The sequence below is a fragment of the Pseudomonas sp. KUIN-1 genome, from assembly GCF_009176725.1.
Classification (GTDB): domain Bacteria; phylum Pseudomonadota; class Gammaproteobacteria; order Pseudomonadales; family Pseudomonadaceae; genus Aquipseudomonas; species Aquipseudomonas fragariae.
Window position 1 is genome coordinate 5,050,773 of sequence record NZ_AP020337.1, and the last position, 56,834, is coordinate 5,107,606.

Below are 56,834 nucleotides of genomic sequence, written 5' to 3' on the forward strand. Positions count from 1 at the left end.
TCGTAAGAGTTACCTACAAATGTGTGCTCGGCAGCAGCGCGTGTATCTATAAAGCTCCGAATCGCCAGTTTCAGTTCGTCGATAGACTCAACCACAAAGCACACGCGTTCTGTGAGCGCGTCGCGCTGGCACTGTAATGCATGGGCAATGCCGGGCAGGTCAGAAGGGTTGTCCTCCAGAAACGCCAGCAGGCGCTGGGCATACGCCACCAACGACTCACTTGACTTGGCCGACACAGGGATCGCAAACACGGGATGGTTATCAGCGACTGCACGGGCTGACAACTGCGCGGTTTCAGGAATGAACTCCTGGATCACCGCATGGGCATTGCTGCCACCAAATCCAAATGAACTGATACCGGCGATGCGCCCTGTCGAGCCATCCGCAGGACTCGCCCAAGGCTGATGCTTGTCGACAATATAAAAAGGCGTATCTGTCAGTTCTATCTTGGGGTTGATGCTTTTAAAGTTCAGGTTTCCGGGCAGTTCTTTATTTTTTAACGCGGCTAAAATCTTGATAATCCCGGCAACACCCGCTGCACCTTCCAGGTGTCCAATATTTGTTTTAACCGAGCCAATACCGCAGTAGTTTTTCCTGGACTGCGGGTCATCGACAGCGTGGCTCGCCTGAGCGAAGGCTTTCTTAAGCCCGTGGATCTCGATAGGGTCACCCAACGGCGTGCCGGTGCCATGGGTTTCGATATAGCTAACATCGCGAACATCAATATGACTGCGTCGATAAAGCTCTGCGATCAGGTCCGCTTGCGCCTGAGGGTTGGTCACGGTCAGTGAGCCGGTTTTACCCCCATGGTTGTTGGCAATACCTCGCACCACGGCGTAGATGTTGTCCCCGTCCTCAATGGCCTTGTCCAACGCTTTGAGCAGCAAAAGCCCGCCGCCCTCACCGCGTACATAACCATTGGCGCGGTCATCGAAGGTATAGCTCTTGCCATCTTTAGAGAGCATTCCATTTTTGGTAAAGGCGATAAAATGCTGCGGACTCCAGATTAAATTCACCCCCCCGGCCAAGGCCAGCTCACACTCGCCGGACTTGATGGCATTGACCGCTAACGCCAACGACACCAGCGAGCTTGAACAGGCGGTATCAATGCTGATACTGGGGCCTTTGAGGTCAAAGTAATAAGAGATCCGGTTGGATAAAATCGAGTACGCCGTTCCCGTCGGAAAGTAAGGATCAATCGGCGTGTGATTCAGCGCCAACAGCTCAGCGTAATCCCAGTGACACACCCCCATAAAAACGCCGGTGTTCGTCCCCTTCACGCTGGATGGGCATATCCCTGCGTCTTCAAAGGCATGCCAGGCCATTTCCATGGCAATACGTTGCTGGGGGTCCATGAACTTGCTTTCACGGGGCGAAATCCCGAAGAAATTGGCATCGAAGCACTCGATATCGTCGACGAACCCGCCCCAAATACTCGATGTTTTATCGCCGCCGGTTTTAGGATCACCGTAAAGCTCAGCCTTCGACCAACGCTTTTCATTCACCTCACTAATCAGGGACTTTCCAGCTTTAAGCTTGCCCCAGAAGGCATCAATAGAGTCTGCTTCAGGCAGGCGAAGGCCAACCCCGACAATAGCGACCTGGGTGCTATCTAGGTCAGTTTTTGTGCTTGACATAAACGTTGTCCCTTAGGTTTCTAGTGCCTTGCGTCTACGGCTTGCACCAACAACTTATCCACCCGGCAAGGATTGATATAAGCCGCGCCCTGACGTTTGACAAACCATTTATCCAGCTCGATCAAGGACATCAGATAGACAAACGCCTGGTTGTCTCTGACTGTTATGTCTTCACCGCCGGCAAGGGTTCGTTCGACCACTTTTTTGATCAGTGCTTTTGCAAACACCGGATTAATCAGCTCGATGGCGTCCAGCGCATTTGACTCGCAAAGATGATTGAGATAATCGAGGGCGTGTTCGACAAACGGCCCGCTGTCCGGCGCACGATACGGTGTTTTGGCTTTATGAATGATACGACCCGGCAGAATTCCATCGTAGGCCATGCGCAGCATGTACTTTTCAGTAAAGCCATCGTCAAAACGCAAATTGATGGAGGAGGCGAGTTTCTGCACATTGATGTCGAGGAATGGACAGCGGTTTTCAATACCATGAGCAAGGCCCATACGCTCGCCCTGGCTACTGAGGAGATACCCGGAAAGCAAGGTATTGAACTCCAGCCACTGGGCTTTTTGCGTTGGGCTTAACGCGCTGTACACCGGGTCTTTCGCCACCCATGCCTGAATGCCAGCAAATGGATCATTCTTGGTTTTCAGCAACCGACTGGCAAAGCGCCCATTTTGAAAACGTATTTCGTGGGAGAACAACCCAGGGATTTTTTCTTTCGCATAAGCGTTATAGAAACCCATCAAGTTCGAGTCATTGTCTTCACTGAAGCTTTTCATGTAAGGATACAACTTGGCCAGCAAGCGTTTCTTCTCATCGTGATCAGTGGTGTCCCACTGGGAGCGCAACAGAGTCTCTTTAAAGATGTTGTAGCCCAGAAATACTTCATCCGCTCCCTCTCCGCTCAGAATCGCTTTGATACCGGTCGAGCGAACATGCTTGGACAACATGTACATCGGCACGGGCGCGGTACGAAACAACGGCATTTCAGCATGGAAAACCGTCGCCGAGAAATTATCAACAATGTCTTTATGGTTAATAATCAACCGTTCATGCTTGGTCGAGAACAACGCAGAGACGAGTTGTTGATCACTCGACTCATCCAGGTTCTTATCTTCAAACTCCACAGAAAACGTGCGCAGCGGCTTTTGCTTGATGATCCTTGCCGCAATACTGGTCAAAACGGAGGAGTCAACACCACCACTGAGGTACAGCCCCATAGGCACGTCACTGCGCAGTCTGAGCTTGACCGCCTGCTCGAGGGTGTTGCGGATTTCTTCCTTGGCTTCATTTTCAGTGCCATCAAAATCCACAGCGCGAAAATCCAGGGCGTAGTAGGGCCGGATCTCACACTGAGCCCCTCGCAAGGTCATGATGGACCCAGGTGGCAGCTGACGAATGCCCTGAAACGGGGTTTGCGATGGCAGGGGTGTCCAATGGGCGAGGATTGAGGACAAGGACATTTCGTCAAACTTGAACTCAAACCCTGGAAAGCCAAAAAAGCACTTCATCTCTGAAGCAAAAAGATAACCACCGTCGGTTTGCGTATAAAACAGCGGGCGCTTACCAAAGCGATCGCGCGCTATAAATACTTCATCTTTAACCGTGTCATAAATGGCGAAGGCGAAAGCGCCATTAAATTTTTCCAAGGCCTCATCACCCCACTCCATCCAGCTGCGCAACACCACCTCGGTGTCGGACTCAGTGGAAAAATTGTGTCCCAAGACCTGCAATCGACGCCTTAGCTCGATGTAGTTATACAGTTCACCGTTGTATGAAATCCAATACTGACCTGTGCCATCGCTGAGGGGTTGAATACCTGCCGCAAGGTCAATAATACTTAAACGCATGGTGCCGAGACCCATGGAATTATTGACATAATACCCTGCCTGGTCGGGGCCTCGATGTTCAATCATTGAAAGCATATTTTTTATGACGGTGGTTTCATCGAGATTTTTATTTTTAACACCAAAGAAGCCAGTTATCCCACACATAAAAATAAACCCACCAAAGTTTAAGTTGGCACCCCACACAGAACTGTAGCGCCCTACCGCCTTAGCGAAGGTCGAAAGTCCCAATCACGGCTTGGAGTTTTTTTGCCAAGGCCAACGCGCACGCGCCACAAACACCGAATAATATTACGGAGAAAAGCATCGACAAACTTTAGCTGTCCTGCCTGACTGACAACAGTATCTGATGGACTGGTGGGCCTCTCAACCGCACCTCGGAACTACCGGGTGGCCGTTGCCCGCTTCTCGACAAACTCTACCATATTCTGGATAGAAACCAGCACATTGCCCATCATATCTTCCTGGGTGAACACAATACCAAACTCCTTCTTCAAGAAAGAAATAAGTTGAATATAACCTACCGAATCGATCAAGCCGAGTTTGATGAGATCATCTTGTTCTGTTATATCCTCGTCGAACTCAAATAAGAAATTTTGAGTCAGATAGGATTTGATTTTTTCTTTCATGTATTCACTCTTTCATAGCCATTGCACATTCCACCGCAACGGAGGGACTTTTAAACGCACCCTCAACGAATAGATCAAGCCGACCCGGCCGACTCCAATTCTGCGCGTTCAAAAGGATATGGATGCCAGTCTTCATTATCATGACTGGTCACTGCCAGGCTTTTATCCCGTTCGTAGTAACTGGTAAACTCCGGAATAATAGCTTGAGTCCGACGCATGATCCTGTTGTGGTTCGAGACCAGCGCACCACGCTTGTGCATGGTGCCATTGCAATTCCAGATCAGAAAATCGTCCTGCTTCCAAAAGTGCTCATAAACGTATTGATCTTTAATTTGATGATCAAACAGAAACTTTAAGAGCCTGTAGCTCTCTGACTTACTCAGCCCTTCAACACGCTCCATAGTGTTGTAGTTCAGATAAAGATATTTTTGCCGGGTGATCGGATTGGTTTTAACTAATGGTTGGTTGACCGGTTCAGTACGCTGAGGATCGACAAAGTAGTGAAGCACTCGAAGATTATCAATACGCTTTTTCAGGCTGTCTTCCAAGTCATTATAGGCGGCAACGGTGTCGCAAAATAACGTTGCTCCGCCTTGTGCGGCAGCCAGCTCTGCATATAAGCAATTAATCGTTTCAACGTTTATGGCTTCCGAGTCACCAGTGTGCCAACACGAAGTTCCCTTACCCTTGGTATGATTGTCTTTCTCATCCCATATCGCATGCTCATCCTGAGTTTTGTCGCAAAAATCCGGGCCATTCACAAAATACAAAATCTCCCCATGATTAATTAGCGGCAGCCCATTAGGAATCACCTCGTCATCACCAAAAGTAGTTGTCTCTATCTGCGGCGCCCAAGAGTGTGACTTTAGGTTCGGATTGCCCAGCAGTCGCGTGACTGCGACTTGCTCTCTTCGTGTAAGATTTTGATTCCTGAATAACACAAACCCGCGATATGCCAAGCATTTTTTTATCGCTGCGATTGTGTCAAACGACAGATTTTTGTGTAGTTTTAAATTCTCGATTTCGACGCCAAAACTCTGAGCCGGGTATGATATTTCAAAAGGAACACTTGATAATTTTAAACCCATGACAACCCCCCAGAATTTTAATCTACACTGATTGAGTTAACGCTTATAAATACCTTGAAGCTCGGGTCTGTAAGAATCACCTCACCGCCCTCCTATTCAGATTTCTTTCAGCATGGAGTCAAGAACATCGCCTTGGCCGAACCCAGGGTTTTCGACTGGCTTAACGCTTCAGCAAAAACTATCACTGAATGAAAACACCAAAAAATTATATAAATTCATCCTTGATGTATTTTATTCATTCCGCTTGATCTATTCCTTGATGGCTTCTTGCTCGCCGTTTGCGGGCCACACATAGATAGCCAATCAATATCACTTCATTCAGCTCTTTAATCAGTCCTCTATCCCAGCCATCAATCGTATTCCCCATAGGAAAATCGGCGCCCTTATTGGCACTGTCGGTGGTGCCACCCAAGGGGTCACCTGGGCAATAGCCTTCTAAGGTGACGTCCTGCTCAGAAACCACGATCACCCCACCATCACCCAGTTATCTTGCCGCTGATAGCCTGGAGACGGAGCTTGGACCTCACCCATGCGCCCAGTGTTGGTCGCAGCGGAGAACGGTGCATCGCCCTGAAATAGACAAATTCATCTGCACACTGACCCGCCAGCGAGCACGCAAGGGTGTGTTCATTACCACTTCGGATTTTTACATGGGCGCGAGAGACGGCACTCGGCCTGGATATCAAGGCTGTATTAATCGATGGTGTCGAGCTCGCCCGGCTTATGGCCCGGGCACAACCTGGGCGTGAGCGTTAAGCAGAGAGACGAAATAAAGCAACTCAAAAGCGATTATTTTACTCAGGAGTGACGCGCGGGCTAAAAAGCTAACCACAAGCCGGCTTTTTATTTGTCCGAAGTAATCGTAACGCGTTCGAGAATCCTGCCGGTAGCCTAGCTATTCCGGGGTTTCAGGCATTTCCCTGTCCGATGGTGTTCAATACCATTCGACCTCATCCGACGATGAAGTGGAGGGACAGGTGGGGGGACAAAAGGGTCGACAAGGGAAACCCGCGGCTAAGATAGACCGAGTACCAGAGCGTGAAGTTGCTCGGCATCCAACCGGTAACCACCCCAGTTCGCAGCCCGCAGAACAACGGCATGGCCAAGAGCTTCATGAAGACGATCAAGGGTGGCTGCGTGGCGTAAGCGCCCAAGCCAGATCGAGAAATTGGCTCTGTATAACCTGGCAATGCCTTCGAATACTACAATGAACAGCATCCGCACAGCGCCTTGAACTATCGCTCACCGAGAAAGCTCAGGCGCTTGGAGCCGTATCAATTTGGCAGGGATTGGTGTACGGCTTTACGGGGACAAGTCCACGGCAAGATTGACATACCAAAATAACCGGATAAACACTATAGCCCATGTAGTCGCCCAAACAATGGAGTGCTGGCTAATATGTTTTCAAAAATCCCCTTAACGTCTCTACGATCGTTCGAGTCAGCGGCTCGACTAAGCAGCTTCAAAGCGGCTGCCATTGAACTTTTTGTTACTCCTTCAGCGATTTCACATCAAGTAAAATCACTAGAACACTGGCTCGGCTTATTGCTTTTTGAGCGAGTAGCCAAGGGAGTCACCCTAACGACTGAAGGGCTTGATTTATACAAGAATATCCATCAGCATTTTTCAAGCATAAACCAAAGTCTTAGTCAACTACGCTCACAGACCGACGAGAACGCAATCACCGTCACAACCACCCATGCATTTGCCTCATTGTGGCTCATTCCCAGATTAGGAGATTTCTACCGCCGCCATCCAACGATGCAAGTCAACATCATCACCAGCAAAACACAGGCAGACCTGCACAGAGATGCCAGTATCGACGTGGCTATTAGCAGCGTTTTCAAAGAGGTCCCTGATACCTATCAGCTACATCTAATGGACGAAAGCTTTCTGGCCTATATGCCCTGCAGGACGCCCTTATCTGGAGACACAAGGTCCCCACTCATCAACGTTCGTTGGGAGGCTGATGGCCATAACCCATTCGACTGGACGACTTGGTGCCAAGCGGCGGGACACGACGATTGGCTGGCCAACGCCACGTTCAGGGAGTACGACGATGAACATCATGCTTTGCAAGCTGCAACTTCTGGCTATGGGATGGTGCTCGCCAGCGACGTCTTAGCCGTCGACAGTGTTACCCGAGGCTTTTTAACGCCATACAAGCCCGAGGTTAAACTAACGGGGACCCATTATATCTCGGCCTGTGTACCTGGCAGAGAACGAAATCCGCCCGTCAGGTACTTCCTTGACTGGCTCAGTAAAGAAGCCTCTAAACATCTTGTACTGCAACGCCTCCTCACAGAGTCCATAGACTTTAGCGCACACAAAAATCCATTGAGGAACGACCGGAATCAAAGCATGCTCAAGCTCCAGATATACTAACAATGAGACTGGGAGTTCGATGCTCTGCCCCCCCATCGATGGCGATGGAGACCACGTAGATAGGCATAAATCGCCATTTGCCATCAGGCAGTGACAAGTCACTGAGCTACAGTTGCGACACCGCAAACCATTCAACATCACCTGTACACTAAAACCGCGCAGCCGTACACACACGTTTCTCCAATCGTCGCACACATCAATATCCATCCGTATGCGTCCGACCAAGTCATCTACCCAGCCCACAAAGCCAGGGCATGGTGTGCACTTAAATTTAAGTGGACACCCGTTCTAGCTTTTTAAGCGGGTATTTCATGCAGCCAACACGCCGTTCCTATTCCAAGCCCTTCAAAGCCCAGGTCATTCAGGAATGTGCCCAACCCGGCGCTTCGATTGCCAGCGTCGCACTCAGCCATAGTCTCAACGCAAACCTCGTCCACAAATGGATTCGGCTGCAAGCGCAGAAAAGCCCGGCGCTCCCACCTGCATTTATTCCGTTAGCCATGCCGCCGGCCGGTGCAAACTCCCATGGAGATGCAGTACATCCACAGATCGCGCTCGTTCATGCAAGTCATCAATGTTTTGAGTGATAACGGAGACGTTATACCCTGATTTGGCCAGTCGGCTCACCGCGAGGTGTGCATCATTGGGAGCTGCTTTAGAGACCTGTTGGCGCCGCCACAGGTACCATCCCCATACCAACGGAGGATTTTCACGAAAGGCCTTGGCTGTTTCCATATTGCGCAGATCGTATGAAGCCCAAGTACCGGTCAATGGATCGTTGTACGTGGGGATGCCACTTTCAGCTGAGATTCCCGCACCCGTGAAAATGACGATCTCGGGGGCTTGGGACAGGGCCTTCGCGGCGCTTCCAAATTCAGGCACAGAACATCCAGTCCAGAAGGTTTAACCAGTATTTTGCCCTCTAAGTCCCCCTCGGCTTCACCCGCGCCGTAGCATCCGCCACCAATGGATCATCCGGCCAGTAATGCTTGGGATAGCGCCCCTTCAAGTCCTTCTTCACCTCAATGTAGGTCGACCGCCAGAAGTTAGCCAGATCCTGCGTCACCTGTACCGGGCGGCGTGCCGGGGACAGCAAGTGCAGTTTCAGCACCTGCCGCCCATTGGCAATGCGCGGGGTATCGGACAGTCCAAACAATTCCTGTAACCGCACCGACAGAATCGGCGGATGTTCGCTGTAGTCGATACGAATATTCGAGCCAGAGGGCACTTGCACGGTCTGGGGTGCCTGCGCTTCCAACTGTTGTGGCAATGGCCATGGCAGGAGGTTGCGCAGGATGGAAGACAGGTCGAGCTGGCTGAAATGGCTGAGCCGGGTGACTTTGCCCAGGTAGGGCATCAGCCAGTTTTCGAGTGTCGCCAACAGTTGCGCGTCACTCAGATCAGGCCACTCGCTCGCTGAGCTTTTCTCGATATCCAGGCTGCGCAACAGTGCGACACGCGCCTGCCACTGACGCAGTTCCGCCGTCCAGGGCAGCAGTTCCAGGCCTTTGCGACGCACCAGCGCCAGCAGCGCGTGACTGCGGGTTGCGTCGTCGAGGCCGGTCAGTGGTTCGCGACTGATGATCAACTCTCCGACTTTGCGCTGTCGTTCGGCGCGGAATACACCTTCGCGTTCGTCCCAGTCGATCTGGTCCACGCTGATGACTTGCTCGGCCAACACCGAATCGAACAGTGCCGGATCAAACTCGGCGGCGAGGTAAATGCGTTCTTCGCGCTGGCCCTGACGACTGCCCAAATCCGCGATGACCAGCCATGGCTGTTTCATCAGCGCATCCGCCTCGGCGAACAGTGCCGCGCGACCATTGGCCAGTCGGTATTCGGCTCCGCCCGCTCGGCGTTGCTGTGCGACGCGATCCGGGTAGGCCAGCGCCAGCAAGGCGCCCAGCCAGCGGGAGTGGTCCGGATCGCTGACCGGGCTGTTCGCTGCGCCGCGCAGATAGCCGCGATATTGCCGCGACAGTTGTCTGGCCCGTTGTATCCCGCCTTGTGCGCCGCGCGCCGCGCGTTCGGTGCCGGCCAGCAGAGTCAGGCGGCTGTGCAAGTCCGCCCCAGCTCCGCGCAAGATATCGCGCTCGCCCAGCAAGGCCGCCACGTCGCACGCCAGTTCTCCCAGCCCAAGCGTATGGCCGCGCAACAGCAGATGGGCGATGCGCGGATGAGCAGGCAGCTCAGCCATCGCCTGACCGTGTGGCGTCAGGGCTGGCGGCTGGCCCGGCTGATTGTTCAACGCCTCCAGACGCACCAGCAAATCCTGCGCCTGTGCATAAGCCGCGGCTGGCGGCACGTCGAGCCAGACAAGTTGCGCAGGCGTAACGCCCCAACGGGCCAGTTGCAGCGCGAGCCCGGCGAGGTCCGCCTGAAGAATTTCTGCTGCCCCGTAGGCGGCCAGTTGATCGTGCTGCGCTTCAGACCACAGCCGGTAACACACGCCCGGCTCCAGCCGCCCTGCCCGCCCGGCACGCTGGGTGGCGCTGGCACGAGAGATGCGCTGAGTCTCCAGACGCGTCATGCCGCTGCCCGGATCGAAACGCGGCACCCGCGCCAACCCTGCATCGATCACCACACGCACGCCGTCGATGGTCAGGCTGGTTTCCGCAATATTGGTCGCCAGCACCACCTTGCGCGTGCCCTTGGGAGCCGGTTCGATAGCCGCGCGTTGCGCATTCAGATCAAGCTCGCCATGCAAAGGACACAGCAGAATGTCAGCACGCTCGCCCAGTGCTTCCGCCAGTTGCTGGTTGACCCGACGAATCTCGGCCTGCCCTGGCAGAAACACCAGCAGGCTGCCGGACTCGCTGCCCAGCGCATCCAGTACCGTCTGCACGACACGCGGCTCGACAAACTCACCGGGCTGAAAAGGACGCCCCCATTGCATGCTCACCGGAAACATCCGCCCATCGCTGCGCACCACTGGCGCATCGTCCAGCAACGCCGCCAAGCGCTCGCCTTCCAGCGTGGCCGACATGAGCAGAATCTTCAGCGGCTGATCGTCCCGAAACAGCTCCCGGCCGTTGAGGCTCAGAGCCAGAGCCAGATCGGCATCCAGGCTGCGTTCGTGAAACTCATCGAAAATCAGCAGCCCCACGCCTTCCAGCGCCGGATCGTCCTGCAAACGCCGCGTGAGAATCCCCTCGGTGACCACTTCAATACGCGTCTTCGGGCCGACCCGGCTTTCCAGACGAATCCGATAGCCCACCGTCTCGCCGACCTTCTCGCCCAGCTCGCTGGCCAAGCGCTCCGCCGCCGCCCGTGCTGCAAGGCGACGCGGCTCCAGCATCAGAATGGTCTGCCCTGCCAGCCAAGTTTCCTCAAGTAGCGCGAGCGGCACGCGCGTAGTCTTGCCCGCACCGGGAGGGGCTTCGAGCACGGCTTCATGGCGTGTGGACAAGGCCTGGCGCAGGGCTGGCAGTACGGAATCTATGGGTAACGAGGTCATGGGGGCTCCCGGAGAGATGCGGGAGAGTATACCGGGGTGGGGTTGGGGAATCAGGGAGAGTATTGGCATAACGCTTTAGAAAGCCCTCTCTCTACTCACCCTTCTTAAAAATTTGACACCCCATAACCCTAGACGATTTTCTAGCCTTACATAAACGTCACTAAGCTGCACTTAATGCCACTGACCTTTGTAAATCCTGATACCAGAGCCCGTTGTCATAAGCGATTGTCACCAACGTGGTCTCTGCGTATTCCGGAAGGCAGGCAAGACGCTGAGCGACTGCCAGACATGCCGCTGCGGTATTGCCGACAAAAGTACCGCTCTGAATATAGAATCCGCGTTGCGCTGCCAGCATCTCGCCATGTTCGACTTGATAGCATCTGTTTACCAAGGACCAGTCCAGAAAGGGTGGGCAGACGCCAACCGCCATCCCTTCAAAACGATGGTCTGAAAAAACACCATTCTTGGAGTCGCAACCCGAGGGGTCGACCAAGACAGTAGATACATCGAAACCATTGTCCTTCAAGCCCAAGGTAATACCGGTAAAGCTCGCCCCCGTCCCTGCGCAGCCTATAAACAAAAGCTCTTTGTCGGCCTCAGCTTCTTCTAATTGGCAGGCAAGCTCAAATGCAGTCTGGTAGCGATATGCCTCGATCCCGATTTGGTTATTAAACTGATCGGTATAGTAGTAACACTTGTCCATTTCGACCTGATGCTCCAAATGATGGGCAACGACATCCCTCGGCGATGCGCCTGCGATCAACATATCCTTACCAATCAATTTGGCACCAAAGCATTCCAACAAATCTCTTTTGGTCTGACTAAAACCGAGGCCAACTGCCAGTTCAACCGGAATACCATACGCGTGGCAGGCAGATAACAGACCAAAACCAAAATTGCCACCCGTCTTTTCAATTACAGTAGTTATACCAGGAATAATTTTCCCATTGCGTAGCGCATTTTTTACAATTAAATTAGCTGCGCGATATTTGTGACTACCTCCTGGGTTATTCATTTCCAGCTTGGTTAAAACTCGATCATGAGTTCTGATAAGCACACTCATTTAATGCCTCCCTCCATGGCGTGGCCCGTTTTTTTTTGATCCAACAGCGCAACAATTACAGCTAACAAAAAGATGCATAGCCCAATACAAATAGCGTTGGTACCAAACCAGCCTACCGTGCTGAGCAACAGCGAAGGAGTAAACGCACCGATCGTTGCGAAAACAGCGATAGCAAGGTCGTTTTTTCCCTGCATGCGCAAGGCTTGCGAGCTGCTCTGAAGGGCTTGAGCCAACAGAGCTCCGCCTCCCACATAGGTTAGATTCCAGCCTGAGCCAAGGATGATCAGAGCGAAGACCATGGCGCCGTAAGAGCTTGATCCCATGTTTATGGCTGAGCAGCCGGCCAGCATGAGGACGCCCAAGCAGAGGGTGGTTTTGATCCCTAGTTTCTGGATAATTGCCCCCGTAAAAAAAGACGGAGCAAACATCGCTATCACATGCCACTGGATCGCCAAGCGCACATCCGAAAAATCCTCGTGCATGTGCTTCATGTGCATTGAAGCCTGAATCATCAGCACGTTCATGATTGCGTAGCCTATTGCGGCAACAGACATAGCGATCAACATCGTCGACGTCATCACTTGCGGCGGCTTGGTCTCTGGGCTTCCTCTGGAAACTAATGGCATCACCGGATCGTCAGGCAGGCAAACGGTGACCAGAAAAGATAGTACAGCCAGACCGATGAACGAGGCGTAGCACAATGAAAATAGAGAGTAGCCGCCCAAGTCCCTGAGCACCTCAGTCAGTGTCGGTCCCACCACGGCGGCGATAACCCCACCGGCTACAACCAGAGAGATGGCTTTGGGCTTTAACTTTTGATCAAGGTTGTCGGTTGCAGCAAATCGGTTGAAGTTGGCAAAAGCGATATAAACCCCGAGTGCCGAATGGCTAAACATCAGCATCGGAAAATGCTGGTGCTCGACTGCCCAGAAGCCACTCAAGCCGGATGCCACCAGAGGTATGGCGCCAAACATGAAGGCTTTTTTCCGACCGATCCGGCTCATCAGCCTGGAAGCGGGATATGTGGCCAGCATCAGGAACAGGAACTGTAAACCATACGGCACCGTTGAAAAACGGGCTTCAGGTGCCAGTGCGGAGCCGACAATAGCGGCCATGGTCACGGACATTACAGCGGTGGTCAGGTTAATGGATTGCGCGATGAAATACAGATAGGTGCGTCGCGGAAGCGTACTCATCGTAGGGCGCGCTCATGATAGGGGGACAAATCAATTTCAGCGTTGGGAAAGTCACAGATCAGTCGTTCTTTACCTTTACCCAACCTTTTTCGACGTACGTTCAGGCGGCCTATGGCACTAGGATTAACGAGATGAGTGCCACCGCAGGGAATCTCGATGCCTTGGTAACTCCACATGCGCGCATCCTCAACATCAAAGACCGTATAGCTCTTGATCACGTCGTCGTGGGCGATCAACTCATTTGCGAGTCGTTCTATTTCACTGATGTCATCGCTGCTAAAGGACTCTTCAACAAGAAAATCAAAGCGTGCCGAGTTTTCTTTAATGTGACAGCCGATGGTCCACTGCTTTAGTTCCTCGCTCAGGCTGGTGGCAGCGGCATACAGAAAATGGCTAGCGCTGTGAGATAGACTCAATCGTTCGCGACGCAAAATATCAATTCTAATCAGAGCAGCCATGCCTTCACTTATTGAGTCAAGGAGGTGAAGATCCTCAGGATGTATCATATGGAGGATAACTCCGCCTAACTTTCCGCCCTTGAAGCCTTCCAGGTGAATGGGGGTGCCGTAGAGCTTTTTTACCCAGACAAATCGCACGGTACCAATGGGTAATTCTATAGTACCGAAGTCAGCTTCCTGCCCACCTCCCTCGGGGTAGGCAACCGTACAATCAAGCTCAATAGCGTCTGGGTACAACCGCGTCACTTTGGTATTTGTAGACCCCAAGTACCGATCCTTGTAATACAGTTTTTCCGTGTTACGCAACACATCGTGAGTCGTGGCGATCATTGCTCAATTACCACCTGCAGTGATGTTTTCACTTGCACTCGAGCACCCGAGGGAACGTCTTGGGTGATGATACAGCGCGGTCCAATGAATGCATCGTCACCTATGTTCACCGGACCCAATACGCTTGAAAAAGCGCCTATCTGCACGCGACTGCCTACTTTAGGATGACGCGGTATCGAAGGATTACTGCTGATACCTCTGGCTCCCAGTGTTACACCTCCGAGAATATAACAGTCGTCGCCAATTATGGCGGTCTCGCCAATTACAGTACCGAACCCATGATCGATGATAAGTCGAGCACCTATGCTGCAGCGGAAATGGATTTCTGCGCCAGAGAGCATTTTTCCTCGCCTGGAAATGATGGCTGCCAGAGACTGTTCGTGGGAGTTACAGCTTCTTTTTGCATTTTGGTATACACAGTGGGCCAGGCGGTAATGCATTACCGCTGCGAAGGACGTGTAAGTCCTTGCAATGACCAAAGGATCGCCGCAAGAGGCCGGGTCCTTGCGCGCGAACATCAATAGATCCTCGTGCGACTGCTCGGTAACGTACTCAATGAGAAGGGTTTCTTTTAATTCATTGAACTCCTCTACAGAACAGCATTCCAGCAATGCTGCGATGACAAGGTTCTTGACCAGTTGAAACGACTCCTGACCACCTGCGACGGCGAGTCGGGAAGAAGGTACTGATCGTATGTCCATATTTGGCATTATCTCGATATCCAGTCTCTGATTTCAGGGGCTTCTGCGCAGCTGACGCCCTGTTGGCTCAAATGTCAGCAAGCGCATAATCGCACTCACCCACCCCACAAGCGCGCACAGTCGACAAGCTTTACAGTTAACTGTTAGGGTGTTTTTTCTATCAGTTTTCCGGGTGCTTATGAGCGTTGATGCCCTTTATGACTCGCTGAAACAGCGCCTTGAATCAGGCGAGTGGCTGGCTGGACAACGTATGCCGTCGATAAGGAAGCTGGCCTTGACTACCGAAGCGAGCTACCACGATGCCGTCTCGGCCTATGCTCGCCTGGTGAGTGAAGGCGTGCTGTCGGCTTCTCCCGGACGCGGTTACTTTGTGAGCAGTCATGTCACCCATGTGGATAACGTGCGGGGAATAGAGTGCATGAGCGCCGACCCACTGTTCAGGCTGCTACAGGCAGGGGCGCACTACACCAAGCTGGGATGTGGCTGGCTGCCACCGGCATGGCGAGATACCGAATTGCTGGCCAAGGCCATTCGGCGCACGGCGCGGCTGGAGCAAAGCTCGCTGGCCGAGTACGGTGACATCTCTGGGTATCTGCCCATGCGCAAACAGCTGTGCGTACACCTGAAGCGTCTCACCCGTATCGACATCAGACCCAGTCAGATCCTCACCACTCTGGGAGCGACGCAGGGCCTGGACCTGGTTGCCCGCCTGTTGATCAAGCCCGGTGACCATGTATTCGTGGACGAGCCGGGCAATGGCAACCTGATCCGGTTGATTCAGTTGGCGGGCGGCCATATTGTGGGTATAAAGCGGACTCAGGACGGGCCGGACATCGCCGAGATGGAGAGTTATCTGGCGAAGCACACGGTCAAAGCGTTCTTCTGCAATAGCACCTTCCACAATCCGACCGGCAGCAATATCAGCCCTCACAATGCTTTCAAGGTTCTGCGTCTTGCTGTAGAGCACGAGTTCTTTGTGGTCGAAGATGATGTCTACGGCGACTTCAGCCCCACTGTGCGCCAGACGTTTGCCGAGCTGGATAATCTGGATCGTGTGATCTACGTCGGCAGTTTTTCCAAATGCCTTTCCGCTTCGCTGCGCGTGGGTTATATCGCCTGCTCGCAAGAGCTCATCGAGCCGCTGACACGCTTGAAACTACTGACGTGCGTTGCCGTTCCTGCGTTCTGCGAGCGGTTCGTCAACACCATTCTGGCGGACGGTACTTATGCCCGGCACATGCAGGATGTTCAACAAAGGCTTATCAGCCAGCAGGTCCAGACTCAACGCGCCCTGCGAGCAAGAGGCTGGCAATTCGATATAGCACCGCAGGGCGGCATGTTCATCTGGGCTTATCACCCGGACATCCCTAACCTGACGCCCTTCATAAAGAAACTTGAACAACACAAGATCCTGCTGATGCCGGGCTCGGCGTTCTCGGTGTCGCGCGATTACCAGCGTTTTGCGCGAATAAACTGCACGCATTTTTCCGAGGCAATAGAAGAACGCTTTTCAGTGTGATCAACGAAGAGCAGCGTTTAGTTATCGGAGCTGCTTGCGCGTGGCGCCCCCGGCTCAATAGCACTGCCGCCAGCATGCCTCACGCCGAAAAGTCAGGTCTTGAACTCGTTACCGTTCTCATCAATAACGCCATTGTCGTATTTCGTACGCAATTCTGGATCGGACAAAATCCTGAACGCATTTGAAATTTTTTTGAAACGCTCATTCGCCTCGGCCACGTTGCCCGCGTTTTTATCAGGGTGGTACTTCAACGCGGCCTTCTTGTAAGCCTTTTTGACTGCGGAGAGGTCCGCCGTCATGTCCGAGAGGCCCAAGTGCTCGTACAACTGTTTCACGGGTGGTTTGGCGGGGGCGGAATCGTCCACCTTCGCGGACGCGCCAGTGGGGGGTGTTTTGGGGGGCCGCTCTGTTGACGGCCGCTGAGCGCCCGCATCGGGCTGGGCTTTCGGCGGTGGCGGCGCGCTATTGGCCTGGGGGCGAGCGCTTGGAGGCGTTTGTGGGCGTGCTTGCTGTTGAGTACTTTCAGGTCTCCAGGATGGGCCCGGTGTGGGTCGTCGCACGCGATCGGTGTTCTGCTGACGAATCTCGTTGATCACCTGGTCAGCGATGTCATTCATCAGTTTGTTCAGCTTCAAGTTGCTGGAGAAGAATGCGTAGTTCGCCTCACTGTTGTGCTTGCCATTCTCGGGTTCGGGCCTGGCCATCGCGTCGGCCAGCGTCTTGCCCAGAGAGAACAGCAGGTTGCCCTTGCTATCATTGATGCCCAAAAAGCTCATCACGTTGCGCATCGACTGGTCGCGCTCCCAGACAACGCTGGCCACGTCGAAGGCAGCTCGCGCCAGATTGAATCGGCCTCCCCCTTCGTGCGTCTCGACATGGGTCACCGGTTCCTTGCCGAGCAATGCGTCGAGGATCACCTCGAGGCCTTTCTGCTGGCGCTCGTTGAGCCGGCCTTTCTGCTCCAGCAATGAGCTGTTGACCTGCAACGCCACTTTGCCAGCGATATGGCTGACGACGTTCATCGCGCGGTCTATCGTTGGCTTTGTCGAATCGCTGAGCGCCACTCGCGCCAACGAAGATGCAAGGTTGGTGAGGTTGATCATCTGCTTCTCCGGAAACTCATACCGCCTTGGTGGCAAGCAACGAGATCCGGTTCCACGGGATGTGCAACTCTGCACAGGTGCAGAGCACTGACGCGAGCATCAGCCAGGTTGGCGAATAATGGTCAGCCCGCCCTGGCCGCCATCGCCGTCACTTCCACCCGCATCCCTTCAACCGCCAACGCCGCCACGCCCACCGCTGCGCGCACGGGCCACGGTTTTTTGAAGAAGCGTTTGTACACTTCGTTGAAGGCTGCGCGATCGGCCATGTCGGTGAGGTAGATGGTCAGGTGCATGACCCGGTCCATCGAGCTGCCGGCGCGTTCGAGGGCGTCTTTCAGGGCTCGCAGGGTGCACTCGCTCTGCTCGGTGATGCCGCCCAGTTCCAGGCTGCCGTCGGGGTGGGTGGGGATTTGGGTGCTGACCAGCACGCCGTTGAAGTCGGCGACGTCCGAGGAGATGGACTCCGGGTCGGGATCGGGGGTGAAGGTGATGTCTGCGTTTGCCATGGGTTCTCTGCTTTGCAAAGGATGGAAAACGCCAAGCCTACGCGAGCGAAAGATGGGGGTCGAGCCGTGGGCTTTGGCGCGGAAAGTTGAAATGCGCCGCGTTGCTCTACAGAATCGCGCCCGGACCTGGCCATGCTGTCGGGCGTTTGGGGTGAAAGGGGTTGCCGTTGAACGAACAGAGATTGTCCATGCGCCTTGAGCGTGTGGCGACGCATGTGCCAGCCGGTGCACGACTGGCCGATATCGGCTCGGATCACGGCTATCTGCCGGTGGCGCTGCTGAACCGTGGCGTCATTGCGGCAGCGGTGGCTGGCGAGGTGGCGTTGACGCCGTTCTGTGCAGCCGAGCGCACCGTGCGCGAGAACGATCTGCAGGATCAGGTCAGCGTGCGCCTGGCCGATGGTCTGGCGGCGATCAAAGCGGAAGACGCGATCACGGCGATCAGTCTCTGCGGCATGGGCGGCGAGACGATTCGCGACATCCTTGAAGCGGGCAAGGCGCGCCTGAGCGGTCAGGAACGCTTGATCCTGCAACCCAACGGCGGCGAGCAACCGTTGCGTGTCTGGCTGATGGAGCATGACTACCGCATCGTCAGCGAAGAAGTGCTGCGGGAAAATCGTTTCGACTACGAAATCATCGTCGCCGAACGCACAGGCCCCGTTAAGTACACGGCTGAGGAGCTGTATTTCGGTCCGCTGCAGATGCAGGCGCGCAGCCCGGCGTTTCTGCTCAAGTGGCAGCGTTTGCTGGGCAAGAAACACAAGACGCTGCACAACTTCGAACGCGCCCAGCAAGCGGTGAACGAAGAGAAGCTGCAGGACGTTGCGCAACAGGTCCGCTGGATTACCGCGTTGCTGGCGTGAAAATCGAACTCATGCCCGAACCGGCTCTCCAACCCGCATGATCCGCAGTTCAGGCTTTAAGGGTGTCTACATCTGGTGCAGCCTGAACCAGGCGTCAACGCTGCAATGTGTGACGCGGAGCGTCACCAACTGCATTCCCACGCGGAGCGTGAGGAACGAGAAGTGTTCGGGAGAACACTTCCAGTGCCTACGCGCAGCGCGCCTTGTGTACAACCATCGACGGGAGTAAAACGACCATGCATTCAGACGCACTTTCCTGGGGCCACGGGCCTCGTCTGTTCGAAGTCTTCCTTGAGCCGACCTGCCCTTTTTCGGTCAAGGCCTTCTTCAAACTCGATGAGCTGCTGGCGCAGGCAGGAGAAGACAGGGTCACGGTCAAAATCCGCCTGCAATCGCAGCCCTGGCACATGTTTTCGGGTGTCATCGTGCGTTGCATTCTGGCGGCTGCGACCCTTGAAGGCGGTAAGCAAAGCGCCAAGGCGGTCATGACGGCGGTTGCGTCGCACCGTGAAGAATTCGAGTTCGAACACCATGCCACCGGCCCGAATATGGACGCAACGCCCAACGACATCATCGCGCGCATCGAGCGTTACAGCGGCCTGGCGCTGGCGGAGGCATTCGCCAATCCCGAGCTTGAGCAGGCTGTGAAATGGCACGCCAAATACGCTCGCCAGAACGGCATACACGTCTCGCCGACCTTCATGATCGACGGTCTTGTGCAGCCGGGCTTGAGCAGTGGCGACCCGGTATCGAAGTGGGTCGCGGAGATAGGTTGAGGGGCGGGCTCAAACCAGCGCATCGATCCGCTCATTGATCCACTCGCGGCTGCGCGCCAGCGCCTTGCGCGCCAACGTGGTCGGGAAGTGGATGAAGCCGTGCGGCGACTCGGGCATGAGGTGCATTTCGACCTCTGCCGAGTTGGCCCAGCGCTCGGCCATCTGCAGTGTGTCATCCAGCAGCGGGTCAATCTCTCCGACGAACATCAGTGCGGGCGGAAGGCCGGTCAAATCGCCATACAGCGGTGACAGCGGCGGCTCGCGGCGTTTATCGTCGCTTCGGTCGGGGGTAAGCGCGCGCATGGCGCCGACCATGCCCGGACCGTCCAGCACCAGCGTCTCGGGCCCTGCGGTACGCACGCTCATGGTGCCCGTCAGGTCGTAGACGCCGTAGTACAGGACCGTACCCACTATCCGCTCGAGCAGATCAGGTCGGTTTTTCAATTTCAGGAGGGTGGCTGCCGCAAGATGCCCGCCAGCGGATTCGCCGACCACGATAACCGGCAGGCCGGCAAACTCTTCGCAGTCTTTGCCCAACAGCCAGCAGGCGGCAGAAAAACAGTCCTCCATCAGGCCCTCGATGGGGGTTGTCACAGCAAGTCGGTAATCAACCGAAACAATGGCCACATCGCAAGCGTTGACCATGGCGACGTTGAGATCATCGTTCATCTGCGCGTTGCCGATCACCCATCCGCCGCCGTGGATGTCGAACACCACGCCCCGGGGTTTACCTTTGGGCCGGATGATGCGCACGGGCACCGGTACGTTATCCGAACTGACCGTTCTTTTCTCGATGCGCAGGTCATGCCCTCCCGGTTTCAGGGCGCTGCCGATCTGAGCTGCACGTAACAGCGCCTGAATCAGCCGGGGCGTGACGCGATTGCGAATCTGGAAACGCGGCATCCGCGAGAGGGTTTTATTGAACCGTCGTACTTCTACCAACTCCTGTTCACTGCAAGGCCAAAGCTGTTTTGTGTCCAATTTCTGCTCTCTTGTCAGGCTGACGTATGCGGGGGCGCGTAATTCGGTTTGCCCCCACCTGTAGCTGAGAGGCTTTTAGTCGTAGAACGGTTCAACGGATGCCCGACCGCCCACGAAAAAACTGTCCGCGACCAGCCGCAACGGTTGCAGGTCCAGGTCACTGGCTTTATCGCCGATCAGCTGTTGGAAGTGTCGATACACCGCTGCGTACTCGCCCTCCTCCGAAACAGCCTGGCGCACGCCATCGATACTCAACAGCGCACCGCCGTTGTCCAGGCGCAACGTGCCTTCGGCGCAGCAAATCTCGATGCTCCAGAGTTCGTCGTGACCATGATCGAAATCGAACTCGGCGCGAATATCGAGATGGCGCGTGTCGGACATCTTGATGGACGCGGCGATAGGCGACTGGCAATTGCTAGGCACGCGCAGTTCGGCAGATTCGACGAACAAGGGCAGTGGCAGCAGGTGGGTCACGATCGACAGGGCATTGATGCCCGGATCGAACACGCCCAGGCCACCGGGCTGCCAGATCCACGCCTGACCGGGGTGCCATTTGCGCACGTCTTCTTTCCAGTCGATCTGCACGCTCTGCAGGGTGCGGCTGCACAACCACTCACGCGCCGCTTCGATACCCTGCGCGTAACGCGAATGCCAGGCGAACAGACCGCTGACGCCCTGCTCTTGCACCTGGGCCACCAACGCCATCGCCTCACCCAGGGTCGCGCACGGCGGCTTCTCGACCAGCACGTGTTTGCCGGCCGCCAACGCCTCTTGCACCAGGGCAAAGCGACCTTGCGGGGGCGTACAGAACGCAATCGCGTCAACCTGCAGCCCGCTCGCAAGCAGTTCGCCCAGGGATTTGAAATTCTCTACCCCGGCGCACGGCTGGCCTTGCGTGGCCACGGCCACCAGCTCAAACGCAGGGTTGGCGTGGATCGCAGGGACGTGTTGATCCTGCGCAATCTTGCCGTAGCCCACCAGACCGAGACGAATCGGTTGCATACATGACTCCTGGGTTTTTGTAATTATCGTGCGACACAGTAAACCAGATGTTAATCGTGGTCGGTAAGAGGCATGGCGATGGAACTGTTTTCCTGGCCGGTCTCACATTCGATAATCTTCAGCGCCCGCTCAGGGCCCTGCGATTCTGCAGCTCAGAATGCTCCGCGTCCCATTGGGTTTAACTTCACGAGCGCAGAACCACGCCATCACTCAATAGTCTTAGCCTTGCAGTCATTGCCTTGTATAGTTGCCGTCTTCATCTCAGGAGCTTTCCATGCGCATTCCTTCTCGCTTGATCGGTGGCGTTCTGGTCGCCACGTTGCTGACTCAGATTTCCGCCTGCGGCAGTATTTTCTATCCTGATCGTCGTGGTCAGATCGATGGCAAGGTTGACCCGGCCATTGCGGCGCTGGATGCTTTTGCGCTGCTGTTCTATATCGTTCCGGGCGTGATTGCGTTTGCGGTGGACTTCGCCACTGGCGCGATCTATTACGGGCCCGGCGAGCACGCGCAGATCGATCCGCAGAAGCTGCAAAAAGCGCTCAAGGCTGACGGCAGCGTCGATAACACCAAGCTGCAAGCCATCATTGAAACCGAGCTGGGCCGTTCCCTGCCGTTGAACGATCCACGCCTGATCCAGCATAAAGGCAGCGTGGAACAACTGGCAGCACTGGGCCTGGTCCCTGCCGCCTGATATCGATCCCGTTCAAGGAAGCGTCATGAGCACCACTGCCGAACATTCCCGACTGCTGCGTCTGGCGACACGGGCCTCGCTGGCGGTTGCCACGACGCTGATCCTGGCCAAGGGCGTTGCCTGGTGGCTGAGCGGCTCGGTGAGCCTGCTGGCCGGTCTCACCGACTCGCTGCTGGATGGCGCAGCCTCGTTCCTCAACCTGCTGGCGGTGCACTATGCACTGAGGCCTGCCGATGACGATCATCGCTATGGTCACGGCAAGGCGGAAGCGCTGTCGGGCATGGCGCAGGCGTTGTTCATCACCGTCAGTGGTGTGCTGATTGCCGTTCAGGCGGTCGAGCGCATTCAGAACCCGGAACCGCTGGGCGCGCCGCTGCTGGGCATGGTCGTGATGGTGATTTCCATCGCGCTGACGATCGCACTGCTCACCCTGCAATACCGGGTGATCAAGGCGACCGGCTCGGCAGCGATCCGCGCTGATTCGCTGCACTACCGTTCAGACCTGCTGCTTAACGCCAGCATCCTGGTGGCGCTGACGCTGGCGTATTTCGGCTGGCAGCAGCTGGACGCGTATTTTGGTCTGGGCATCGCGCTGTATATTTTGTGGAGCGCCTTTCAAATCGCCCGCGAAACCATATCGGTGCTCATGGATGCGGAGTTGCCCGCCGATGTCAGCACTCAAATGCTGGCATTGGCATGCGAAGTGCCGGGCGTGCTCGGTGCGCATGATCTGCGTACACGAATCTCCGGCAATCACTGGTTTGTGCAGTTGCACCTGGAGCTGCCGGGCAGCCTGACGCTGTCGGTCGCCCACGCCATTTGTGATCAGGTGGCTGACGCCATTCACAAGCAATTCCCGAAGGCCGAGGTGCTGGTACACGCCGACCCTCAGGAAGTCGTCAAACAGGCCAGTGCCTGACCGATATCAGTTGACGGTGTAGCCCCGCCCCGCCAGGCACGCGCCCATTGAGCGACGATACAGATCGACCACGTCAGGCGGTGGCTGGCTGGTGACATTGGCCGGGTCGAAACCGCTTTGCTCCGCAGCCCAGCGGTAGCACTGGTATTTATCCAGCTCGACCTGCTGCGGGCTCTGCCCGTTGGCAGGGTAGGCCACCGGATCGTAGCCATTGCCCTGTTGTTCGGCCGGCGGAGCCTGATACACGGCTTCGTTCTGCGGCGGATTGACCACCACGTAGTCCTGGCTGTCCGGCTGGTAGGCGTAATAGGTCCCGGCAGCCAGAAACAGCAGGCTGCTGCCGATCCATACTTCCTGAGAGTAGGACGGTAGTCTGCTGACACGCACGCCGTAGGGCGGTGTCACCACGACATAACGCGGGCCTTGCGGGCGATACCAGTAGCCACCCGAGTAGTAATAGTCCTGACCACGATAGGGAATACGCGAGTAGCCACCCGGTACGCGATCTATCGCATAGCCAGGCCGATATTGCGGACCTGGCCCCCAGCCATTGCCGTGCCCGTCGGGACGCCCTTCCCAACGGTCATTCGGGCGACCGTTGCCGGCCTGCCAGTTGCGGTTGTTGCCGCGTGGAATGTCCTGGTAATAGCCCTGCCGCGGCGGCTGGGTTTGCCAAGCCTCTTTCGGGCCGCTCTGGATCGGCAGGTTGTCCTGAGCCTGGCGCAACTGCTGACGCTGCTGGTTTTGTTGCTGCTGAATCTGGCGCTGCTGATCGCGCTGTTGCTGCTCGATCTGCTGTTGCTGCTGGCGTTCGATGTTGCGCTGCTGAAGCTGCTGTTGCTGGATCTGCTGCTGTTGCTGACGCTCGACCTGACGCTGCTGATTCTGCTGCTCCTGAATCTGGCGTTGCTGATTGGTCTGCTGCTGGTTGATCTGCTGTTGCTGCTGACGCTCGACCTGGCGCAGCTGGTTTTGCTGCTGTTGGATCTGCCGCTGCTGGTTGTTCTGCTCTTGAGCACGCTGCTGTTGCTGCTGACGCTGCTGCGCGTTTTCACCAGGGCTGCCGTAAAGCGGATTGCGCGGTGGTTCATCACGTTCGTCGGCCAGCGCCTGAGCACCGATGCTCAGACACAACAGACTTACACCCGCAAACTGCCAGATGCCAGATTTCATGCTTTCCTCACTAGAGCGCGGGTTGACGTCATTAAGACTGTTTAAGCGTAGCGCCGTTCTGCGCACTTTATCAGCAGACAAAGAAAAGGGGACCAAATGGCCCCCTTGAGATACTTCGTCCTGGCGCAACGCTTTTGACGCTGGCTCACCTCATGCCGTCTTCTGGACAGTATGTAGCCCGGGGGCCTGACACACCCTGTCGGGTGGGAGGCCGCGACTGGCCTGATTCGGCGGGTCGCGCTGGACGCTGTGTCCGGGCAGTGATTCTGTTTAAAAGAATAGGCCTGAGGCTAAGGCAGAAGATTGCTAATATTGCGGATTAAAACATTACTTGCGCAATTTTTGACTTCAGATGAATAATCCAGCGCAATTGAATTGATAATGGGGTGCATCGTGAGCAAGCTCGACAGATACGACCTGAGCATTTTGGCTGAATTGCAACGGGACGCACGCATATCCAACCAGGAATTGGCCGAACGCATTGGTCTGTCGCCGTCACCCTGCTCGCGCCGGGTCAAGCAACTGGAAGACGACGGTTATATCGTGCGCCAGGTCGCCCTGCTGGATCGCAAGAAACTGGGTCTGAACCTGACAGCCTACGTGCTGATCGGCATGGACCGGCACACGCCCGAGCGCTTCGAGAATTTCGAGCAGCAGATCCGCAACCTGCCTCAGGTTCTGGAATGCAGCCTGGTGACCGGCATGGACGCGGACTATCAACTGAAAGTGGTGGTGCCGGACATGGATCACTATCAGAAACTGCTGTTGGGCCATCTGACCCGCATCGAAGGCGTGACCAGCGTCAAATCGAGCTTTGTGCTCAATCAAGTGCTGGCCAGCACCGAAATGCCGCTGACTCACCTGCGCAACTGAGCCAGCACCGGCTTCACAGTTTTGCGGCGACTTCCCTGTACTGGCCCTGATCCAGGCCCTCCAGCGTCCAGTCGCCAATCCTGACCCGCACCAGCCGCAGGGTCGGCAAGCCGACGGCAGCGGTCATGCGCCGCACCTGCCGATTACGCCCTTCCTTGATCACCAGCTCCAGCCAGCTTGTCGGCACGCTCTTGCGAAAGCGCACGGGCGGGTTGCGCGGCCAGAGTTGCGGTCCATCAAGCTGCCGCGCTTCGGCGGGCAAGGTCGGCCCGTCGTTGAGCTGAACACCGTCGCGCAGCTGCTGCAACTGCTCATCGCTCGGCTCGCCTTCGACCTGCACCCAGTAGGTCTTGGCCAGCTTGTGTTTCGGATCGGCAATGCGCGCCTGCAACTGGCCGTCGTTGGTCAGTAACAGCAATCCTTCGCTGTCGCGGTCCAGACGCCCGGCCGGATAGATGCCAGGGATCTTGATGAAGTCCTTGAGCGTGGCCCGCCCTTCCTCATCGCTGAACTGGGTCAGCACGTCGAAAGGTTTGTTGAACAGGATCAGCCTGGGCTCGGCCGGTGGTGCTTTGGCGACACGCCGGGCAGCACCTGCCGGTTTGGAGGCAGGACGGCGGGAAACGGGGCGTTGGGTGCGGGACATGAGAATTCGGCAATCGGCAAACAGAAAGGGCCACTTTAGTGGCCCTTCGTGCAAATACCAATCTATTAACGGCAAGCCATCAACGGAATGGCGGCTCGTCGAAGCTGCGCAATTTGCGTGAGTGCAGCGAGTTCAGCTCGGTGCGCAGCAGGTCCAGCGCAGCGATGCCGATCTTCAAGTGCTGGCTCACCGCACGTTCGTAGAACGCATTCGCCGAACCCGGCAGCTTGATTTCGCTGTGCAACGGCTTGTCGGATACGCACAGCAAGGTGCCGTAAGGCACACGCAGGCGATAACCCTGAGCGGCGATGGTGCCGCTTTCCATGTCGACCGCCACTGCGCGCGACAGGTTGATCAGCGGACGTTCCTGCGCCCAGCGCAGTTCCCAGTTACGGTCGTCATAGGTCAACACCGTGCCGGTGCGCAGGCGCTTCTTGAGCTCTTCGCCGCGTTCGCCGGTAATCTGCGCAGCCGACTCCTGCAGGGCCAGCTGCACTTCGGCCAGGGCCGGAATCGGGATATGCGGCGGCAGCACACGGTCGAGAATCCCGTCGCGACGCATGTAGGCGTGGGCCAGCACGTAATCGCCGATGGTCTGCGACTGACGCAGGCCACCGCAGTGACCGATCATCAGCCAGCAATGCGGACGCAGTACAGCGAGGTGATCGGTGATGTTCTTGGCATTGGACGGGCCGACACCGATGTTGACCAGCGTCACGCCATGACCGTCTTCGGCGATCAGGTGGTAGGCCGGCATCTGATAGCGGTGCCAGACCACGCTGGCGACGATGGCCTGGGCTTCGTCCTGGCCCATGCTCTTGTCGACTACCACGTTACCCGGCAGGACCATGCGCACGAAACGCGGGTCTTCGCGAAGCTTTTCCAGGCCGTGCAGAATGAACTGGTCGACATAGCGGTGATAGTTGGTCAGCAGAATCCACGGCTGTACGTGGCGCCAGTCGCTGCCGGTGTAATGCACCAGACGGCGCAGCGAGAAATCCACCCGCGCAGCGTCGAACAGCGCCAGTGGCAGCGGGTCGACATTGGCCCAGTCATACAGGCCGTCGGCAATGCCATCGGTGGCGGCCGACAGGTCGGTACTCGGGAACACCCGCGCCAGCGCCGCAGCGGTGACACCCGTGCCGGCCAGTTCATCGCCCTGCTCGACCACGTAAGGATAAGGAATGCTCTGCTCGCTCATGCCGACTTCGACCGTCACGGTGAAATCGTTCATAAGCGGAACGAGCTGTTCGAGCAGGTACTTTTTGAAGGCTTTGGGCTGCGTGACGGTAACGCTGTAGGTGCCCGGCAGCTGCACCTTGGCGTAGGCACGGGTGGTCACCGGTACTTCGCCCTGGCATTTGTAGATCAGGCGCAGTTCCGGGTAGCTGAATTGCGCGCGCTCTTCGGCGGTGGGTTCGACGCGGTCTTTCAGGTAGCGCTTGAGCGCCTGACTCAACGCACTGGTAGCGCGTTCATGCAGCTCGGCGAGCCGTTCTACAGCCTGCTCGGCGGTGTCGACAACAACAAAGGCTTGGGTCACGATTCATGTCCTGTCTGATCTTGCAGACGTGCATCGTAACGGGTTCGCGTGCTCATGCCACCTGCGGCGAGGACCTTTGCAGCAATGTTTCTACGTCAACGCCCGTGGGCAATGCGCCATACACCCGCCCGCCGGACGCTATCCGACCGGCAATGAAGCCGTCACTGACCGCCGCGTTACCCGCTTCCAGCAGCAGCTTGCCCTGCAAGGCGATGGCGATGTCTTCGGTCAACTGGCGGGCGCGATACTGAATGTCGCCGGTGTCCTGAAACGCGGCCTTGAGCGTGCCGATGTGCGCCGCCAGATGCCGGTCGCCATGCCCGTCGCCCAGCTCGTCGAACAGCGCATCGAGTGCGCCGGGCTCCTTGGACAGGGTTCGCAGCACGTCCAGGCATTGCACGTTGCCGGAGCCTTCCCATGTCGAGTTGACCGGCGCTTCGCGGTACAAGCGGGGCAGAATGCTGTCCTCGACATAACCGGCGCCGCCCAGGCACTCGGCGGCTTCGTTGATCATGGCCGGGGCGCGCTTGCAGATCCAGTATTTGCCCACTGCGGTGACCAGGCGCACAAAACGCTTTTCGTGATCATCATCCAGGTGGTCAAGCGCGCGCCCCATCCGCAGGGTCAGGGCCAGCGCGGCCTCGCTTTCCAGTGCCAGGTCAGCCAGCACGTTCTGCATCAACGGCTGCTCGGCGAGCAACCGGCCACTGACCGCACGGTGCGCGCAATGATGAGTCGCCTGAGTCAGCGCCTGACGCATCAGGGCACTGGAGCCGATCATGCAGTCGAAACGGGTCATGGCGACCATTTCGATGATGGTCGGCACGCCGCGCCCTTCTTCGCCGATCATCCACGCCAGCGCGCCGCGAAACTCAACCTCGCTGGAGGCGTTGGACCAGTTGCCGAGCTTGTTTTTCAGGCGCTGAATGTAGAACTCGTTACGCGTGTCGTCCGGCCGGTGGCGTGGCAGCAGAAAACAGCTGAGACCCTTGTCGGTCTGCGCCAGGGTCAGGAAGGCATCGCACATGGGTGCCGAGCAAAACCATTTATGCCCGACCAGTTCGTAGGCCTGGCCGGGGCCGCCGGCCCCCACCGAAAACGCACGCGTGGTATTGGCACGCACGTCGGTGCCGCCCTGCTTCTCGGTCATGGCCATGCCGATGGTCGCGCCACTCTTGTGCGCAATGCCCACGTTGCGCGGATCGTACTCAGTCGACAGCACCTTGGGCAGCCAGATTTCAGCCAGATCCGGCTGCAGCCTGAGCGCAGGCACGCTGGCAAAGGTCATGGTCAGCGGGCAGCCGCTGCCGGGCTCAGCCTGGGTGTGCAGATAGCTCATGGCCGCACGCGCCACGTGAGCACCGGGCTGCGGCTCGGTCCACGGCAACGACGGGATGCCATGCGCGATGGCCGTGCTCATCAACTGGTGATACGCCGGGTGGAATTCGACCAGGTCGATGCGATGCCCGTAGCGGTCATGGCTGGCAAACTCGGGCCTGTGCTGGTTGGCCAGGAAGCCCGCCGCCATCAGCGGACCTCCTGCCAGCGCACCATAGGCGTCGATACGCGGCTGCGCCCAACCTGCACCGAATCGGCTGCTCCACTCCTGAAGGGGCACGTCGATACGGTAAAGGTTTGCCCCGTCCAGCGGCGGCGGTTGATTGGTGACTTCGTGGGTTTCGGCGAATTGATTCAGGTTCATGAGTCATCTCCTGCCTGCATACACACGCAATGTGCACACAGTGAATCACGCACCCGGCCCTCGCAAAAGTACCGCAGCCGCCTAACGGTCGGCGCTTTAAGCTGATGGCGCTATAAGGCCGCTTATATGCCCCATTGAGCCTTGAGTTCAGGCGCCCTGCGCACTGCGCCCGGTACGACCATCAGCATCGGGACACTCAGCGTAAAACAGCTGCCTTTGCCGGGTTCGGAACGATGACTCAGCTCGCCGCCCTGCAACTCGATCAGTTTCCGGCAGATCGCCAGACCGATGCCCAGCCCACCGTACTCACGGGTCATGGAGCCGTCGACCTGAAAGAAATGCTGATACAGCCCGGCTTCGTCAAGGCAGCTCAAACCGATACCGCTGTCCATCACTTCGACCCGCAGGTACAGGCGCTCCAGGTCTTGCGGATGGCCACTGAAACGCACCTGCACTGCGCCTTTTCGGGTGAATTTGATCGCGTTGTCCACCAGGCACTCGATGCACTGGTAGAGCTTGCCCGCGTCACCACGAAGGCTCGGCGGCAGTTTATCGTCCAGATCGAGCGTCAATATCAGGCCCTTGGACTGAGCCGCACCGCAGAAGCGTTCACGCAGCCTGTCGGCCAGATCCTTGGGCGAAAACGCCTCGCAGTCGGCATACAGCACCCCAGCCTGCAGCTCGGTGAGGGTCAGGATGCCGTTGATCATGCTCATCATGTCGCGTGCCGAACTGGCGGCGGTTTGCTGATACATCTCGACTTCGTCGTCCATGTCGAGCGTCTGCATGACTTCCAGCGACCCGATCACGCCGTTCATCGGCGTGCGCAGCTCATGGGTGAGCGTGGCCAGGAACTCATCCTTCAGCCGGTTGCTGTTGGCCAGTTGCTGGTTGAGACGCTCCAGATCCTGACCGGCAGCCAGCAAGGTTTGCGCCTGCTGCCTGCGGGCGTGGTTGATACGGTCGGCCAACGCCATCGACAGGAACGCCATTTCCAGCACCGTGCCGATGTGCGAGGCGTACATGGTCAGGAAGGTATTAGGCAGATAGCCAAGCAGCATCAAGCCGAAGATCAGTCCGCTGACCATGAACACCGACCAGGCGAGCACAAAATAGCGCCCGACCCGCTCGCCTTTGATGACCGCAACGATACCCGCCAGATAGATCGTCAGGGCGCCTGCCATGACCAGTTGAGCGGCGCCGCGCAAGGCTGGCCCGTAGCTGAGGAACAAGGCCATACCCATGACCAGAACGGCAGCGCCGATGACCGCCAGCAACAGCCGGTCCAGCCAGCGGCTCAGTTGTGCCGTGCCCAGGAAGCTGCGCGAAAACTGGCACGCAAATAACGTCGCCAGCGATATCAGGAAGGGGGTCGACGCATTCGCCCACCACGGGCTGTCAGGCCACAGGTATTCGATCGCAACGCCGTTGATCGACATCTGGTAAAGCCCGAACGAGGCGACGTACAGCAGGTAATACAGGTAATCCACCTCACGAACGCTGAGGTAGATGAACAGGTTGTAGACCAGCATGCCCAGCAGCACGCCGTAGATCAGACCGAAGACGTAAATCTTGGTGGGCTGCGCATCCATATAGGCATGGGTGGACCAGAGGTAGAGCGGTGCCTGAACAGCGCCTTCGCTGCGAATACGCATGTACAGGGTTCGCGTCTGGCCAGGCGGCAGGTCCAGCTGGAAGAGGTAGTTGTTCTGGGCGAACTGACGGCTGGAGAACGGCAGCATATCGCCGGTATGCCAGGCGCGAGTGGGCTGCCCGTCGGCATCCGGGCCGTAGAAGTCAATGTGGTCCATTGGCGGATAGGCCAGTTCCAGCAGCCAGTCGTTATGGATGCTGGCATCCGTGGGGCGATAGGTCAGCTCGACCTTCAGCCAGAAGGCAGAACGCGAATAACCGGCGTTGAAGGTTCCGGGAGGCACGGGCTTAAAGGCACTGGCATGAGCGGCAGCGCTGACGCTTTCGATGGTCGCCTCGCCGGTGGGGTCCTCGAATACCTGAATGGCACGGCCCAGCGGCAGAAAACGAGTGTTTTCATCAAACTCGACTGCATGACTCTGCAACGGCAGCCAAAGAGCCAGAATGATCAACAGATAGCGCATTGAAGCCCCAAGGTAGGTCGTCGCGTTCAATCCATCCATTGATTACGACGTCCCGCAAATTTCTATCCTTGAAACAGGCTAATGATTCAAACACACCATTGAACGTGCACATGTACCGGCAGACATCAGTAAAAGCCCGAGCCGTCACTCGTCAGCCTTGCCACTCAAGCATAGCCGCTAATAGCTGAAAGACAGTATCGCGATCAAGATCAAGGCAATAGCTCTATATCGGTGACTGCAGAGCAAACATGAGTACTTTTTAAGGTTTTGTCGAGCCTGCCGTCGTCGCCGACTGACCTCGATCCGCAAGAAAAAACCGGCCCCCCGAGCGGCCCGCGAAAGGTTTAGTGATAAGCTCGCGCACCATGAATATCTATAGCTCCCGCCCCGTAGTCCTTTGCCTGTCCGGCCACGACCCTAGTGGCGGTGCCGGTATGCAGGCCGATATAGAAGCCCTGCTCGCCCAAGGCTGCCATGCCGCTCCGGTCATTACCGCGCTTACGGTGCAAGACACTGTCAATGTCAGTGATTTCCGCGTGCTGGATCGCGAATGGGTGATGGCGCAAGCCAATGCAGTCCTCAACGATTCGAGCGTAGCAGCTGTCAAGCTGGGCATGCTCGGCTCACTGGACATGGTCGATACGGTCGTCGATCTGCTTCTGGCTCACCCGCACTTGCCCATGGTCTGTGATCCGGTGTTACGCGCTGGCGGCGGCGGCAGACTGGGCAAGGACGAGGTCGGCTACGCCATGCGCGAACGCCTGTTGCCACTGTCGACCATCGCCACGCCGAACCTTCCGGAAGCCCGCATTCTTGCCGAGCTGCCCGAAGGTACTGCGGATGAGTGCGCTGACAAACTACTGCCGTTTTGTGAATATCTGTTGATCACTGGCGGTCATGGTGATGAACAGCAAATCCATAACCGCCTGTACCTGCGCGGCGGCCAGACCCACACCTTCGTCTGCGAACGTCTGCCCGGTAGCTATCACGGTTCCGGCTGCACCCTGGCCAGCGCACTGGCCGGGCGGATCGCCCAGGGGCAGGAGCTGGTCAGCGCGGTGAAGTCGGCACTCGACTACACCTGGCGAACGCTGAGGGATGCCGAACAGTTGGGCCGGGGGCAATTCGTGCCACGTCGGCTGCCGCTGGATTTTTGCTCGTAACACATCGCCATGAGGGTCGATTCATGAAACTGCGTGGCCTGTATGCCATCACCGACAGCCAGTTGCTGTCCGGAAAATTTCTGTCGTACGTCGAAGCGGCACTGGACGGCGGCGTGACGCTGCTGCAATACCGCGACAAGAACAGTGACGAGTCCCGCCGTCTGCGCGAAGCGACCGAACTGCTCAAGCTCTGCGAACGCTACAAGACCCGGCTGATCATCAACGATGACGCTGAACTGGCTGCGCGGCTGGGGGTGGGCGTGCACCTGGGGCAGTCCGACGGCTCGCTGCCCGATGCCCGCGCCCTGCTCGGGCACAAGGCGATTGTCGGGGCTACTTGTCATGGCCGCGTGGAACTGGCCGAGCAAGCCAAGGCTGACGGCGCGACGTACGTGGCATTTGGCAGGTTCTTCAACTCCCTGACCAAACCCGGCGCCCCGGCCGTGCCGCTGGACCTGATCGCTCAGGTGCGTGCCAGGGTCCACCTGCCGATTGCGGTGATTGGCGGCATTACCCTGGAGAACGCACCGCAACTGGTCGAACACGGGGCCGACCTGCTCGCCGTGGTGCACGGCCTGTTCGGCGCTGAAAATACTCAGGAAGTGACGCGCCGGGCGAAAGCTTTCACGGCGCTGCTGTAGAGCCCAATCACTGTGGGCGCGAGCCGGGCGACGCTTCGCTTGCTCGCGAAGGCGATGGTTTAGACCCGCTATTTTCGGGGCCTGCATTGCCCCCTTCGCGAGCAAGCTCGCTCCCACAAGTACGTGGATCCTCATTCGCAGCCGCGCTTCATTTGATATAGTGCGCGTTCCTGCGCCTTCTCTGGCTCATGCCACCCAATAAAGCAGCCCACCCTGAAGCTGCCCGCCTCGGCTGACCCCAGCGTAGACACGAATTCCCCGCTTCAAAGCAGAGACCCGATCATGTCCCGTTCCGAAACACTGTTCGCCAACGCCCAAAAACACATCCCCGGTGGCGTCAATTCGCCGGTTCGCGCCTTCAAGAGCGTGGGTGGCACGCCGCTGTTCTTCAAGCACGCTGCGGGCGCCTACGTGACTGACGAAGACGACAAGCGTTATGTGGATTACGTCGGCTCCTGGGGCCCGATGATTCTTGGCCATAGCCATCCCGACGTGCTCGACGCCGTGCGCAGCCAGTTGGAACACGGCTTGTCCTACGGCGCACCGACGGCCATGGAAACCGAAATGGCCGACCTGGTCTGCGAACTGGTGCCGTCCATGGAAATGGTCCGCATGGTCAGCTCGGGCACTGAAGCAACCATGAGCGCGATCCGCCTCGCGCGCGGCTTCACCGGCCGCGACAGCATCCTCAAGTTCGAAGGCTGCTACCACGGTCACTCCGACAGCCTGCTGGTCAAGGCCGGCTCCGGCGCACTGACCCTGGGCGTGCCCAGCTCGCCTGGCGTACCTGCAGCATTCGCGAAACACACCCTGACCGTGCCCTTCAACAACCTCGACGCCGTGCGTGACCTGCTGGCCGAAGTGGGTCAGGAAGTGGCATGCATCATCGTCGAACCCGTGGCCGGCAACATGAACTGTGTGCCGCCTGCGCCTGGCTACCTGCAAGGGCTGCGCGAGCTGTGCGACGAGCACGGCGTGGTGCTGATTTTCGATGAAGTGATGACCGGTTTTCGCGTAGCCCTCGGCGGCGCACAGGCTTACTACGGCGTGACGCCCGACCTGAGCACCTTCGGCAAGATCATCGGTGGCGGCATGCCGGTCGGCTGCTTTGGCGGCAAACGCGAAATCATGTCGCACATCGCACCGCTCGGCCCGGTCTATCAGGCCGGCACTCTGTCGGGCAACCCGCTGGCGATGGCGGCCGGCCTCACCACGCTGCGCCTGATCAGCCGTCCCGGCTTTCACGATGAACTGAGCGACTACACCCGCCGCCTGCTCGAAGGTCTGCAACAGCGCGCCGATGCAGCCGGTATTCCGTTCGTGACGACCCAGGCCGGCGGCATGTTCGGCCTGTATTTCAGCGAAGCCGACGAAATCGTCACGTTTGAAGACGTGATGACCAGTGACTCCGAGCGCTTCAAGCGTTTCTTCCACCTGATGCTGGACGGCGGCGTGTACCTCGCGCCAAGCGCCTTCGAAGCGGGTTTCACCTCAATCGCCCATGGTGATGCCGAGTTGAAACTGACCCTGGATGCCGCAGAAAAGGCATTCGCTGCGCTGAAATAAGCTCCTCAGGCACCACTCGCGCAGGGTGTCAGTGAACCGGCGCGAGTGATGACTGCAAATGAAACTGAACGTTAAGTATGCATTTTGCTTCTACAATGCACTGCGAACGCTGCATATACACGCTGACAACAACCCTGTTTCAGGTAATCCGCCCGTAAAGAAGGGTGTTTTCAGGCCGTGCAGCAGAAAATCCGTAAAGACTTTGTAAGGTTGGCTCTGCTTATTTCATAATGCGCAGCCAGCACGTTTAGCTGGTCGGGCATGCCCGCACCTTTTTCAGAGGTAAGTCGACTCCCATGAACCGCACCGGCCGCACCCTTGTATTGGGCTGCCTGTTGCTTGTCTATCCCCTGCTGGCAACTGCCGGCGGCAACTCGTTGTTAGTACCGGCGATGGGTCGTTGCACCCTCAATACCCAGCCAGAGAACCTGCCTGCAGCGCTTGAAGCCTGCCAGCAGGCCGCCAAGGGTGGGGACGCGCAGGCACAGTACGAGTTGGGTGAGTTCTATTACGAGGGCAAAAATGCACCTCGCGATTTGCCGCAGGCGCTGAATTATTTCGAGCAGGCTTCACTGCAGGGCCATGCCCAGGCGCAGTACCAGCTGGGCTTGATGTTCAGCCGTGGCGAAGGTGTGCAGGCCAACAACATTCAGGCGTACATCGTGCTGAAGATGGCCGCGGTCAACGGTTCGGAAGAGGCGCTGGACGCTGCCGACGAAGTGTCGGCGAAGATGCCGCGTGACGAGCTCGAAGTGGCCACTCAGGTACTGGGGCAGATTTTCCGCAAATACCTGCTTGAACTGCAGACCGCCGAAGGGCGCAGTCCTTTCTCTCCGTTGCCCTGATCAGGAATCTTTCAGGGCAGTCGCGATGCAAACCTGCAACGCTTACTTTTCCGGCATCGGCATGGGGAACGGCATTACATTGCTGGTACCGCGCGCCTCGCTGATCTTCGGCGTGCCCATGCGTTCGACTTCATCGATGCGCACAATCGAGTGCATCGGCACAAAACTGCGCACCACGCCTTCGAACTGGGCCTTGAGCTTCTCTTCGCTGGGGTCCACCACCACGGTCGTGCGCTCGCCGAAGACGAATTCTTCAACTTCCAGAAAGCCCCACAGATCACTTTGGTAGATCTGCTTGGCGTACATCTCGAACACCTGTCCCTGGTTGAGGAAAATCACCTTGTAGATTGGAGCTTCGCGTTTGGTCATAACGGGCGGGTAACGATCAGAGATGAAAAAGGGGCACGGACTATAGCATGTCCGCCCGCCTCGTCGGACAGCCAACGCTAGGAACCCGAGCCCTTCATCCTTATAATGCGCGGTTCACTGACACGGTTGATCATCACGCATGGCCAAAAAGCTTTATATCGAAACCCACGGTTGCCAGATGAACGAGTACGACAGCTCGCGCATGGTCGACCTGCTGGGCGAACATCAGGCCCTGGAAGTCACCGCTCGCGCGGAAGACGCCGACGTGATCCTGCTCAATACCTGCTCGATTCGTGAGCGCGCCCAGGACCGGGTGTATTCCCAGCTCGGCCGCTGGCGTGAGCTGAAGCTGGCCAATCCGGAAATGGTCATCGCCGTCGGTGGCTGCGTGGCCAGCCAGGAAGGCGCAGCCATTCGCGATCGCGCACCCTATGTGGACGTGGTGTTCGGCCCGCAGACCCTGCACCGCCTGCCGGAAATGATCGACGCCGCACGCGTGACCCGCTTGCCGCAGGTCGACGTCTCGTTCCCGGAAATCGAAAAGTTCGACCATTTGCCCGAGCCACGCGTCGATGGCCCGAGTGCTTATGTGTCGGTGATGGAAGGCTGCAGCAAATACTGCACCTTCTGCGTGGTGCCCTACACCCGTGGCGAGGAAGTCAGTCGTCCGTTCGACGACGTGCTGAGTGAAGTCATCCACCTGGCCGAAAACGGCGTGCGTGAAGTCACTCTGCTGGGGCAGAACGTCAACGGTTATCGCGGCACCACCCACGACGGCCGCGTTGCAGACCTGGCGGACCTGATCCGCGTGGTCGCCGCCGTCGATGGCATCGACCGCATTCGCTACACCACCTCGCACCCGCTGGAATTTTCCGACAGCCTGATCCAGGCCCACGCGGAAGTGCCGGAGCTGGTCAAACACCTGCATTTGCCTGTGCAATCGGGTTCCGACCGCATCCTGGCGGCGATGAAGCGCAACCACACCACGCTGGAATACAAGTCCCGCTTGCGCAAGCTCAGGGCCGCAGTGCCGGGCATCAGTATCAGTTCCGACTTCATCGTCGGCTTCCCCGGCGAGACCGAAAAGGATTTCGACAACACCATGAAGTTGATCGAGGACGTGGGTTTCGACTTCTCGTTCTCGTTCGTCTACAGCCCGCGTCCGGGAACGCCCGCCGCGGACCTCAAGGACGACACGCCGGAAGCCCTGAAAAAAGAGCGACTGGCCGCGCTGCAACATCGTCTGAACCAGCAGGGTTTCGAGATCAGCCGACAGATGGTCGGCAGCATCCAGCGCATTCTGGTAACCGACTACTCGAAGAAAGACCCGGGCGAACTGCAGGGGCGCACCGAGAACAACCGGATTGTCAATTTTCGCTGCGACAACCCCAAATTGATCGGGCAGTTTGCCGATGTACACATCGATGATGCACAGCCTCACTCATTGCGCGGCTCGCTGCTACAGTAAAACCTGAGTGTCGGCGCAGAAACGAATCGCCGAATGAATTCGTTTCTGCGCGGTCCCTACCATTGAGCACGGTGAAATCCCTAGCGCGGCCTTTAACAAGGCAAAGCTTTCGCACAACCAGCGCTAGGGTTATTCTTCAATACATCTCAATTGCCGCCGGACGGCCATTAAACGACCTTGAACGCACCCATAGAACCTCATCGCTTCACCCTCGAGCCTTTCGAGGCCCATCGTTTCGCCAACCTGTGCGGGCAACTCGACGAGCACTTGCGCCTGATCGAGCAACGCCTGGACATCGAGATCCGCAATCGCGGTAATCAATTCGAGCTCATTGGCGACCCCAAACAAAGTCATTCCGCCGAGAACCTGCTGCGCCGTCTGTACCGGGAAACCAAAGGTACCGAACTGACGCCGGACATGGTCCACCTGTTTCTCCAGGAATCGGGTGTGGACGGCCTCGACAACCACCCTGCCGCCGAAGTCGGCGTCTCGCTGCGCACCAAAAAGGGCATGATTCGCCCGCGCGGCCTGAACCAGCAGCGTTACGTCAAGGAAGTCCTCAGCAACGATATCAACTTCGGCATCGGCCCGGCGGGTACCGGCAAGACCTACCTGGCGGTGGCCTGTGCGGTGGATGCACTGGAGCGCGAGCAGATTCGACGCATCCTGCTGGTGCGCCCGGCGGTCGAGGCTGGCGAGAAGCTGGGCTTCCTGCCCGGCGATCTGGCGCAGAAGATCGACCCGTACCTGCGCCCGCTGTATGACGCGCTGTACGAGATGCTCGGTTTCGAATACGTCGCCAAGCTGATCGAGAAGCAGGTCATTGAAGTGGCACCGCTGGCTTACATGCGCGGACGCACCCTTAATAACAGCTTCATCATTCTCGACGAAAGTCAGAACACCACCGTCGAGCAGATGAAGATGTTCCTGACCCGTATCGGCTTCGGCTCCACGGCCGTGATCACCGGCGACATCACCCAGGTCGACCTGCCCAAAGGCACTCGCTCCGGGCTGACGCATGTCATCGATGTGCTCAAGGACGTGCCGGGCATCAGCTTCACGCATTTCAAACCCAAGGATGTGGTTCGCCACCCGCTGGTGCAGCGCATCGTCGAAGCCTACGAGCGTTTCGACGACCGCCTCAGCGATGGTCCGTCGGGCAACAACAGTTACCCACGGGACAAACACCGCGATGCTTGAGCTGGACCTGCAGGTTGCAAGCGAGACCAGCGCCCCTGACGAAGCCCGATTCCGCCTCTGGTGTGAAATGGGCTTGCGTCAGCGCAGTGCCGACTCCGAGCTGACTATCCGCCTGGTTGACGAAACCGAAGGCCGTGAGCTCAATAACACCTGGCGACACAAAAATTACGCAACAAACGTGCTTTCATTCCCGGCGGACGTTCCAGACGACATGCTGGACATCCCGTTGCTGGGCGATCTGGTCATCTGCGTTCCGGTCGTCAACCGTGAAGCCGTTGAACAGGGCAAGTCCGTCGACGCGCACTGGGCGCACATGGTCATTCATGGCTGCCTGCATCTGTTGGGTTACGACCACATCGATGATGAAGAAGCCGAAGAAATGGAAGCACTGGAACGAACGTTGCTTGAGGAGCTGGGCTATCCCGATCCTTACGCCGACGACGAAAGTGCCGACCCTCCCCATTCAGACACACCAAGCAAGGACCACGAGTAAGGGCTATGAGCGAAGACCGATCGAGCAACGGGCAAAAGTCATGGTTGGGTAAACTGACCCAGGCCTTTGTCCATGAGCCGAAAAACCGCCAGGAGCTGCTTGAGCTGCTGCGCGAAGCCCACCAGAACAAACTGCTGGACAGCGAAGCGCTGGCCATCGTCGAGGGCGCCATTCAAGTGGCTGACCTGCAAGTGCGCGACATCATGGTGCCGCGCTCGCAGATGATCAGCATCAAGGCGACCCAGACACCCCGTGAATTTCTGCCGGCGGTCATCGATGCTGCGCACTCGCGCTATCCGGTGATCGGCGAGAGCCACGATGACGTGCTCGGTGTGCTGCTGGCCAAGGATCTGCTGCCGCTGATCCTCAAGGCCGACGGCGACAGTGATGACGTCAAGAAGCTGCTGCGTCCGGCCACCTTCGTGCCCGAATCCAAGCGTCTCAACGTGCTGCTGCGCGAATTTCGCGCCAACCACAACCACATGGCCATCGTCATTGACGAATACGGCGGCGTGGCAGGTCTGGTGACCATCGAAGACGTGCTGGAACAGATCGTCGGCGACATCGAAGACGAGCATGACGTCGAGGAAGACAGCTACATCAAACCGCTGCCCAGCGGCGACTTCCTGGTCAAGGCCCTTACGCCGGTCGAGAATTTCAACGAATTCTTCGACAGCACGTTCTCGGACGACGAGTTCGACACCGTGGGCGGTCTGGTGATGAATGCCTTCGGCCATCTGCCCAAGCGCAACGAAATCACTGAAATCGGTGCTTATCGTTTCCGCATCCTGAGCGCTGACAGCCGTCGCATTCATTTGCTGCGCGTGACGCCCATTTCACGTCCGTAAACACTTGATGCTGCTTTAAGGAATCTACATGCGCTGGATAACCCGCCCCGGCTGGCCCGGTAACCTGCTGGCCCTGGCGGCTGGCGGGCTCACGACTCTGGCCCTGGCGCCTTTCGACCTCTGGCCTCTGGTGCTGGTGGCAGTGGCGATGTTCTATCTGGGCCTGCGCGACCTGAACCCGCGCCAGGCACTGGCCCGCGGCTGGTGCTACGGCTTCGGTCTGTACGGCGCTGGCACCAGCTGGATCTACGTCAGCATTCACACCTACGGCGGCGCGTCTGTACTGCTGGCCGGGCTGCTGATGCTGCTGTTCATCGCCGCCATTGCCCTGTTCTTTGCCCTGCCCGCCTGGGTCTGGGCGCGCTGGCTGCGTCGCAATGAGGCACCGCTGGCTGATGCGCTGGCCTTCGCAGCCCTGTGGCTGTGGCAGGAAGCGTTTCGCGGCTGGTTTCTCACCGGTTTCCCGTGGCTCTATTCCGGCTACAGTCAGCTCGACGGTCCACTGGCCGGGCTCGCCCCCGTCGGCGGCGTATGGCTGATTTCGTTCTCGCTGGCGATGACTGCTGCACTGTTGTGCAACCTGCACCGCCTGCGTGAACGCAAATCGTTTCTGGCCATGGGCGTGGTGCTGTTGCTGGCCCCGTGGGTGACAGGCCTGGCCCTCAAGGGGCACGCCTGGACATCGCCGTCCGGCGCGCCACTGAAAGTCGCGGCGATGCAGGGCAACGTCGAACAAAGCATGAAGTGGGACCCGCAAAAGCTCAACGATCAGCTGGCCCTGTACCGCGACATGACTTTCCGTTCGCAGCAGGCAGACCTGATCGTCTGGCCGGAAACCGCCGTGCCGGTGCTCAAGGAAAGCGCAGAAGGCTATCTGTCGATGATGGGCAAGTTCGCTTCGGACCGCGGCGCGGCACTGATCACCGGCGTACCGGTGCGCGAACCGACCGGGCGCGGTGAGTACCGCTATTACAACGGCATCACGGTCACAGGTCAGGGTGACGGCACCTACTACAAGCAGAAACTTGTGCCGTTCGGTGAGTACGTGCCGCTGCAGGACCTGCTGCGCGGGCTGATTTCCTTCTTCGATCTGCCAATGTCGGACTTCGCGCGCGGCCCGAACGATCAGGCGTTATTGCAGGCCAAGGGTTATCACATCGCGCCGTTCATCTGCTACGAAGTGGTCTATCCGGAGTTCGCCGCAAGCCTGTCGGCGCAAAGCGACCTGCTGCTGACGGTCAGCAACGACACCTGGTTCGGCACCTCGATAGGCCCTCTGCAACACTTGCAAATGGCCCAGATGCGCGCCCTTGAAGCGGGTCGCTGGATGATCCGCGCCACCAACAACGGCGTGACCGCGCTGATCGACCCGTTCGGCCAAATCACCGAGCAGATTCCGCAGTTCGAACGCGGCGTGCTGTACGGCGAAGTAGTGCCGATGCATGAACTCACGCCGTATCTGCACTGGCGCTCGTGGCCGCTGGCAATTGTCTGCCTGCTGCTGTTTGGCTGGGCATTGATGGCGGCACGGATTTCCAAGACCGTCTGACTGCACGAAGCCGGTTTCATCTGCCTGCAGGTGGAATCGGCTTCAGATGGTCACTGCTTCAGATGATCGTTACCCCTTCCGATAGATCCACGGATACACCAGCAAGCCTGCGGCTTCATTGAGCAGCATCCCGCTCTGCGTGAACACGCGACTTTCAGGCAGCCAGCCACCAAAAGGCCGAGCGTTGTCGACCCCCAGAAAGCCGACCGGCGCACCCACCACCGTGAAACCCGCCTGCTCGAAGCACCAGCGTGCCCGCGGCATGTGCCAGGCCTGAGTCACCAGCACCACGCGCTTGATACCTTGCGGCTGCAGAATCGCGGCGCTCATGGTTGCGTTTTCCCATGTGGTGCGGCTCAGCCCCTCCTGCCAGCGCACCGTCACGGCAAAATCGTCCTGCAGCGACTGCGCCATGATCGCCGCCTCGCTGGGCGGCTGGTCAAAATGCAGGCCGCCAGAGGTCAGTATTGGCAGTCCGGATTCTTTCGCCAATCGCGCCGCCAGACGCAGGCGCTCCAGCCCAAGACCAGTGGGCGTGTCTGTGCCCCAGGTCGGAGAGTTGCGCTCACGCCCATTGCCCAGCACCACAATGGCATCCACCTGCTGCGCCAGCATCGCCCATCGCTGTTGCGGCAAGGGCGGGATCTGCTCCAGTCTACGAGCGGCGAACTCTACGGCGACCGGCAGACTCATCAGCCACATTCCGCCAAGGCCGACCGCAAAGAACGCCGTCGCCAGACGTGGCCGGGAGCGACGCAACCACCAGCCGAGGATCAGCAGGACAAACAGAATGCCGGGCGGCAAAAGGAGGGTTTTGAACAGGTAACGCAAGGGCATCGGGACATCTCCATGAGTGCCCGCAGCCTAGAATGTTTGCAGGCACGCGACAATGCCTGGAGCAGGAAGCCGATGATAGCCAGGCCCTTGGCCTGCGCGCGCAGGCAGGCGTGCAATTGCCTAAGTGTTACGGCCCAGCCGTACTGACGCCTTGGCTCGTCGCCGATCCTTCAGCCACACGATCGTGGCTGACGCTCGGGGCAACCGGCCATGCTCCGCAGCAACCACACCGTTGCCCGTAAACGTGTCCACGACAGCTGCGCCTGCGTCCCCGCTACCTTTTTCGAGATAGGCCTCGATCAACTGGAACTCGGCGCGGCTCAACCCCTTGAGCTCAAGCTCGGCAGGCGACTCGTTTCGGAGCCGGACCGAGGTACTCGCCGTCTCGAGTGCAAGTCCGAGACGGTCGATCAGGCGCCCATACAGCCTGGATAGACTTACAACATGCTGCAACTCTGTCATCCGCTCACCTCATCGAAGATAAATCATCACCCTCGCGTTTGAGCTTAGCGCTGCTGCAAGAACCGGCATGGAACTACGACCAACGGCCAGATAAGGTTGTCGGCCGGGCGTTGAGCCCACACGGGGACGCAATCAGGGTTTCCCTCGATAGACGGCCCTCATGTATGCTACTGCGCTTCCTGTAATTCCACTTCCGCGCTCTTGAGCCCGAACGCACCGCACAGACAGTTGCAATTGTCCGCCACGCGGTGCCGACCTGACTCGGCGAAGCAATGAAGAGGTCAAGGGTCACTAATCCTTAGTAAAAAGTAGCCATGCACGAACTCTATCAGCCCCGTGAAATCGAAGCCGCCGCCCAAACGTTCTGGGATGAGCAAAAGTCTTTTGAAGTCAGTGAACAGCCAGGCAAGGACACCTTCTATTGCCTGTCGATGTTTCCTTACCCGAGCGGCAAGCTGCACATGGGTCATGTGCGCAACTACACCATTGGTGACGTGATCTCCCGCTACCAGCGCATGCTCGGCAAGAATGTTCTGCAGCCACTGGGCTGGGACGCTTTCGGCATGCCGGCTGAAAACGCCGCCATCGACAACAACGTCGCGCCGGCCAAGTGGACCTACGAAAACATCGACTACATGAAGACCCAGCTCAAGAGCCTGGGTCTGGCGGTTGACTGGTCGCGCGAAGTCACCACCTGCAAGCCTGATTACTACCGCTGGGAACAATGGCTGTTCACTCGCCTGTTCGAAAAAGGCGTGATCTACCGCAAGAACGGCACCGTGAACTGGGACCCGATCGACCAGACCGTACTGGCCAACGAGCAGGTCATCGACGGCCGCGGCTGGCGTTCCGGCGCGCTGATCGAAAAGCGCGAAATCCCGATGTACTACTTCAAGATCACCGCGTACGCCGATGAGCTGCTGGAAAGCCTCGACGAACTGCCGGGCTGGCCTGAACAGGTCAAGACCATGCAGCGCAACTGGATCGGCCGTTCGCGCGGCATGGAAGTGCAGTTTCCGTACGACCAGGCGTCGATCGGCGAAGCCGGTGCCCTGAAAGTCTTCACCACCCGCCCTGACACCCTGATGGGGGCGACCTACGTCGCCGTGGCGGCTGAACACCCGCTGGCAACCCTGGCCGCTCAAGGCAACCCCGCCCTGCAGGCGTTCATCGATGAATGCAAGGGCGGCAGCGTTGCCGAAGCCGACGTTGCCACACAGGAAAAGAAAGGCCAGGCGACCTCGTTGTTCGTCGAGCATCCACTGACTGGCGAGAAACTGCCGGTGTGGGTCGCCAACTACGTGCTGATGCACTACGGCGATGGCGCGGTCATGGCCGTACCGGCACACGACGAGCGTGATTTCGAGTTCGCCACCCAGTACGGTCTGCCGATCAAGCCCGTGGTACGCACCAGCGCCGGCGACCAAACGCCGGCCCCATGGCAACCGGCCTACGGTGAGCATGGCGAGCTGATCAACTCCGGCGAGTTCACCGGCCTGACCTTCCAGGACGCGTTTGACGCCATTGAAGCCGCGCTGGTCAAGAAATCCCTGGGCCAGTCCCGTACCCAGTTCCGCCTGCGCGACTGGGGCATCAGCCGCCAGCGCTACTGGGGCTGCCCGATCCCTATCGTGCATTGCGACACCTGCGGCGACGTGCCGGTCCCGGAAGACCAGTTGCCGGTTGTCCTGCCTGAGGATGTCGTGCCCGACGGCGCTGGCTCGCCACTGGCGCGCATGCCCGAGTTCTACGAATGCAGCTGCCCGAAATGCGGCGCACCGGCCAAGCGTGAAACCGACACCATGGACACCTTCGTCGAGTCCTCGTGGTACTACGCGCGCTATGCGTCGCCGCATTACGAGGGCGGCCTGGTCGAGCCGAACGCTGCCAACCACTGGCTGCCGGTGGATCAGTACATCGGCGGTATCGAACACGCGATCCTGCACCTGCTCTACGCCCGCTTCTTCCACAAGCTGATGCGCGACGAAGGCCTGGTAACCTCGAACGAACCGTTCAAGAACCTGCTCACCCAGGGCATGGTCAACGCCGAAACCTACTTCCGCATGGAAACCAGCGGCAAGAAAACCTGGATCAACCCGGCCGACGTGACCCTCGAAAGAGACGCCAAGGCCAAGGTGATCAGCGCCAGACTGACCAGCGACGGCTTGCCGGTGGAAATCGGCGGCACTGAAAAGATGTCGAAGTCGAAGAAAAACGGCATCGACCCACAGACCATGATCGACCAGTACGGTGCCGACACCTGCCGTCTGTTCATGATGTTCGCCTCCCCGCCCGACATGAGCCTGGAATGGTCCGACTCGGGCGTCGAAGGTTCGCATCGTTTCCTGCGCCGCGTATGGCGTCTGGCTCAGGCGCATGTAGCTCAAGGGCCATCGACCGGCCTGGACGTTGCGGCGTTGACCGATGAGCAGAAAGCCATCCGCCGCGCGATTCATCAGGCGATCAGACAGGCGAGCCAGGATATTGGCCAGAACCAGAAATTCAACACCGCTGTCGCGCAAGTGATGACGCTGATGAACGTGCTGGAAAAGGCCCCGCAGGACACACCGCAGGATCGCGCCCTGATGCAGGAAGGCGTGGAAACCGTCGCCCTGCTGCTGGCTCCGATCACACCGCACATCAGCCACGAACTGTGGAAGCAACTGGGCCACAATGAGCCGGTGATCGACGCGGGCTGGCCTGCATTCGATGCAAGCGCGCTGGTACAGGACAGTCTGCAACTGGTGATTCAGGTCAACGGCAAACTGCGTGGTCACATCGAGATGCCCGCCAGCGCCAGCCGCGAAGAGGTCGAAGCGGCCGCACGCGTCAACGAGAACGTATTGCGCTTCACTGATGGCCTGACCATTCGCAAGGTGATCGTCGTGCCTGGCAAGCTGGTCAACATCGTCGCAAGCTGATTGGATCGGGCGCCCGGCAAATGCAGGGCGCCGAACATATTTCCAGGGCACGCACTGGCGGCCCAAACGGATTCAAGGGGAGCATCAAGATGATCAAACGCAATTTGCTGGTGATGGGCCTGGCTGTTCTGTTGAGTGCCTGTGGCTTCCAGCTGCGTGGCACCGGTACCACCGAGCTTGCGATCAAGGAGCTGGATGTCAGCGCCCGCAACGCCTATGGCGAAACCGTGACGCAACTCACTCGCCTGCTGACCAGCTCCGGCGTCAAGGTCTATACCGGCGCGCCTTACAAGCTGATGCTGACCAACGAGGCCGAGACTCAGCGCACCATCAGCTACTCGGGCTCGGGTCGCTCGGCTGAATACCAGCTGACCACCACCCTGACCTATGAAGTGCATGGCGACAAGGATCGCTTCCTGCTTGGCGATAAAGTCACTGCAGACCGTTCCTACGTGCACGACGGCAACAATCTGACCGGTTCCGACCAGGAAGCCGCCCAGGTTCGTCAGGAAATGCGCAACGACCTGATCCAGAAAATGATGGCTCGCTTGCAGCAACTGACCCCTTCGCGTCTGGACGAGCTGCAGGCCAAGGCCGATGCGGTTGCCAAGGCCGAAGCCGACGCACTGGAGGCTGCCCAGCGAATCCGCGACGAGACGCCTCAGCAGTCGCCTGTCGAAGTTCCAGCCAGATAAGTGTCTGGGGCCGGTTCTCCGGCCCCGACATGCTCTGACTCATGAAACTCGCCCCCGCCCAACTCGGCAAGCACTTGCAAGGCACACTTGCGCCCGTCTATGTGATCAGCGGTGACGATCCGCTGCTCTGCCAGGAAGCAGCTGACGCCATTCGCGCAGCCGCACGCCAGCAAGGCTTCGATGAGCGGCAGGTATTCAGCGCCGACGCCAGCTTCGACTGGGGCACATTGCTCCAGGCGGGTGCCAGCATGTCGCTGTTTGCCGAACGCCGTCTCCTGGAGTTACGTCTGCCCTCCGGCAAGCCCGGCGACAAGGGTGCTGCGGCACTCATGGAATACTGCGCCAGACCTGCCGAAGACACCCTGCTGCTGATCAGCCTGCCCAAGCTCGATGGCAGTGCGCAGAAAACCAAATGGGGCAAGGCCCTGGTCGAGGGCGCGCAAACCCAGTTCGTGCAAATCTGGCCGGTGGACATCGGCCAGCTGCCGCAATGGATTCGCCAGCGCCTGTCGCAGGCAGGTCTGGCAGCCACTCAGGACGCTGTCGAACTGATCGCTGCCCGGGTCGAAGGCAACCTGTTGGCCGCCGCGCAGGAAATCGAAAAGCTCAAATTGATGGCCGAAGAAGGCCAGATCACCGTCGAGACCGTGCAGGCGGCCGTAGCCGACAGTGCGCGCTTCGACGTATTTGGCCTGACCGATGCAGTGCTCAATGGCGAAGCTGCCCACGCGCTGCGCATGCTCGAAGGACTGCGTGGCGAAGGGGTCGAAACGCCGGTGATTCTCTGGGCATTGACCCGCGAACTGCGCGCCCTGGCCAACATGTCGCAACAGTTCAGCCAGGGCGTACCGCTGGACAAGGTGTTCAGCTCGGCACGCCCGCCGATCTGGGACAAGCGCAAGCCACTGATGAGCAAAGCCCTGCAACGTCACTCGGCCAAACGCTGGAGCCAGCTGCTCATGGATGCGCAACGCGTCGATGCGCAGATCAAAGGCCAGGCAGCAGGCTCGCCCTGGAGCAGCCTGAGCCGGCTGGCACTGCTGATGGCGGGGCAACGATTGGCATTGCCTGCGGAGTAGGCCTCATGTGCGACATACCTACTGGCCTGTTTGAGGTCGTTGCTCGTGCCATTTTCTATCCGGTCGGATGGCCTGTCGTAAAACTCCTGACGCTTGGCAAATACCCTGTAAAAGGCTCTTGGTTTGCGGAAACCCCAGCCGCAAATTGGGCGACAGGCATGGGAGTTGCCACCCTTGCAATCATCATGATGGCGCTACTGCATCAGTTTGATTTTTGATCAAATTCGCGAGCAAGCTCGCTCCTACAGGTCTTCATTCACTCGGCCAATTACGTACTCAGCGCCATAGCACACGACTATTGGACACACGCGCGGCTCTGCCCGATGATTCGCAACGTTTTACAACACCCATCAGGAGCACCTGCCATGAGCAAGCCAAAGCGGCCGAACAAGGCCAAATCCATCATCGCCCAGCCCTTGTTCCGCAGTCGTCAGGAACAACCGGCCAAAGGCAAAGGCAGCTACCGCCGCGAAGCCTTCCAGTCTAAAAGCTGGGAGGCTTCCTGCTTTATGGCAGCCTGATATCGAGCAACATTTCCGGGGCGCTTTCAACCGCTTAGCCGTGTTATGGTCTGCACCTAACGGTAATACCCTTGGACTCAAGCATGCCTTCTCGTTTTACCCATCGCCCGCAGCTGCGCCAACTCATCGCTGCCTCCAGTCTTGTTGCCCTGGTAGCCTGCGCAGAAAAACCCACTGCAGCCGATGCCACGCCTCTTCAATCCAGCAAGGTGCAGACAAACGCTCCTGCCGTAGCGCCTACGCCAGCACTGGTCGTTGATGACAACCTCACGATTCAGCCCGCCGTCAGCTTCAGCGAATGGCAGGCCGGCTTTCGTGCCCAGGCGTTGAAGGCAGGCATTCGCGCGGACGTATTCGATCTGGCATTTGCCGGTGTCACCCCCGACATGAGCGTAGTCAAGGCCGACCGCAGTCAGCCTGAATTCAGCCGCCCGGTCTGGGAATACCTTGACGGTGCCATCTCTGCCGCACGCGTACGCAAGGGTCAGGCGCTGCTGTCGCAGTATGCCGACGACCTGCAGAAGATCGAGCAGCAGTACGGCGTCGATCGTCAGACGCTGGTCGCGGTGTGGGGTATGGAAAGTAATTTCGGGTCGTTACAGGGTACGCAATCCGTCATTCGCTCACTCGCGACACTGGCCTATGAAGGTCGCCGTCCCGGCTTTGCACAAAGCCAGTTGCTCGCCGCGCTGGAAATCATCCAGCATGGCGACATAACCCCGGACAAAATGCTGGGGTCGTGGGCCGGTGCGATGGGCCAGACGCAGTTCATCCCGACCACCTATAACACCCATGCCGTGGATTTTGACGGCGATGGCCGCCGTGATATCTGGAACACCCCGGCCGATGCCCTGGCATCCACTGCGCACTACCTGCAAAGTTCCGGCTGGCAGCGTGGTCAGCCCTGGGGCTTTGAAGTGGTGCTCGGCTCGGGGTTCGATTACTCGCTGGCCGACTCGACGACCCGCAAGAGTCTTGCTGAATGGCAGCAACTGGGTCTGAAACAGCCCGACGGCTCAGCCATTCCGGTCGCCGCCAGCCAGCAGCAAGCCGCCTTGCTGTTGCCAGCCGGTTATCGCGGGCCGGCCTTTCTGGTGCTGGACAACTTCCGCGCCATCCTCAAGTACAACAACTCGACCTCCTACGCACTGGCGATCAGCCTGCTCTCCGATCGCTTCAAGGGCGCGGGCTATGTCGTGGGCAGCTGGCCACGCGGAGACCTGCCGCTGAGCCGCTCAGAGCGCATTGAGCTGCAAACCCTGCTCTCGGCACGCCAGTACGACGCAGGCGCGCCAGACGGCATTATCGGCGCCAATACACGCAAGGCCATCCGCAGTGCGCAGCAATCGCTCGGCTGGCCAGCCGATGGTTACCCGACGCATGAATTGCTGGAGAACCTGCGCAAGCCTGTCGGGCAGTAATCGGGAGGACGCAGAGCGTCCAGAACGGCATGCCAACGCGGAGCATTGGCACGATAGCGTTCTTACGGACGCCTATCGTTCCTCACGCTCCAGCGTGGGAATGCATTTCCGGACGCTCCGCGTCCAATCTCGACTTACGATGCGGCGAAGAGTGTGACGCAAAGCGTCCAGAACGGCATGCCAACGCGGAGCGTTGACACGATAGTCCGCAGATAATCGGCACGATCATCAGCCACAAAAAGAAGGGCCAGGTATCGCTACCTGGCCCTTCCTGTTTTTGCGGCGTGCTGTCAGAGCATCGCTTTGGCGATCTTGGCCTGCTCGTCGGCGTGGTACGAAGAGCGTACCAGCGGCCCGGATGCGACGTTCTTGAAGCCCATCTTGTAGCCTTCTTCGGCGAACCAGGCAAAGGTGTCGGGGTGGACAAAGCGCTGCACGGGCAAGTGATTGCGTGAAGGCTGCAGGTATTGACCCAGGGTCAGCATGTCGATGTCGTGTTCGCGCATGCGCTGCATGACTTCGATGACTTCTTCGTCGGTCTCGCCCAACCCCAGCATCAGCCCGGACTTGGTCGGTACATGCGGGACCATCTGCTTGAAGCGCTGCAGCAGGGTCAGCGACCACTGGTAGTCCGACCCCGGACGCGCAGCCTTGTACAGACGCGGTACGGTTTCCAGGTTGTGGTTGAACACGTCCGGCGGCTCGGCGGCGGTGATTTCCAGCGCCACGTCCATCCGGCCACGGTAATCGGGCACCAGCGTTTCGAGCTGCACGCCCGGCGACAGCAGGCGGATTTCACGGATGCAGTCGGCGAAGTGCTGAGCACCACCGTCACGCAGGTCGTCACGGTCAACCGAGGTGATCACCACGTACTTCAGGCGCAGGTCGGCAATCGCGATGGCGAGGCTCTTCGGTTCGTTGACGTCGAGCGGCTTCGGACGACCATGGCCCACGTCACAGAACGGGCAGCGACGGGTGCAGATGTCGCCCATGATCATGAACGTTGCAGTACCACCGGAGAAGCATTCGCCCAGGTTGGGGCAGGACGCCTCTTCACAGACGCTGTGCAGCTTGTGCTTGCGCAGCAATTGCTTGATACGGTCGACTTCCGGAGAAACCGGGATGCGCACGCGAATCCAGTCGGGTTTCTTCGGCAGATCTACCGTCGGGATGATCTTGACCGGGATGCGCGCAACCTTTTCCGCTCCGCGCAGCTTGACGCCCGCTTCGACTTTCGGACGGGCCACTCGCTCGGAAACATCCAGCGTCGGGATCAGGGTTTGCACGGTGTCAGTCATAATGGTTTATTCCGCCCGTAAGGGTCGCCTGCTCAGCGTAGTCGAGGTGTTTGACGAGCTGCGCACGCAGTCGGGCACTTACCTCGGAAAATTCTATCTGCCCTGCCTGATCGCTCAGTTGGGTCATGGCCAGCCCGGCGTATCCGCACGGGTTGATGCGGCGGAACGGCTCAAGGTCCATGTCGACGTTCAACGCCAGACCATGAAACGAGCAGCCGTTGCGAATGCGCAGACCGAGCGACGCTATCTTCGCGCCGTCGACGTATACGCCAGGGGCATCAGCCTTGGCTGCTGCCTTGACGCCGTAGTCGGCGAGCAAGGCGATGAGGGTGTTCTCGATCCGGGTGACCAGATCGCGAACGCCGAAACCAAGGCGCCTGACGTCCAGCATCAGGTAAGCGACCAGTTGGCCCGGGCCATGATAAGTCACTTGGCCGCCACGATCGACCTGTACGACAGGAATATTACCCGGCAGCAGCAAATGCTCGGCCTTGCCGGACTGTCCCTGGGTGAAAACCGGCGGATGCTGAACCAGCCAGACCTCATCGGCAGCCTCGCGGCCACGCTCGTCGGTAAAGCGCTTCATGGCGTGCCAGGCGGTTTCGTAATCGATCAGGCCCAGATCACGAAAACCCAGCGTACCCGCCATCAGAGCACCATGTGCACGAAACCCGTAGCGCGCAAGGCACTATTGATATCGCGCAACTGGTCTTCGCCGGTAGCGACAATGTGCAGTTGCACAGTGGTGTATTTGCCGTTGCTGCTCTGACGCTCGGCGAGCGTCTTGAGGTCGACCGTGGCATGCTTTTCAAGCACTTCCATCACGGCCGCCGTAAAGCCCACACTGGTGTCACCGATCACCTTGATCGGGTAGTCATTGCAGGGAAATTCTATTTTGTGCGACTTGATGTCGGTATCAGTCATGGCAGTAAAGGTCTCACAAGCCGTGACGACGGACACGCGGCCCGCTCAGATCATGAGCAGGCCGCGAGAAGGTCGGCATTGGTTACTGGATCAGTTGAACAAGCCGTAGAAGAACAGGCGGATGCTATCCCACACGCGGCGGAAAATACCACCTTCCTCAACCCCATCGAGCGCAATCAGATTGGCGGTGTGAACCACCTGATCGTCTTTCTTGACCTCGACCTTGCCGATCACGTCGCCCTTGGCGATTGGCGCAACGAGTTGCGGGTTCATGGTCATGCTGGCAGACAGCTTCTTCATGTCGCCTTTTGGCATGGTCATGCTCAGATCTTCAGCCAGACCGGCCTTGACCTGACGCTCGGTGCCTTTCCAGACCGTGGCCTGGGCCAGCTCGGTGCCCTTCTGATAGAAGTTCTGGGTTTCGAAGAAACGGAAGCCATAGGTCAGCAGCTTCTGGGTTTCCGCCGCACGGGCCTGTTCGCTGTTGGTGCCGAACACCACGGCGATCAGGCGCATGCCGTCACGTACTGCCGAGGACACCATGCAGTAGCCGGCTTCATCGGTGTGACCGGTTTTCAGACCGTCAACGGTCTTGTCGCGCCACAGCAGCAGGTTACGGTTAGGCTGTTTGATGCCGTTCCAGAAGAACTCCTTCTGCGAGTAGATCGCATAGTGAGCCGGGTCCTCGTGAATGATCGCGCGTGCCAGGATCGCCATGTCGTGAGCCGACGAGTAGTGCTCAGGGTTCGGCAGACCGGTCGGGTTCATGAAGTGGCTGTTGGTCATGCCCAGGTCGCCGGCAGTCTTGTTCATCATGTCGGCGAAGGCGTCTTCGCTGCCGGCGATGTGCTCGGAGATCGCGACACTGGCGTCGTTACCCGACTGGATGATGATGCCGTGCAACAGGTCGCTGACCGTGACCTGGCTGCCGACCTTGATGAACATCCGCGAACCGCCTGTGCGCCAGGCGTTTTCACTGATCGTCACCGGATCGTTTTCGCCGATCTGGCCGCGACGGATTTCCAGGGTCGCGATGTAGGCGGTCATCAGCTTGGTCAGGCTGGCAGGAGCCAGACGCTGATCACCATTGTTCTCGACCAGGACATTGCCACTGGTGGCATCCATCAGCACGTAGGACTTGGCCGCCAGTTGCGGTGCAGCAGGCGTCATCTGCTCTGCCGCCCACACAGTCGGGGTGATAATCAGTGGAACAAGCAGGCACAAACGTTTTGCAAAGGTGGTGATGTTCATCCGTCTCTCGAGAATCCTAATGGGCAAACATGCCCTTGCGGGCAAAACTGAACAGACCGGCGAAGCGAAAACGCTTCGGTACGGCTCGTGGCGCCAGGCTGTAACCCTGGCTGACAAAGTCGCCTGTTCGACACACGACCTTGTGGGCAGTTACCTGCAACGCTTGCCCTGAAAGCAAATCTGCGCCGCGTGCGACTGCATATCGTCCCCCATTATTGCCGGGGAACGATTGTCGAAGAACTTACTGATCCGATGTCACTACGCTCGGCTGACCCAGATTGGCCGACCTGACGCTGTTTTGCAGCTGCTGGGCTTCACCCTGCGTGTCGATCGGTCCCATCCGCACTCGATAGAGTGTTTGCTGATTGCGCGCTATCGAGCTGACGAACACCGGCGCTCGAACCATCCCGCTCAATTTCGACCTCAGGAGTTCCGCAGCGTCCGGGTTGGCGAAGGCTCCCACCTGGAGAAACAGCCCAGCGGCTTGTCCTGAAGCGTTTTTTTTTGCGTCAACCTGCATCGGCACGACGGGTGCAGCGTGCTGCTGAGGCGGCGGTGTGTACTGCTCGACGGTGCCGGTCGAAGTGGACAGCGCAGGCGGCGTCGCCTGGGCAACGACCTGCGGCTGATTGAGCAACAGCGGCGCCGGACGACCCCGTTGCGCCCACCATTCCTGCGGGTCGATACCCTCGACCTTGACCCGAGCCGTGCCGGTTTCGGCATAGCCGAGCTTTTTGGCGGCCGCGTAGGACAGGTCGATGATGCGGTCGGAATAGAACGGCCCGCGATCGTTGACGCGCAGGATCACCGTGCGATTGTTGTCCAGGTTGGTCACTTTGACGTAGCTGGGCAGCGGCAGGGTCTTGTGCGCGGCGCTCATGCCATACAGGTCATACACCTCGCCGTTGGCGGTGTTCTGGCCATGAAACTTGGTGCCATACCAGGAGGCGGTGCCCGAAGCGACGTAACGCTTGGCATCGCTCATCGGGAAGTAGGTCTTGCCCAGCACGGTGTACGGGTTGGCCTTGTAGGCCCCGGTGTGCAGGGTCGGCGTTGCGTCAGGGATACGCGAGACATCCACATCCCACCACGGCGCGCCGTCCTTGTGGGCTCTGTTGATGTCCAGGCCCGGCATCGAGCGCACAACTGCACCGCCTTTTGGCGGCTGCGACGACGTTGTGCGTGACGGCGACGAGCAACTGGCAACCAGCACTGCCAGGCCGGTCAGCGCCAGAAGCTTGAATGATTGAAGAATCGGCGATGCCCGCATTACTTGACGCCTCGAGCTTGAACCAACGATTCAGACAGCTGATATACGGCCATGGCGTACATCACACTGCGGTTATAACGGGTGATTGCATAAAAATTGTTCAAACCCAGCCAGTATTCAGGACCATTGTCGCCTTCCAGACGAAATGCCGTCACCGGCATATCGTCGCGCAGCGCATCATGACTCGCCCAGCCCAGCTGTCGCAACTCCCCGACCGACATTACCGGATCAAGCGCAGGACTCAACCCCTCGTCAACCCGGTCGCCACGGGCCGTGACGCGACTGACCACCGGCTGACCGGCCACCCAGCCATGGCGTTTGAAATAGCTGGCGACACTGCCGATGGCATCGTCCGGGTCGGTCCAGATATTGATGTGACCGTCACCGTCGAAATCCACCGCGTAGGCGCGGAAACTGCTCGGCATGAACTGCGGCAGCCCCATCGCCCCGGCGTAAGACCCCTTGAGGGTCAGGGGGTCGACCTGTTGCTCGCGCGCCAGCAGCAGAAACTCGCGCAGTTCCTTGCGGAAAAACTGGGCGCGCGGCGGGTAATCGAAGCCAAGCGTCGACAGGGCGTCGATCACCCGGTAATTACCGGTATTGCGGCCGAAGAAGGTTTCTACACCAATGATCGACACGATGATCTGCGCCGGCACGCCATATTCCTGCTCGGCACGCGCCAAGGCGGCCTCATGCTGACGCCAGAAGTCGACACCGCGAGCGATGCGCGTATCGGTGATGAACATCGGCCGATACTCTTTCCACTGCTTGACCCGTTCGGCCGGGCGGGAAATGGCATCGAGAATGGCCTGCTTGCGCTCGACCTCGCGGAACAGGCTCATCAACTGCTCACCGGCAAAGCCATGATCGCGGGTCAGCTCACCGACGAATTCCGCCACCTGGGGCGACCCATCATAGTCGCCCGCCAGCGCCTCTTGCACCGAGCCAAGGATGCCCACCAGACCGACCACCGGAGCATATCGAGCCCAGTTACGCATTGCTTGCATTGAATAGTTCACCTTAATCAAACTTGAGCGATCCATTTACGATGTGTATGGATCGACATCAAAACCCCAAACGCTGACAGTAGGGTTACGAGCGAAGTTCCGCCGTAGCTAATGAAGGGCAACGGCACCCCCACCACTGGCAGCAGGCCACTGACCATACCGATGTTGACGAAAACGTAAACAAAAAACGTCATGGTCAACGCGCCGGCCAGCAGTTTGCCGAATAATGTCTGCGCCTGCGCAGTGATCACAAGCCCGCGGCCGATCAGCAGCATATAGATGATCAGCAGCGCACAGATGCCTACCAGGCCGAACTCTTCACCCAATACTGCAATGATGAAGTCGGTATGGCTTTCCGGCAGAAAGTCGAGGTGCGACTGGGTACCGAGCAACCAGCCTTTGCCGAACACGCCGCCCGAACCGATCGCAGCCTTTGACTGAATGATGTTCCAGCCGGTCCCCAGCGGATCGCTTTCGGGGTCCAGAAAGGTCAGTACGCGCTGCTTCTGGTAGTCGTGCATGAAGAAGAACCACATGGCCACCGCGGCCGGTATGGCCGCCGCCAGTACACTGATAATCCAGCGCCAGCGCAAACCGGCCATGAACAGCACGAAGGCACCCGACGCCAGAATCAGCAGTGACGTTCCCAGGTCGGGCTGGCGCACGATCAGAATGAACGGCACACCAATCAGGGCGAGACTGACCGCCACGTGCTTCAAATGCGGCGGCAGCGTGCGCTTGGACAGGTACCAGGCGATGGTCGCCGGCATAATGATCTTGAGAAACTCCGAAGGCTGGAAGCGGATCACCCCGGGAATGTTGATCCAGCGCGTTGCGCCCATGGCGTTGTGGCCCATGACATCCACCACCACCAGCAGCAGCACGCCGATGACATACAGCACCGGCACCCAGCGCGCCATGAAGCGCGGCTCCAGCTGGGCGATCACCACCATTGCCACCAGACCGATGCCGAACGAACTGGCCTGTTTGATCAGCAGGTCCCAGTTCTTGCCGCTGGCCGAATACAGCACGAACAGGCTGCCCGCCGCCAGCGTCAGCAGCAGGATCAGCAATGGGCCATCGATATGAATGCGCTGCAGAAACGTGGCGCGGCGACGCATCACGTCTTCACTGGACAGGATGCGGTCGAAATTACTCTTCACGGGCCGCAGCCTCCAGATTCAGGGAACCGGCGTACTCGGGTTTGAGATGGCCGTTTTCGTCGAGCAGCCAGGCGTCCAGGACCTGACGCACGACGGGTGCAGCAACGCCGGAACCGGACTCGCCGTTCTCGACCATCACTGCAACAACGATTTTCGGGTTATCAGCCGGGGCGAAGCCGACGAACAAGGCGTGGTCGCGGTGGCGTTCCTGCACCTTGGTGCGGTCGTATTTCTCGCCCTGCTTGATGGCCACCACCTGGGCAGTACCGCTCTTGCCGGCAATCCGGTACTGCGCACCAATGGCGGCCTTGCGCGCCGTACCGCGCGCGCCGTGCATCACTTCCTGCATGCCATGGTTGACGCGTCCCCAGTTGGCCGGGTCGCGCAGCACGATGTCCGGCATCGGATTTTCATCAACAGGCGCCTTGCCTTCGATGGTTCTGGCCAGATGCGGCCGATTCCATACACCCTTGTTGGCCACCAGCGCGGTCGCCTGGGCCAGTTGCAAAGGCGTCGCCTGCATGTAGCCCTGACCAATCCCGAGAATCAGGGTTTCGCCAGGGAACCAGGCCTGACGGCGCGTGGCGCGCTTCCACTCGCGGGACGGCATCAGGCCGGGAGATTCTTCGAAC

The 56,834-nt window shown here is 58.4% G+C and carries 55 protein-coding genes and 2 pseudogenes (2 of these 57 cut by a window edge); 26 read left to right on the forward strand and 31 right to left on the reverse strand.

Annotation, left to right across the window (positions count from 1 at the left end):
* From KUIN1_RS22635 to KUIN1_RS27520, 5 genes are all read right to left on the reverse strand, one after another.
* Nucleotides 1-1,637, reverse strand: partial view of an SDR family NAD(P)-dependent oxidoreductase gene (locus KUIN1_RS22635; protein WP_152092308.1) — the 5' end (the start) only. The gene continues 8,059 nt to the left of window position 1, outside the view; 1,637 of the gene's 9,696 nt are visible here — the first part of the coding sequence; the start codon lies at nt 1,635-1,637; the stop codon falls past the left edge of the window.
* A 20-nt stretch (nt 1,638-1,657) separates the two neighbouring features.
* On the reverse strand, nt 1,658-3,673 hold the full coding sequence (asnB, locus tag KUIN1_RS22640) for an asparagine synthase (glutamine-hydrolyzing) (RefSeq protein ID WP_231992689.1): 2,016 nt from the start codon (nt 3,671-3,673) through the stop codon (nt 1,658-1,660).
* 197 nt (nt 3,674-3,870) lie between these two features.
* On the reverse strand, nt 3,871-4,116 hold the full coding sequence (locus KUIN1_RS22645) for an acyl carrier protein (protein ID WP_003399878.1): 246 nt from the start codon (nt 4,114-4,116) through the stop codon (nt 3,871-3,873).
* Nucleotides 4,117-4,190: 74 nt separating this feature from the next.
* Nucleotides 4,191-5,204 carry a TauD/TfdA dioxygenase family protein gene (locus KUIN1_RS22650; RefSeq protein WP_011268960.1) on the reverse strand — a complete coding sequence of 338 codons (1,014 nt, stop codon included), beginning with the start codon at nt 5,202-5,204 and terminating at the stop codon, nt 4,191-4,193.
* Between the two features lie 235 nt (nt 5,205-5,439).
* Nucleotides 5,440-5,667, reverse strand: a complete 228-nt coding sequence (locus KUIN1_RS27520) for a hypothetical protein (protein ID WP_138947792.1) — start codon at nt 5,665-5,667, stop codon at nt 5,440-5,442.
* A 97-nt stretch (nt 5,668-5,764) separates the two neighbouring features.
* On the opposite strand from KUIN1_RS27520, the gene KUIN1_RS28125 reads away from it, so the two are divergent.
* The 4 genes and pseudogenes from KUIN1_RS28125 (at nt 5,765) to tnpA (ending at nt 8,176) form a co-directional block, all read left to right on the forward strand.
* Nucleotides 5,765-5,953, forward strand: coding sequence for a restriction endonuclease (locus KUIN1_RS28125; RefSeq protein ID WP_231992691.1), 189 nt, complete (start codon nt 5,765-5,767; stop codon nt 5,951-5,953).
* Between the two features lie 298 nt (nt 5,954-6,251).
* Nucleotides 6,252-6,548, forward strand: a pseudogene (locus KUIN1_RS28130) (integrase core domain-containing protein); the annotation flags it as partial.
* 54 nt (nt 6,549-6,602) lie between these two features.
* Complete coding sequence (locus KUIN1_RS22660; protein ID WP_024640791.1) at nt 6,603-7,589, forward strand: LysR family transcriptional regulator; 987 nt, start codon at nt 6,603-6,605, stop codon at nt 7,587-7,589.
* 311 nt (nt 7,590-7,900) lie between these two features.
* On the forward strand, nt 7,901-8,176 hold the full coding sequence (gene tnpA / locus KUIN1_RS22665; protein WP_152092454.1) for an IS66-like element accessory protein TnpA: 276 nt from the start codon (nt 7,901-7,903) through the stop codon (nt 8,174-8,176).
* Here tnpA and KUIN1_RS22670 read toward each other — a convergent pair.
* The 6 genes and pseudogenes from KUIN1_RS22670 to KUIN1_RS22695 all read right to left on the reverse strand — a co-directional run.
* Nucleotides 8,097-8,471: pseudogene (locus tag KUIN1_RS22670) on the reverse strand (SIR2 family NAD-dependent protein deacylase); the annotation flags it as partial. The gene tnpA and the pseudogene KUIN1_RS22670 sit on opposite strands and share 80 nt — an antisense overlap.
* Nucleotides 8,472-8,511: 40 nt before the next feature.
* Nucleotides 8,512-11,046 carry an ATP-dependent helicase HrpB gene (gene hrpB, locus KUIN1_RS22675; RefSeq protein ID WP_103378708.1) on the reverse strand — a complete coding sequence of 845 codons (2,535 nt, stop codon included), beginning with the start codon at nt 11,044-11,046 and terminating at the stop codon, nt 8,512-8,514.
* Nucleotides 11,047-11,206: 160 nt separating this feature from the next.
* On the reverse strand, nt 11,207-12,109 hold the full coding sequence (locus tag KUIN1_RS22680) for a pyridoxal-phosphate dependent enzyme (RefSeq protein WP_003399869.1): 903 nt from the start codon (nt 12,107-12,109) through the stop codon (nt 11,207-11,209).
* Nucleotides 12,106-13,305, reverse strand: a complete 1,200-nt coding sequence (locus KUIN1_RS22685; RefSeq protein WP_003399858.1) for an MFS transporter — start codon at nt 13,303-13,305, stop codon at nt 12,106-12,108. The genes KUIN1_RS22680 and KUIN1_RS22685 overlap by 4 nt, the downstream gene beginning before the upstream one ends.
* Entirely contained in the window at nt 13,302-14,093 is a 792-nt protein-coding gene (locus KUIN1_RS22690; protein ID WP_003399853.1) for an alanyl-tRNA editing protein, read from the reverse strand. Before KUIN1_RS22690 ends, KUIN1_RS22685 begins: the two co-directional genes overlap by 4 nt.
* The gene (locus KUIN1_RS22695) at nt 14,090-14,803 is read right to left on the reverse strand and encodes a serine O-acetyltransferase (protein WP_057457729.1); all 714 of its coding nucleotides are present in this window, start codon (nt 14,801-14,803) and stop codon (nt 14,090-14,092) included. Before KUIN1_RS22695 ends, KUIN1_RS22690 begins: the two co-directional genes overlap by 4 nt.
* Nucleotides 14,804-14,972: 169 nt before the next feature.
* Here KUIN1_RS22695 and KUIN1_RS22700 point away from each other — a divergent pair, with 169 nt between their 5' ends.
* A complete protein-coding gene (locus KUIN1_RS22700) occupies nt 14,973-16,313 on the forward strand; it encodes an aminotransferase-like domain-containing protein (protein WP_103713585.1) in 1,341 nt (446 codons plus the stop codon).
* A gap of 92 nt (nt 16,314-16,405) precedes the next feature.
* Here the strand turns inward: KUIN1_RS22700 and KUIN1_RS22705 are convergent, their stop codons facing one another.
* On the reverse strand, nt 16,406-17,416 hold the full coding sequence (locus KUIN1_RS22705; RefSeq protein ID WP_103713584.1) for a J domain-containing protein: 1,011 nt from the start codon (nt 17,414-17,416) through the stop codon (nt 16,406-16,408).
* Between the two features lie 122 nt (nt 17,417-17,538).
* The gene (locus KUIN1_RS22710; RefSeq protein ID WP_011268968.1) at nt 17,539-17,922 is read right to left on the reverse strand and encodes a RidA family protein; all 384 of its coding nucleotides are present in this window, start codon (nt 17,920-17,922) and stop codon (nt 17,539-17,541) included.
* A 167-nt stretch (nt 17,923-18,089) separates the two neighbouring features.
* Between KUIN1_RS22710 and KUIN1_RS22715 the strand changes: the two genes are divergently transcribed.
* Complete coding sequence (locus KUIN1_RS22715; protein ID WP_024639692.1) at nt 18,090-18,785, forward strand: tRNA (adenine(22)-N(1))-methyltransferase; 696 nt, start codon at nt 18,090-18,092, stop codon at nt 18,783-18,785.
* 236 nt (nt 18,786-19,021) lie between these two features.
* Nucleotides 19,022-19,561, forward strand: a complete 540-nt coding sequence (locus tag KUIN1_RS22720; protein ID WP_003399841.1) for a DsbA family protein — start codon at nt 19,022-19,024, stop codon at nt 19,559-19,561.
* A gap of 9 nt (nt 19,562-19,570) precedes the next feature.
* Here KUIN1_RS22720 and KUIN1_RS22725 read toward each other — a convergent pair whose 3' ends face one another.
* The gene (locus KUIN1_RS22725; RefSeq protein ID WP_024642079.1) at nt 19,571-20,542 is read right to left on the reverse strand and encodes an alpha/beta hydrolase; all 972 of its coding nucleotides are present in this window, start codon (nt 20,540-20,542) and stop codon (nt 19,571-19,573) included.
* Between the two features lie 75 nt (nt 20,543-20,617).
* Nucleotides 20,618-21,544 (reverse strand): Gfo/Idh/MocA family protein, encoded by a 927-nt coding sequence (locus tag KUIN1_RS22730; RefSeq protein ID WP_024639399.1) that lies wholly within the window; start codon nt 21,542-21,544, stop codon nt 20,618-20,620.
* Between the two features lie 274 nt (nt 21,545-21,818).
* Between KUIN1_RS22730 and KUIN1_RS22735 the strand changes: the two genes are divergently transcribed.
* Nucleotides 21,819-22,238 (forward strand): hypothetical protein, encoded by a 420-nt coding sequence (locus tag KUIN1_RS22735; protein ID WP_003340868.1) that lies wholly within the window; start codon nt 21,819-21,821, stop codon nt 22,236-22,238.
* Nucleotides 22,239-22,263: 25 nt separating this feature from the next.
* A complete protein-coding gene (locus tag KUIN1_RS22740) occupies nt 22,264-23,157 on the forward strand; it encodes a cation diffusion facilitator family transporter (RefSeq protein ID WP_003399832.1) in 894 nt (297 codons plus the stop codon).
* Nucleotides 23,158-23,163: 6 nt separating this feature from the next.
* Here KUIN1_RS22740 and KUIN1_RS27750 read toward each other — a convergent pair whose 3' ends face one another.
* Nucleotides 23,164-23,883, reverse strand: coding sequence for a DUF6515 family protein (locus tag KUIN1_RS27750; protein ID WP_003399830.1), 720 nt, complete (start codon nt 23,881-23,883; stop codon nt 23,164-23,166).
* Between KUIN1_RS27750 and KUIN1_RS28135 the strand changes: the two genes are divergently transcribed.
* Both KUIN1_RS28135 and KUIN1_RS22750 read left to right on the forward strand, forming a co-directional pair.
* On the forward strand, nt 23,827-24,375 hold the full coding sequence (locus KUIN1_RS28135) for a hypothetical protein (RefSeq protein ID WP_370661156.1): 549 nt from the start codon (nt 23,827-23,829) through the stop codon (nt 24,373-24,375). The genes KUIN1_RS27750 and KUIN1_RS28135 overlap by 57 nt on opposite strands.
* 348 nt (nt 24,376-24,723) lie before the next feature.
* Entirely contained in the window at nt 24,724-25,203 is a 480-nt protein-coding gene (locus KUIN1_RS22750) for an Lrp/AsnC family transcriptional regulator (protein WP_002555305.1), read from the forward strand.
* A gap of 13 nt (nt 25,204-25,216) precedes the next feature.
* Here the strand turns inward: KUIN1_RS22750 and KUIN1_RS22755 are convergent, their stop codons facing one another.
* From KUIN1_RS22755 to KUIN1_RS22770, 4 genes are all read right to left on the reverse strand, one after another.
* Entirely contained in the window at nt 25,217-25,849 is a 633-nt protein-coding gene (locus KUIN1_RS22755) for a pseudouridine synthase (RefSeq protein WP_054092225.1), read from the reverse strand.
* Between the two features lie 79 nt (nt 25,850-25,928).
* Nucleotides 25,929-27,392 (reverse strand): AMP nucleosidase, encoded by a 1,464-nt coding sequence (gene amn, locus KUIN1_RS22760; RefSeq protein WP_003399822.1) that lies wholly within the window; start codon nt 27,390-27,392, stop codon nt 25,929-25,931.
* Nucleotides 27,393-27,444: 52 nt separating this feature from the next.
* The gene (locus KUIN1_RS22765) at nt 27,445-29,094 is read right to left on the reverse strand and encodes an acyl-CoA dehydrogenase family protein (RefSeq protein WP_058399322.1); all 1,650 of its coding nucleotides are present in this window, start codon (nt 29,092-29,094) and stop codon (nt 27,445-27,447) included.
* A gap of 122 nt (nt 29,095-29,216) precedes the next feature.
* Nucleotides 29,217-31,211: a sensor histidine kinase gene (locus KUIN1_RS22770; RefSeq protein WP_162885987.1), complete on the reverse strand. Its 1,995-nt coding sequence runs from the start codon at nt 31,209-31,211 to the stop codon at nt 29,217-29,219.
* A gap of 365 nt (nt 31,212-31,576) precedes the next feature.
* On the opposite strand from KUIN1_RS22770, the gene KUIN1_RS22775 reads away from it, so the two are divergent.
* The 4 genes from KUIN1_RS22775 to KUIN1_RS22795 all read left to right on the forward strand — a co-directional run bounded on the left by KUIN1_RS22775 (nt 31,577) and on the right by KUIN1_RS22795 (nt 35,426).
* Nucleotides 31,577-32,374: a hydroxymethylpyrimidine/phosphomethylpyrimidine kinase gene (locus KUIN1_RS22775; RefSeq protein ID WP_024639405.1), complete on the forward strand. Its 798-nt coding sequence runs from the start codon at nt 31,577-31,579 to the stop codon at nt 32,372-32,374.
* 23 nt (nt 32,375-32,397) lie between these two features.
* Entirely contained in the window at nt 32,398-33,015 is a 618-nt protein-coding gene (gene thiE, locus KUIN1_RS22780) for a thiamine phosphate synthase (RefSeq protein WP_003368782.1), read from the forward strand.
* 282 nt (nt 33,016-33,297) lie between these two features.
* The gene (gene hemL, locus KUIN1_RS22790; protein ID WP_003399812.1) at nt 33,298-34,581 is read left to right on the forward strand and encodes a glutamate-1-semialdehyde 2,1-aminomutase; all 1,284 of its coding nucleotides are present in this window, start codon (nt 33,298-33,300) and stop codon (nt 34,579-34,581) included.
* Nucleotides 34,582-34,877: 296 nt separating this feature from the next.
* Nucleotides 34,878-35,426 carry a tetratricopeptide repeat protein gene (locus KUIN1_RS22795; RefSeq protein WP_003399809.1) on the forward strand — a complete coding sequence of 183 codons (549 nt, stop codon included), beginning with the start codon at nt 34,878-34,880 and terminating at the stop codon, nt 35,424-35,426.
* Between the two features lie 42 nt (nt 35,427-35,468).
* Here the strand turns inward: KUIN1_RS22795 and KUIN1_RS22800 are convergent, their stop codons facing one another.
* Nucleotides 35,469-35,795 carry a DUF1820 family protein gene (locus KUIN1_RS22800; protein WP_003313868.1) on the reverse strand — a complete coding sequence of 109 codons (327 nt, stop codon included), beginning with the start codon at nt 35,793-35,795 and terminating at the stop codon, nt 35,469-35,471.
* Nucleotides 35,796-35,934: 139 nt separating this feature from the next.
* Here KUIN1_RS22800 and miaB point away from each other — a divergent pair, with 139 nt between their 5' ends.
* The 5 genes from miaB (at nt 35,935) to lnt (ending at nt 41,353) form a co-directional block, all read left to right on the forward strand.
* Entirely contained in the window at nt 35,935-37,263 is a 1,329-nt protein-coding gene (gene miaB / locus KUIN1_RS22805; RefSeq protein WP_003368786.1) for a tRNA (N6-isopentenyl adenosine(37)-C2)-methylthiotransferase MiaB, read from the forward strand.
* Between the two features lie 177 nt (nt 37,264-37,440).
* Nucleotides 37,441-38,463 (forward strand): PhoH family protein, encoded by a 1,023-nt coding sequence (locus tag KUIN1_RS22810; protein ID WP_003399802.1) that lies wholly within the window; start codon nt 37,441-37,443, stop codon nt 38,461-38,463.
* Nucleotides 38,456-38,956 carry an rRNA maturation RNase YbeY gene (ybeY, locus tag KUIN1_RS22815; RefSeq protein WP_103713210.1) on the forward strand — a complete coding sequence of 167 codons (501 nt, stop codon included), beginning with the start codon at nt 38,456-38,458 and terminating at the stop codon, nt 38,954-38,956. The genes KUIN1_RS22810 and ybeY overlap by 8 nt, the downstream gene beginning before the upstream one ends.
* A gap of 5 nt (nt 38,957-38,961) precedes the next feature.
* Nucleotides 38,962-39,804: an HlyC/CorC family transporter gene (locus tag KUIN1_RS22820; RefSeq protein ID WP_003368790.1), complete on the forward strand. Its 843-nt coding sequence runs from the start codon at nt 38,962-38,964 to the stop codon at nt 39,802-39,804.
* 28 nt (nt 39,805-39,832) lie between these two features.
* Entirely contained in the window at nt 39,833-41,353 is a 1,521-nt protein-coding gene (gene lnt, locus KUIN1_RS22825; protein ID WP_024643052.1) for an apolipoprotein N-acyltransferase, read from the forward strand.
* A 69-nt stretch (nt 41,354-41,422) separates the two neighbouring features.
* Here lnt and KUIN1_RS22830 read toward each other — a convergent pair whose 3' ends face one another.
* Entirely contained in the window at nt 41,423-42,190 is a 768-nt protein-coding gene (locus KUIN1_RS22830; protein WP_152092310.1) for a YdcF family protein, read from the reverse strand.
* Nucleotides 42,191-42,310: 120 nt separating this feature from the next.
* The gene (locus KUIN1_RS22835) at nt 42,311-42,652 is read right to left on the reverse strand and encodes a hypothetical protein (protein ID WP_024651243.1); all 342 of its coding nucleotides are present in this window, start codon (nt 42,650-42,652) and stop codon (nt 42,311-42,313) included.
* 314 nt (nt 42,653-42,966) lie between these two features.
* Here KUIN1_RS22835 and leuS point away from each other — a divergent pair, with 314 nt between their 5' ends.
* The 6 genes from leuS to KUIN1_RS22865 all read left to right on the forward strand — a co-directional run bounded on the left by leuS (nt 42,967) and on the right by KUIN1_RS22865 (nt 49,289).
* Entirely contained in the window at nt 42,967-45,573 is a 2,607-nt protein-coding gene (leuS, locus tag KUIN1_RS22840; RefSeq protein WP_058822767.1) for a leucine--tRNA ligase, read from the forward strand.
* Between the two features lie 89 nt (nt 45,574-45,662).
* Nucleotides 45,663-46,268: an LPS-assembly lipoprotein LptE gene (locus KUIN1_RS22845; RefSeq protein ID WP_103713645.1), complete on the forward strand. Its 606-nt coding sequence runs from the start codon at nt 45,663-45,665 to the stop codon at nt 46,266-46,268.
* Nucleotides 46,269-46,309: 41 nt separating this feature from the next.
* Nucleotides 46,310-47,347, forward strand: a complete 1,038-nt coding sequence (gene holA / locus KUIN1_RS22850) for a DNA polymerase III subunit delta (protein ID WP_011268982.1) — start codon at nt 46,310-46,312, stop codon at nt 47,345-47,347.
* 5 nt (nt 47,348-47,352) lie between these two features.
* Complete coding sequence (locus KUIN1_RS22855) at nt 47,353-47,565, forward strand: hypothetical protein (protein WP_011268983.1); 213 nt, start codon at nt 47,353-47,355, stop codon at nt 47,563-47,565.
* 147 nt (nt 47,566-47,712) lie between these two features.
* Entirely contained in the window at nt 47,713-47,868 is a 156-nt protein-coding gene (arfA, locus tag KUIN1_RS22860; protein ID WP_002555325.1) for an alternative ribosome rescue factor ArfA, read from the forward strand.
* Between the two features lie 83 nt (nt 47,869-47,951).
* A complete protein-coding gene (locus KUIN1_RS22865; protein ID WP_024639414.1) occupies nt 47,952-49,289 on the forward strand; it encodes a lytic murein transglycosylase in 1,338 nt (445 codons plus the stop codon).
* 290 nt (nt 49,290-49,579) lie between these two features.
* Here KUIN1_RS22865 and lipA read toward each other — a convergent pair whose 3' ends face one another.
* The 8 genes from lipA to mrdA form a co-directional block, all read right to left on the reverse strand.
* Nucleotides 49,580-50,587 (reverse strand): lipoyl synthase, encoded by a 1,008-nt coding sequence (lipA, locus tag KUIN1_RS22880; RefSeq protein WP_002555327.1) that lies wholly within the window; start codon nt 50,585-50,587, stop codon nt 49,580-49,582.
* Complete coding sequence (gene lipB / locus KUIN1_RS22885) at nt 50,580-51,236, reverse strand: lipoyl(octanoyl) transferase LipB (protein WP_024639415.1); 657 nt, start codon at nt 51,234-51,236, stop codon at nt 50,580-50,582. Before lipB ends, lipA begins: the two co-directional genes overlap by 8 nt.
* Nucleotides 51,236-51,511 carry a DUF493 domain-containing protein gene (locus KUIN1_RS22890; protein ID WP_003340907.1) on the reverse strand — a complete coding sequence of 92 codons (276 nt, stop codon included), beginning with the start codon at nt 51,509-51,511 and terminating at the stop codon, nt 51,236-51,238. The genes lipB and KUIN1_RS22890 overlap by 1 nt, the downstream gene beginning before the upstream one ends.
* A gap of 90 nt (nt 51,512-51,601) precedes the next feature.
* The gene (locus tag KUIN1_RS22895; protein ID WP_024639416.1) at nt 51,602-52,762 is read right to left on the reverse strand and encodes a D-alanyl-D-alanine carboxypeptidase family protein; all 1,161 of its coding nucleotides are present in this window, start codon (nt 52,760-52,762) and stop codon (nt 51,602-51,604) included.
* 241 nt (nt 52,763-53,003) lie between these two features.
* Nucleotides 53,004-54,032: a septal ring lytic transglycosylase RlpA family protein gene (locus tag KUIN1_RS22900; protein WP_024639417.1), complete on the reverse strand. Its 1,029-nt coding sequence runs from the start codon at nt 54,030-54,032 to the stop codon at nt 53,004-53,006.
* A complete protein-coding gene (gene mltB / locus KUIN1_RS22905; protein WP_024639418.1) occupies nt 54,032-55,039 on the reverse strand; it encodes a lytic murein transglycosylase B in 1,008 nt (335 codons plus the stop codon). The genes KUIN1_RS22900 and mltB overlap by 1 nt, the downstream gene beginning before the upstream one ends.
* A 17-nt stretch (nt 55,040-55,056) precedes the next feature.
* Complete coding sequence (gene rodA, locus KUIN1_RS22910) at nt 55,057-56,160, reverse strand: rod shape-determining protein RodA (RefSeq protein WP_003399772.1); 1,104 nt, start codon at nt 56,158-56,160, stop codon at nt 55,057-55,059.
* Nucleotides 56,161-56,191: 31 nt separating this feature from the next.
* Nucleotides 56,192-56,834 carry the 3' end of a penicillin-binding protein 2 gene (gene mrdA / locus KUIN1_RS22915; RefSeq protein ID WP_003399770.1) on the reverse strand. Its footprint extends 1,253 nt past the window's final position, so 643 of the gene's 1,896 nt are visible here — the last part of the coding sequence; its start codon lies beyond the right edge, outside the window — the gene reads right to left on this strand; it ends in the stop codon at nt 56,192-56,194.

Bases quoted from the DNA above. Each gene is read 5' to 3' on its own strand.
- KUIN1_RS22645 (WP_003399878.1), bottom strand. From the start codon at position 4,116: ATGAAAGAAAAAATCAAATCCTATCTGACTCAAAATTTCTTATTTGAG.
- KUIN1_RS22650 (WP_011268960.1), bottom strand. From the start codon at position 5,204: ATGGGTTTAAAATTATCAAGTGTTCCTTTTGAAATATCATACCCGGCT.
- KUIN1_RS22660 (WP_024640791.1), top strand. From the start codon at position 6,603: ATGTTTTCAAAAATCCCCTTAACGTCTCTACGATCGTTCGAGTCAGCG.
- tnpA (WP_152092454.1), top strand. From the start codon at position 7,901: ATGCAGCCAACACGCCGTTCCTATTCCAAGCCCTTCAAAGCCCAGGTC.
- hrpB (WP_103378708.1), bottom strand. From the start codon at position 11,046: ATGACCTCGTTACCCATAGATTCCGTACTGCCAGCCCTGCGCCAGGCC.
- KUIN1_RS22680 (WP_003399869.1), bottom strand. From the start codon at position 12,109: ATGAGTGTGCTTATCAGAACTCATGATCGAGTTTTAACCAAGCTGGAA.
- KUIN1_RS22685 (WP_003399858.1), bottom strand. From the start codon at position 13,305: ATGAGTACGCTTCCGCGACGCACCTATCTGTATTTCATCGCGCAATCC.
- KUIN1_RS22690 (WP_003399853.1), bottom strand. From the start codon at position 14,093: ATGATCGCCACGACTCACGATGTGTTGCGTAACACGGAAAAACTGTAT.
- KUIN1_RS22695 (WP_057457729.1), bottom strand. From the start codon at position 14,803: ATGCCAAATATGGACATACGATCAGTACCTTCTTCCCGACTCGCCGTC.
- KUIN1_RS22700 (WP_103713585.1), top strand. From the start codon at position 14,973: ATGAGCGTTGATGCCCTTTATGACTCGCTGAAACAGCGCCTTGAATCA.
- KUIN1_RS22705 (WP_103713584.1), bottom strand. From the start codon at position 17,416: ATGATCAACCTCACCAACCTTGCATCTTCGTTGGCGCGAGTGGCGCTC.
- KUIN1_RS22710 (WP_011268968.1), bottom strand. From the start codon at position 17,922: ATGGCAAACGCAGACATCACCTTCACCCCCGATCCCGACCCGGAGTCC.
- KUIN1_RS22720 (WP_003399841.1), top strand. From the start codon at position 19,022: ATGCATTCAGACGCACTTTCCTGGGGCCACGGGCCTCGTCTGTTCGAA.
- KUIN1_RS22730 (WP_024639399.1), bottom strand. From the start codon at position 21,544: ATGCAACCGATTCGTCTCGGTCTGGTGGGCTACGGCAAGATTGCGCAG.
- KUIN1_RS22735 (WP_003340868.1), top strand. From the start codon at position 21,819: ATGCGCATTCCTTCTCGCTTGATCGGTGGCGTTCTGGTCGCCACGTTG.
- KUIN1_RS22740 (WP_003399832.1), top strand. From the start codon at position 22,264: ATGAGCACCACTGCCGAACATTCCCGACTGCTGCGTCTGGCGACACGG.
- KUIN1_RS22755 (WP_054092225.1), bottom strand. From the start codon at position 25,849: ATGTCCCGCACCCAACGCCCCGTTTCCCGCCGTCCTGCCTCCAAACCG.
- KUIN1_RS22765 (WP_058399322.1), bottom strand. From the start codon at position 29,094: ATGAACCTGAATCAATTCGCCGAAACCCACGAAGTCACCAATCAACCG.
- KUIN1_RS22770 (WP_162885987.1), bottom strand. From the start codon at position 31,211: ATGCGCTATCTGTTGATCATTCTGGCTCTTTGGCTGCCGTTGCAGAGT.
- KUIN1_RS22775 (WP_024639405.1), top strand. From the start codon at position 31,577: ATGAATATCTATAGCTCCCGCCCCGTAGTCCTTTGCCTGTCCGGCCAC.
- thiE (WP_003368782.1), top strand. From the start codon at position 32,398: ATGAAACTGCGTGGCCTGTATGCCATCACCGACAGCCAGTTGCTGTCC.
- hemL (WP_003399812.1), top strand. From the start codon at position 33,298: ATGTCCCGTTCCGAAACACTGTTCGCCAACGCCCAAAAACACATCCCC.
- KUIN1_RS22795 (WP_003399809.1), top strand. From the start codon at position 34,878: ATGAACCGCACCGGCCGCACCCTTGTATTGGGCTGCCTGTTGCTTGTC.
- KUIN1_RS22800 (WP_003313868.1), bottom strand. From the start codon at position 35,795: ATGACCAAACGCGAAGCTCCAATCTACAAGGTGATTTTCCTCAACCAG.
- miaB (WP_003368786.1), top strand. From the start codon at position 35,935: ATGGCCAAAAAGCTTTATATCGAAACCCACGGTTGCCAGATGAACGAG.
- ybeY (WP_103713210.1), top strand. From the start codon at position 38,456: ATGCTTGAGCTGGACCTGCAGGTTGCAAGCGAGACCAGCGCCCCTGAC.
- KUIN1_RS22820 (WP_003368790.1), top strand. From the start codon at position 38,962: ATGAGCGAAGACCGATCGAGCAACGGGCAAAAGTCATGGTTGGGTAAA.
- lnt (WP_024643052.1), top strand. From the start codon at position 39,833: ATGCGCTGGATAACCCGCCCCGGCTGGCCCGGTAACCTGCTGGCCCTG.
- KUIN1_RS22830 (WP_152092310.1), bottom strand. From the start codon at position 42,190: ATGCCCTTGCGTTACCTGTTCAAAACCCTCCTTTTGCCGCCCGGCATT.
- KUIN1_RS22835 (WP_024651243.1), bottom strand. From the start codon at position 42,652: ATGACAGAGTTGCAGCATGTTGTAAGTCTATCCAGGCTGTATGGGCGC.
- leuS (WP_058822767.1), top strand. From the start codon at position 42,967: ATGCACGAACTCTATCAGCCCCGTGAAATCGAAGCCGCCGCCCAAACG.
- KUIN1_RS22845 (WP_103713645.1), top strand. From the start codon at position 45,663: ATGATCAAACGCAATTTGCTGGTGATGGGCCTGGCTGTTCTGTTGAGT.
- holA (WP_011268982.1), top strand. From the start codon at position 46,310: ATGAAACTCGCCCCCGCCCAACTCGGCAAGCACTTGCAAGGCACACTT.
- KUIN1_RS22855 (WP_011268983.1), top strand. From the start codon at position 47,353: ATGTGCGACATACCTACTGGCCTGTTTGAGGTCGTTGCTCGTGCCATT.
- arfA (WP_002555325.1), top strand. From the start codon at position 47,713: ATGAGCAAGCCAAAGCGGCCGAACAAGGCCAAATCCATCATCGCCCAG.
- KUIN1_RS22865 (WP_024639414.1), top strand. From the start codon at position 47,952: ATGCCTTCTCGTTTTACCCATCGCCCGCAGCTGCGCCAACTCATCGCT.
- lipA (WP_002555327.1), bottom strand. From the start codon at position 50,587: ATGACTGACACCGTGCAAACCCTGATCCCGACGCTGGATGTTTCCGAG.
- lipB (WP_024639415.1), bottom strand. From the start codon at position 51,236: ATGGCGGGTACGCTGGGTTTTCGTGATCTGGGCCTGATCGATTACGAA.
- KUIN1_RS22890 (WP_003340907.1), bottom strand. From the start codon at position 51,511: ATGACTGATACCGACATCAAGTCGCACAAAATAGAATTTCCCTGCAAT.
- KUIN1_RS22895 (WP_024639416.1), bottom strand. From the start codon at position 52,762: ATGAACATCACCACCTTTGCAAAACGTTTGTGCCTGCTTGTTCCACTG.
- KUIN1_RS22900 (WP_024639417.1), bottom strand. From the start codon at position 54,032: ATGCGGGCATCGCCGATTCTTCAATCATTCAAGCTTCTGGCGCTGACC.
- mltB (WP_024639418.1), bottom strand. From the start codon at position 55,039: ATGCAAGCAATGCGTAACTGGGCTCGATATGCTCCGGTGGTCGGTCTG.
- rodA (WP_003399772.1), bottom strand. From the start codon at position 56,160: ATGCGTCGCCGCGCCACGTTTCTGCAGCGCATTCATATCGATGGCCCA.